This window comes from Pantoea sp. UBA7232 (assembly GCF_002473195.1).
Classification (GTDB): Bacteria; Pseudomonadota; Gammaproteobacteria; order Enterobacterales; family Enterobacteriaceae; genus Pantoea; species Pantoea eucrina.
The window spans coordinates 1-57,083 of sequence record NZ_DKTK01000002.1; the positions used below are offsets into that span (position 1 = coordinate 1).

At 56.8% G+C, this 57,083-nt stretch carries 52 protein-coding genes, 1 tRNA gene and 1 pseudogene (1 of these 54 running past the window's edge); 17 read left to right on the forward strand and 37 right to left on the reverse strand.

Annotation, left to right across the window (positions count from 1 at the left end):
* Nucleotides 1–181: 181 nt before the first annotated feature.
* On the reverse strand, nucleotides 182–379 hold the full coding sequence (locus tag B4056_RS00325; RefSeq protein ID WP_039382914.1) for a hypothetical protein: 198 nt from the start codon (nucleotides 377–379) through the stop codon (nucleotides 182–184).
* A 370-nt stretch (nucleotides 380–749) separates the two neighbouring features.
* Between B4056_RS00325 and dbpA the strand changes: the two genes are divergently transcribed.
* From dbpA to B4056_RS00340, 3 genes are all read left to right on the forward strand, one after another.
* Entirely contained in the window at nucleotides 750–2,129 is a 1,380-nt protein-coding gene (dbpA, locus tag B4056_RS00330) for an ATP-dependent RNA helicase DbpA (protein WP_039382913.1), read from the forward strand.
* 141 nt (nucleotides 2,130–2,270) lie between these two features.
* On the forward strand, nucleotides 2,271–3,233 hold the full coding sequence (locus B4056_RS00335; RefSeq protein ID WP_039382912.1) for a chemotaxis protein: 963 nt from the start codon (nucleotides 2,271–2,273) through the stop codon (nucleotides 3,231–3,233).
* Nucleotides 3,234–3,543: 310 nt separating this feature from the next.
* A complete protein-coding gene (locus B4056_RS00340; protein WP_094111449.1) occupies nucleotides 3,544–5,100 on the forward strand; it encodes a methyl-accepting chemotaxis protein in 1,557 nt (518 codons plus the stop codon).
* A gap of 41 nt (nucleotides 5,101–5,141) precedes the next feature.
* Here B4056_RS00340 and B4056_RS00345 read toward each other — a convergent pair whose 3' ends face one another.
* The 4 genes from B4056_RS00345 to B4056_RS00360 all read right to left on the reverse strand — a co-directional run bounded on the left by B4056_RS00345 (nucleotide 5,142) and on the right by B4056_RS00360 (nucleotide 10,071).
* Nucleotides 5,142–6,428, reverse strand: a complete 1,287-nt coding sequence (locus B4056_RS00345; protein WP_150034477.1) for an HAAAP family serine/threonine permease — start codon at nucleotides 6,426–6,428, stop codon at nucleotides 5,142–5,144.
* A 351-nt stretch (nucleotides 6,429–6,779) separates the two neighbouring features.
* Nucleotides 6,780–7,775, reverse strand: coding sequence for a glycosyltransferase family 2 protein (locus tag B4056_RS00350; protein ID WP_071668494.1), 996 nt, complete (start codon nucleotides 7,773–7,775; stop codon nucleotides 6,780–6,782).
* Complete coding sequence (locus B4056_RS00355; RefSeq protein WP_150034476.1) at nucleotides 7,772–9,079, reverse strand: flippase; 1,308 nt, start codon at nucleotides 9,077–9,079, stop codon at nucleotides 7,772–7,774. Before B4056_RS00355 ends, B4056_RS00350 begins: the two co-directional genes overlap by 4 nt.
* Before the next feature lie 11 nt (nucleotides 9,080–9,090).
* The gene (locus tag B4056_RS00360) at nucleotides 9,091–10,071 is read right to left on the reverse strand and encodes a glycosyltransferase family 2 protein (protein ID WP_288653436.1); all 981 of its coding nucleotides are present in this window, start codon (nucleotides 10,069–10,071) and stop codon (nucleotides 9,091–9,093) included.
* Nucleotides 10,072–10,967: 896 nt separating this feature from the next.
* Between B4056_RS00360 and B4056_RS00365 the strand changes: the two are divergent.
* Nucleotides 10,968–11,326 (forward strand): annotated as a pseudogene (locus B4056_RS00365) (flagellin FliC); the annotation flags it as partial.
* 1,233 nt (nucleotides 11,327–12,559) lie between these two features.
* Nucleotides 12,560–12,865 carry a flagellin gene (locus B4056_RS00370; RefSeq protein ID WP_288653461.1) on the forward strand — a complete coding sequence of 102 codons (306 nt, stop codon included), beginning with the start codon at nucleotides 12,560–12,562 and terminating at the stop codon, nucleotides 12,863–12,865.
* A 16-nt stretch (nucleotides 12,866–12,881) separates the two neighbouring features.
* On the opposite strand, the gene B4056_RS00375 is transcribed toward B4056_RS00370, so the two are convergent.
* The 11 genes from B4056_RS00375 to proB form a co-directional block, all read right to left on the reverse strand.
* A complete protein-coding gene (locus tag B4056_RS00375; protein WP_039382899.1) occupies nucleotides 12,882–13,091 on the reverse strand; it encodes a hypothetical protein in 210 nt (69 codons plus the stop codon).
* A 136-nt stretch (nucleotides 13,092–13,227) separates the two neighbouring features.
* Nucleotides 13,228–13,303: transfer RNA gene (locus tag B4056_RS00380), tRNA-Thr, on the reverse strand.
* A gap of 153 nt (nucleotides 13,304–13,456) precedes the next feature.
* Nucleotides 13,457–15,202 carry an amylovoran biosynthesis protein AmsF gene (locus B4056_RS00385; RefSeq protein ID WP_039382897.1) on the reverse strand — a complete coding sequence of 582 codons (1,746 nt, stop codon included), beginning with the start codon at nucleotides 15,200–15,202 and terminating at the stop codon, nucleotides 13,457–13,459.
* Nucleotides 15,203–15,256: 54 nt separating this feature from the next.
* Complete coding sequence (locus tag B4056_RS00390; protein ID WP_288653463.1) at nucleotides 15,257–15,460, reverse strand: hypothetical protein; 204 nt, start codon at nucleotides 15,458–15,460, stop codon at nucleotides 15,257–15,259.
* Nucleotides 15,408–15,701 (reverse strand): hypothetical protein, encoded by a 294-nt coding sequence (locus B4056_RS00395; RefSeq protein ID WP_288653437.1) that lies wholly within the window; start codon nucleotides 15,699–15,701, stop codon nucleotides 15,408–15,410. The genes B4056_RS00390 and B4056_RS00395 overlap by 53 nt, the downstream gene beginning before the upstream one ends.
* Complete coding sequence (locus tag B4056_RS00400) at nucleotides 15,698–16,042, reverse strand: hypothetical protein (RefSeq protein ID WP_175540454.1); 345 nt, start codon at nucleotides 16,040–16,042, stop codon at nucleotides 15,698–15,700. Before B4056_RS00400 ends, B4056_RS00395 begins: the two co-directional genes overlap by 4 nt.
* A gap of 2 nt (nucleotides 16,043–16,044) precedes the next feature.
* Entirely contained in the window at nucleotides 16,045–16,512 is a 468-nt protein-coding gene (locus tag B4056_RS00405; protein WP_039382888.1) for a glycoside hydrolase family protein, read from the reverse strand.
* 176 nt (nucleotides 16,513–16,688) lie between these two features.
* Entirely contained in the window at nucleotides 16,689–16,967 is a 279-nt protein-coding gene (locus B4056_RS00410; protein WP_288653438.1) for a hypothetical protein, read from the reverse strand.
* A 413-nt stretch (nucleotides 16,968–17,380) separates the two neighbouring features.
* Entirely contained in the window at nucleotides 17,381–18,112 is a 732-nt protein-coding gene (locus B4056_RS00415; protein ID WP_094111391.1) for a LexA family transcriptional regulator, read from the reverse strand.
* A 352-nt stretch (nucleotides 18,113–18,464) separates the two neighbouring features.
* Nucleotides 18,465–19,718, reverse strand: a complete 1,254-nt coding sequence (gene proA, locus B4056_RS00420; RefSeq protein ID WP_039382883.1) for a glutamate-5-semialdehyde dehydrogenase — start codon at nucleotides 19,716–19,718, stop codon at nucleotides 18,465–18,467.
* A 10-nt stretch (nucleotides 19,719–19,728) separates the two neighbouring features.
* The gene (gene proB / locus B4056_RS00425) at nucleotides 19,729–20,832 is read right to left on the reverse strand and encodes a glutamate 5-kinase (RefSeq protein WP_039382881.1); all 1,104 of its coding nucleotides are present in this window, start codon (nucleotides 20,830–20,832) and stop codon (nucleotides 19,729–19,731) included.
* A 244-nt stretch (nucleotides 20,833–21,076) separates the two neighbouring features.
* Here proB and ompC point away from each other — a divergent pair, with 244 nt between their 5' ends.
* Complete coding sequence (gene ompC / locus B4056_RS00430; protein ID WP_039382879.1) at nucleotides 21,077–22,171, forward strand: porin OmpC; 1,095 nt, start codon at nucleotides 21,077–21,079, stop codon at nucleotides 22,169–22,171.
* Nucleotides 22,172–22,238: 67 nt separating this feature from the next.
* Here ompC and crl read toward each other — a convergent pair whose 3' ends face one another.
* From crl to gpt, 3 genes are all read right to left on the reverse strand, one after another.
* Entirely contained in the window at nucleotides 22,239–22,640 is a 402-nt protein-coding gene (gene crl / locus B4056_RS00435; RefSeq protein WP_039382877.1) for a sigma factor-binding protein Crl, read from the reverse strand.
* Nucleotides 22,641–22,749: 109 nt separating this feature from the next.
* Nucleotides 22,750–23,997, reverse strand: coding sequence for an esterase FrsA (gene frsA, locus B4056_RS00440; RefSeq protein WP_039382875.1), 1,248 nt, complete (start codon nucleotides 23,995–23,997; stop codon nucleotides 22,750–22,752).
* A gap of 121 nt (nucleotides 23,998–24,118) precedes the next feature.
* Nucleotides 24,119–24,577: a xanthine phosphoribosyltransferase gene (gene gpt / locus B4056_RS00445; protein WP_007887137.1), complete on the reverse strand. Its 459-nt coding sequence runs from the start codon at nucleotides 24,575–24,577 to the stop codon at nucleotides 24,119–24,121.
* A 253-nt stretch (nucleotides 24,578–24,830) separates the two neighbouring features.
* Here gpt and pepD point away from each other — a divergent pair, with 253 nt between their 5' ends.
* On the forward strand, nucleotides 24,831–26,291 hold the full coding sequence (pepD, locus tag B4056_RS00450) for a beta-Ala-His dipeptidase (protein ID WP_094111389.1): 1,461 nt from the start codon (nucleotides 24,831–24,833) through the stop codon (nucleotides 26,289–26,291).
* A 41-nt stretch (nucleotides 26,292–26,332) separates the two neighbouring features.
* On the opposite strand, the gene dinB is transcribed toward pepD, so the two are convergent.
* Nucleotides 26,333–27,388: a DNA polymerase IV gene (gene dinB, locus B4056_RS00455; protein WP_071668489.1), complete on the reverse strand. Its 1,056-nt coding sequence runs from the start codon at nucleotides 27,386–27,388 to the stop codon at nucleotides 26,333–26,335.
* A gap of 244 nt (nucleotides 27,389–27,632) precedes the next feature.
* On the opposite strand from dinB, the gene dpaA reads away from it, so the two are divergent.
* Nucleotides 27,633–28,376 (forward strand): peptidoglycan meso-diaminopimelic acid protein amidase, encoded by a 744-nt coding sequence (gene dpaA / locus B4056_RS00460; protein ID WP_094111388.1) that lies wholly within the window; start codon nucleotides 27,633–27,635, stop codon nucleotides 28,374–28,376.
* On the opposite strand, the gene B4056_RS00465 is transcribed toward dpaA, so the two are convergent.
* On the reverse strand, nucleotides 28,347–29,114 hold the full coding sequence (locus B4056_RS00465) for a class II glutamine amidotransferase (protein ID WP_094111387.1): 768 nt from the start codon (nucleotides 29,112–29,114) through the stop codon (nucleotides 28,347–28,349). The two genes, dpaA and B4056_RS00465, sit on opposite strands and share 30 nt — an antisense overlap.
* A gap of 48 nt (nucleotides 29,115–29,162) precedes the next feature.
* On the reverse strand, nucleotides 29,163–29,741 hold the full coding sequence (gene lpcA / locus B4056_RS00470; RefSeq protein ID WP_065650032.1) for a D-sedoheptulose 7-phosphate isomerase: 579 nt from the start codon (nucleotides 29,739–29,741) through the stop codon (nucleotides 29,163–29,165).
* 242 nt (nucleotides 29,742–29,983) lie between these two features.
* Here lpcA and fadE point away from each other — a divergent pair, with 242 nt between their 5' ends.
* Nucleotides 29,984–32,428, forward strand: a complete 2,445-nt coding sequence (fadE, locus tag B4056_RS00475) for an acyl-CoA dehydrogenase FadE (protein ID WP_108570221.1) — start codon at nucleotides 29,984–29,986, stop codon at nucleotides 32,426–32,428.
* A 60-nt stretch (nucleotides 32,429–32,488) separates the two neighbouring features.
* Here fadE and B4056_RS00480 read toward each other — a convergent pair whose 3' ends face one another.
* Nucleotides 32,489–33,184, reverse strand: a complete 696-nt coding sequence (locus B4056_RS00480) for a hypothetical protein (RefSeq protein ID WP_094111385.1) — start codon at nucleotides 33,182–33,184, stop codon at nucleotides 32,489–32,491.
* Between the two features lie 127 nt (nucleotides 33,185–33,311).
* Here B4056_RS00480 and B4056_RS00485 point away from each other — a divergent pair, with 127 nt between their 5' ends.
* The 3 genes from B4056_RS00485 to B4056_RS00495 all read left to right on the forward strand — a co-directional run bounded on the left by B4056_RS00485 (nucleotide 33,312) and on the right by B4056_RS00495 (nucleotide 36,637).
* The gene (locus B4056_RS00485) at nucleotides 33,312–34,472 is read left to right on the forward strand and encodes a pyridoxal phosphate-dependent aminotransferase (protein WP_288653445.1); all 1,161 of its coding nucleotides are present in this window, start codon (nucleotides 33,312–33,314) and stop codon (nucleotides 34,470–34,472) included.
* Nucleotides 34,460–35,230 (forward strand): amidohydrolase, encoded by a 771-nt coding sequence (locus B4056_RS00490; RefSeq protein WP_094111383.1) that lies wholly within the window; start codon nucleotides 34,460–34,462, stop codon nucleotides 35,228–35,230. Before B4056_RS00485 ends, B4056_RS00490 begins: the two co-directional genes overlap by 13 nt.
* A gap of 276 nt (nucleotides 35,231–35,506) precedes the next feature.
* A complete protein-coding gene (locus B4056_RS00495; protein WP_094111382.1) occupies nucleotides 35,507–36,637 on the forward strand; it encodes a polysaccharide export protein in 1,131 nt (376 codons plus the stop codon).
* Nucleotides 36,638–36,722: 85 nt separating this feature from the next.
* Here B4056_RS00495 and B4056_RS00500 read toward each other — a convergent pair whose 3' ends face one another.
* The 4 genes from B4056_RS00500 to B4056_RS00515 form a co-directional block, all read right to left on the reverse strand.
* A complete protein-coding gene (locus B4056_RS00500; RefSeq protein ID WP_288653448.1) occupies nucleotides 36,723–37,832 on the reverse strand; it encodes an SDR family oxidoreductase in 1,110 nt (369 codons plus the stop codon).
* 161 nt (nucleotides 37,833–37,993) lie between these two features.
* A complete protein-coding gene (locus tag B4056_RS00505) occupies nucleotides 37,994–38,563 on the reverse strand; it encodes a GNAT family N-acetyltransferase (protein ID WP_094111380.1) in 570 nt (189 codons plus the stop codon).
* Nucleotides 38,564–38,628: 65 nt separating this feature from the next.
* Nucleotides 38,629–41,721 (reverse strand): multidrug efflux RND transporter permease subunit, encoded by a 3,093-nt coding sequence (locus B4056_RS00510; RefSeq protein WP_113655823.1) that lies wholly within the window; start codon nucleotides 41,719–41,721, stop codon nucleotides 38,629–38,631.
* Nucleotides 41,722–41,883: 162 nt separating this feature from the next.
* Nucleotides 41,884–42,312: a hypothetical protein gene (locus B4056_RS00515; protein WP_094112066.1), complete on the reverse strand. Its 429-nt coding sequence runs from the start codon at nucleotides 42,310–42,312 to the stop codon at nucleotides 41,884–41,886.
* A gap of 302 nt (nucleotides 42,313–42,614) precedes the next feature.
* On the opposite strand from B4056_RS00515, the gene B4056_RS00520 reads away from it, so the two are divergent.
* Both B4056_RS00520 and B4056_RS00525 read left to right on the forward strand, forming a co-directional pair.
* Nucleotides 42,615–43,319 (forward strand): response regulator, encoded by a 705-nt coding sequence (locus tag B4056_RS00520; protein WP_094112067.1) that lies wholly within the window; start codon nucleotides 42,615–42,617, stop codon nucleotides 43,317–43,319.
* On the forward strand, nucleotides 43,316–44,386 hold the full coding sequence (locus B4056_RS00525; protein ID WP_288653450.1) for an ATP-binding protein: 1,071 nt from the start codon (nucleotides 43,316–43,318) through the stop codon (nucleotides 44,384–44,386). The genes B4056_RS00520 and B4056_RS00525 overlap by 4 nt, the downstream gene beginning before the upstream one ends.
* Nucleotides 44,387–44,488: 102 nt before the next feature.
* Here B4056_RS00525 and katG read toward each other — a convergent pair whose 3' ends face one another.
* The 10 genes from katG to hpxU all read right to left on the reverse strand — a co-directional run bounded on the left by katG (nucleotide 44,489) and on the right by hpxU (nucleotide 54,031).
* Complete coding sequence (katG, locus tag B4056_RS00530) at nucleotides 44,489–46,690, reverse strand: catalase/peroxidase HPI (protein ID WP_071668482.1); 2,202 nt, start codon at nucleotides 46,688–46,690, stop codon at nucleotides 44,489–44,491.
* Between the two features lie 145 nt (nucleotides 46,691–46,835).
* The gene (gene uraH / locus B4056_RS00535; RefSeq protein WP_071668481.1) at nucleotides 46,836–47,171 is read right to left on the reverse strand and encodes a hydroxyisourate hydrolase; all 336 of its coding nucleotides are present in this window, start codon (nucleotides 47,169–47,171) and stop codon (nucleotides 46,836–46,838) included.
* A complete protein-coding gene (uraD, locus tag B4056_RS00540) occupies nucleotides 47,168–47,662 on the reverse strand; it encodes a 2-oxo-4-hydroxy-4-carboxy-5-ureidoimidazoline decarboxylase (protein ID WP_094112068.1) in 495 nt (164 codons plus the stop codon). The genes uraH and uraD overlap by 4 nt, the downstream gene beginning before the upstream one ends.
* 10 nt (nucleotides 47,663–47,672) lie before the next feature.
* Nucleotides 47,673–48,923, reverse strand: coding sequence for an allantoate amidohydrolase (gene hpxK, locus B4056_RS00545; RefSeq protein ID WP_039382838.1), 1,251 nt, complete (start codon nucleotides 48,921–48,923; stop codon nucleotides 47,673–47,675).
* Entirely contained in the window at nucleotides 48,920–50,155 is a 1,236-nt protein-coding gene (locus tag B4056_RS00550; RefSeq protein ID WP_094112069.1) for a pyridoxal-phosphate-dependent aminotransferase family protein, read from the reverse strand. Before B4056_RS00550 ends, hpxK begins: the two co-directional genes overlap by 4 nt.
* Nucleotides 50,156–50,178: 23 nt before the next feature.
* Nucleotides 50,179–50,910 carry an amino acid ABC transporter ATP-binding protein gene (locus B4056_RS00555; protein ID WP_039382834.1) on the reverse strand — a complete coding sequence of 244 codons (732 nt, stop codon included), beginning with the start codon at nucleotides 50,908–50,910 and terminating at the stop codon, nucleotides 50,179–50,181.
* Complete coding sequence (locus tag B4056_RS00560) at nucleotides 50,891–51,547, reverse strand: amino acid ABC transporter permease (RefSeq protein WP_039382833.1); 657 nt, start codon at nucleotides 51,545–51,547, stop codon at nucleotides 50,891–50,893. Before B4056_RS00560 ends, B4056_RS00555 begins: the two co-directional genes overlap by 20 nt.
* The gene (locus B4056_RS00565) at nucleotides 51,544–52,209 is read right to left on the reverse strand and encodes an amino acid ABC transporter permease (RefSeq protein ID WP_039382832.1); all 666 of its coding nucleotides are present in this window, start codon (nucleotides 52,207–52,209) and stop codon (nucleotides 51,544–51,546) included. Before B4056_RS00565 ends, B4056_RS00560 begins: the two co-directional genes overlap by 4 nt.
* A gap of 3 nt (nucleotides 52,210–52,212) precedes the next feature.
* Nucleotides 52,213–52,998 (reverse strand): transporter substrate-binding domain-containing protein, encoded by a 786-nt coding sequence (locus B4056_RS00570; protein WP_039382831.1) that lies wholly within the window; start codon nucleotides 52,996–52,998, stop codon nucleotides 52,213–52,215.
* 193 nt (nucleotides 52,999–53,191) lie between these two features.
* Nucleotides 53,192–54,031, reverse strand: coding sequence for a MurR/RpiR family transcriptional regulator HpxU (gene hpxU / locus B4056_RS00575; protein WP_039382830.1), 840 nt, complete (start codon nucleotides 54,029–54,031; stop codon nucleotides 53,192–53,194).
* A gap of 169 nt (nucleotides 54,032–54,200) precedes the next feature.
* On the opposite strand from hpxU, the gene B4056_RS00580 reads away from it, so the two are divergent.
* The 3 genes in view from B4056_RS00580 to B4056_RS00590 are tightly spaced (at most 12 nt apart) and all read left to right on the forward strand, a layout consistent with a single transcriptional unit that may run on beyond the window.
* Nucleotides 54,201–55,787 carry a gamma-glutamyltransferase family protein gene (locus B4056_RS00580; RefSeq protein ID WP_094112070.1) on the forward strand — a complete coding sequence of 529 codons (1,587 nt, stop codon included), beginning with the start codon at nucleotides 54,201–54,203 and terminating at the stop codon, nucleotides 55,785–55,787.
* 12 nt (nucleotides 55,788–55,799) lie between these two features.
* Entirely contained in the window at nucleotides 55,800–55,991 is a 192-nt protein-coding gene (gene hpxX, locus B4056_RS00585; protein WP_039382827.1) for an oxalurate catabolism protein HpxX, read from the forward strand.
* On the forward strand, nucleotides 55,982–57,083 hold the 5' portion of the coding sequence (locus B4056_RS00590) for an AtzE family amidohydrolase (protein WP_150034469.1). The gene runs 296 nt beyond the window's last position; 1,102 of the gene's 1,398 nt are visible here — the first part of the coding sequence; it begins with the start codon at nucleotides 55,982–55,984; its stop codon lies off the right edge, out of view. The genes hpxX and B4056_RS00590 overlap by 10 nt, the downstream gene beginning before the upstream one ends.

Below are 57,083 nucleotides of genomic sequence, written 5' to 3' on the forward strand. Positions count from 1 at the left end.
CCCGCCCCTTAGCCCGTCCGCATGCGGAGGTGCCGCTGAAACTGCCAGAAGCCTGGCGGACGGAACCCCTCCGGTGCCGCGCACAGCACCGCGCCGCTTAGCGCCCAGCCCAAAAACAAAAAAGCCTCCGGCTGGAGGCTTTTGTCTTACTAACCGGCGACACCCGCCGCTGCATAGCGTTTTACGACAACATCTGAATTGCCAGCGCGTAGAGGCGCTGATGATCATCGTCACTGACTGGCTCTTCTTCCGCATAACAGGCGATCATTGAGCTGACTTTATCAGAGGATAAAGCTTCTCCATGAAGGTGCAGCGTTAATACGGCGCGGCCGACGATTTTCAGAATGTCTTCGCTATGTCCCTGGAGACTATGACTCAATGAAATTGACCTCTGAAGTAAATTCGTTCGCCAAATGGCGCGCTCAATATAGATCAGAACAACAAGGGTTTTTAATAAGAATTTCCTTATGCTGCGTAATATATAAGCCTGACCCGGGGGAAATTTATCTTAAATTGCCGCTGAAAAACGCACTAAAAGCGTTAATCTCCTTATTTGCTGAGTGATTTTTATACGCCAAAGGATCGTTACGGATAATAACTTATTAAAACTTTGCAACAATAACCCCCCTGGTGCGGGACAGGCTTTTGTTCTCTCTCCGGCCGTATGCATCAGGCGAATTACCGTTGCTGCCCGCGTGGCTTTCTGCCAGACTGGCCGCGTTATCTTCCCTCCTATCTGAGACATCTTTGTGACTGCTTTTTCAACCCTGACGCAACTGCCCGCCAGCCAGCTCGACAACCTGCGCGATATGGGCTTTGATGCGATGACGCCTATCCAGGCAGCGTCGCTTCCCGCCATACTTGCCGGCCGCGATGTGCGTGCGCAGGCGAAGACCGGCAGCGGCAAAACCGCTGCGTTCGGTATCGGCCTGCTTAATCGTATCGACAACAGCCAGTTTCATACCCAGGCGCTGGTGCTCTGCCCGACGCGTGAACTGGCTGAACAGGTCAGCAATGTGCTGCGTCAGCTGGCACGTTTTACGCGCAATATTAAAATTCTCACGCTGTGTGGCGGCCAGCCGATGAGCGCACAGCGCGATTCGCTGGTGCATGCCCCGCACATCGTCGTCGGCACGCCAGGCCGACTGCTGGATCACCTTAAGCGCGACAATCTCGATCTCAGCCAGCTGCAGACGCTGGTGCTCGACGAAGCCGACCGCATGCTGGAGATGGGTTTCCGCGACGATATGGAAGCGATTATTGGCTTCACGCCCGCGGCACGGCAGACGCTGCTTTTCTCCGCCACCTGGCCTGACACCATTGCCAGCCTGAGCCAGCGCTTTCAGCGCGACGCGCTGGCGGTTGCAACGGAAACCGAAGCGGAGCTGCCTGCGATTGAGCAGCAGTTTATCGAAGCGAGCGCAGGCGAGCGCGTTAACCTGCTGTGCGCCCTGCTGAGTCAGCACCAGCCCGCCTCCTGCGTGGTGTTCTGCAACACCAAACGCGAGTGCGATGATATTGCCGCTGCGCTGAACGATCGCGATATCAGCGCGCTGGCGCTGCATGGCGATCTGGAGCAGCGCGATCGTGAGCGCGTGCTGATCCGCTTTGCCAACGGCAGCAGCCGCGTCCTGATCGCAACCGACGTAGCCGCACGCGGTCTGGATATCAAATCGCTGGCGCTGGTCGTCAACCTTGAGCTGGCGTGGGACCCGGAAGTGCACCTGCACCGCATTGGTCGCACCGGGCGAGCGGGTGAAAAAGGGCTCGCGGTGAGCTTTGTGGCACCTGACGGCATGGCTCGCGCCCATGCGCTGGAGGATTACCTGCAGCAGAAGCTTAACTGGGTGGCGGCCGCTACCTTAAAAGGCAGAGCGGCACAGGCGCTGCCTGCGGCCATGATGACGCTCTGTATTGATGGCGGACGCAAAGCAAAAATTCGTCCGGGTGATATCCTGGGCGCGCTGACCGGTGAAGCGGGCTTCAGCGCCGATCAGATCGGTAAAATTGACCTGACACCATCGCACGCCTATGTCGCTATTGCGGCAGCGCAGGCGAAAAAAGCGCTGATCAGGCTCAAAGAGGGCAAAATCAAAGGGAAAAGCGTGCGCGCGATTCTCCTGAAATAGTATGGCCATAGCGTGAGGGCGATCGCGCCCTTGCGCTAAATCTTCCCCTTCTCCCTTCATTTTTCGCGCGCCCTGCCGATAAGTTAATCATGGCACTTCCGCCCTCTCCCTGCTCCGCCCAGATTCTGTCCCGAGGCCATGATGGATAATTTTCAGAAAGAGATCGACGAACGCGCAAACCTGGCGCTGTCCAACAAATTTGAACTGCTGCTGTTTCGGCTGGGTTCCGATCGGCTGAAAGGCAAATCTGAGCTGTATGGCATCAACGTGTTCAAGCTGCGCGAAATTGTGCCGATGCCGGCGATTACGCGCGCGGCCGGTATGAACTCGCCGCTGCTGGGTATGGCCAGTATCCGGGGGCAGTTTATTCCGGTTATCGATCTGCCGGCCGTAACCGGCTGCAAGCCGGAAACCGGTCTGAATCTGCTGCTGGTTACCGAATATGCGCGCAGTACCCAGGCGTTCGCGGTGGAGTCGGTAGAGAATATTGTGCGTCTCGACTGGAGTCAGGTGCATACCGCAGAAGCGGGGATCAGCAGCCGCAATATCACCAGTATCGCCTGTCTTGACAGCGATGGCGAAAGCAACAATCTGGCGCTGGTACTCGACGTAGAGCAGATCCTCTATGACATTATTCCTTCGGTGCGCGGCGTTGAGCCTGACGCTAAGACCGCGAAAAACTTTAACCTGAAGCCGGGCGCAGTCGCTATCGTGGCGGAAGATTCTAAAGTGGCCCGCCAGCTGCTCGAACAGGGACTGAAAAGCATGGGTATTCCGGCCCTGATGCACAATACCGGCCTGGAAGCGTGGATAAAAATCAACGAAATGAAGAAAGAAGCGCAGGCCAGCGGCGAATCGATTCACGATAAAATCGCCCTGGTTCTGACCGATCTGGAGATGCCGGAGATGGATGGCTTCACGCTGACGCGTAATATCAAGCGTGATGACACACTGCGCCATATACCGGTCGTCATCCACTCTTCGCTTTCCGGCAGCGCCAATGAAGATCACGTGCGTAAAGTGGGCGCCGATGGTTATGTGGCAAAATTCGAGATCAATGAGCTCTCCAGTGCCATTTTCAGCGTGCTGGAAAAACAGCGCTAAATCCGCCCTGTTCCCCCTTCCCTTTAAGGCGCGACTATCGCGCCTTTTTTATTGCGGCTATTCCTTCCGCCCTGAAACAGTACCGCTTATTTACCATCATTTAGTACTGCTAACCGATCTTCGCTGCCGCGCGCAAAAATTAAAGTAAATATATTAGTTACCGATAACTGTTGCGCCTGCGCTGGCGTTTTCAGGGGTAACCTGCGCAGACAGATTTCCATTTTTCTTTTAAAAACAGTCTTTCGCAGCAAATTAATCATTTGCTGACGCATCCTATTACTGTCTGATTTCTGGCAAACAGGGAGAACCAATGTTGAGCATCAAGAATATGAAAGTCGGGGTACGCCTGGGCATCGCCTTTGGCCTGGTCGTGGCCCTGTTAATGGTGGTGGGCGTTACGTCGTGGCTGAAAATCAGCAATATTAAAACCGGCATTACCTCCATTGTAGAAGATCGTTTTGTTAAGGTTCGCCTCGGCTTCGACGTGCGCGATGGCGTGAATGACCAGATAAAATATCTGCGCGGTATCGTGATTGATACCACCCGACCGGAAAATAACGTTAAACGCTTTGCTCAGCTTGCGGATGCGACGGCGCAGACCAACAGCGCGATGAAAAAAATTGAGGCCATTCAGGTTACGCCGGTAGGTAAAAAGAAAATTGCCGGATTACTTGCCGCCAGCAAACTGTTTGAACAGCAAAAAAATGATGTGCTGGCGCTGGTGCGGGACGGCAAGACAGATGAAGCCAGCAACTACGTGCTGAAGAAGATCACCCAGACGCAAAACACCTTTTTGCTCAGCGCGGCCGCTTTTGCCGACTCTCAGGCCAGCCAGCTGCATCAGGAGGGAGTAGGCATTATCAAAGATGGCACCACGGCGATTCAGGTTTCGGTGATTTTCACGGCTATCGCCATCGCCGCCGCCGCGCTGCTGGGCCTGCTGCTGACCCGCTCTATCGTGCGTCCGCTTAATGAAGCCGTCGCCGTCGCCAGCAAAGTGGCCGCCGGCGATCTCAGCTCGCGCATAACGGTACGCAGTAAAGATGAAACCGGCGTGCTGATGCAGGCGCTGCAGACCATGAACGACAATCTGATGACCATCGTCTCTAACGTGCGCGCCGGCTCCGATACCATCGCCGTCGCCTCTAATCAGATCTCCAGCGGCAATATCGATCTCTCTTCGCGCACCGAGCAGCAGGCGAGCTCGCTGGAAGAGACCGCTTCCGCGATGGAGCAGATGACCGCGACCGTGAAGCACAACGCCGATAACGCGCGCGAAGCAAACTCGCTGGTCTCAAAAACCTCTGAGGTGGCTAAAGAGGGTGGCGTGGTGATGGAGCAGGTTATTGATAAAATGGAGGCGATTACTTACTCCTCGAAGAAGATTGTCGATATTATCAGCGTCATCGACTCTATCGCTTTCCAGACCAATATTCTGTCGCTTAACGCCGCCGTTGAGGCAGCGCGTGCCGGCGAACAGGGACGCGGCTTTGCCGTGGTGGCATCGGAAGTGCGTAACCTGGCCCAGCGCTCCGCCTCTGCCGCTAAAGAGATTAAAGTCCTGATTGAAGATTCCGTGACCAAAGTTGATGAAGGCAGCCGCCTGGTGACGCACGCCGGATCTACCATAAGTGAAGTCGTCAGCAGCGTGCAGAGCGTGGCTGAGATTATGAGCGAAATTACCATTGCCAGCAGCGAACAGAGCAGCGGCATTGGTGAGATTAATCAGGCTATTACGCAGATGGAAGCGGTGACGCAGCAGAATGCCTCGCTGGTGCAGGAAGCATCTGCCGCCTCGCAGGCGCTGCAGGAGCAGGCCGATCGGCTGGCGCAGTCGATGAGCGTGTTTAAAACCGCGCTGGCGTAATGCCCACGGCCGGGCCGCCGGTGACGGCGACCCGGCTGCGGTCAGTTGAACAGCGACCAGGCGACAGAAGAGATCGCCAGCACTCCAATAATCACCACAAAGAGGTTGCTGATTTTCCCGCTGTACTGGCGCATTGCCGGCACTTTCTGAATCGCATACATCGGCATCAAAAACAGGATTGCCGCGATAACCGGCCCGCCCAGCGTTTCAATCATGCCAAGAATACTGGGGTTCAGCGTGGCCACCAGCCAGGTGGTCAGCAGCATAAACAGCGTGGTCAGCCGGTTCAGCTTCTGCGGCGCGATCGCTTTACCCCGGCTGCGCAGCGATTTGGTGACGATGCCGTTAAAGCCTTCGCGCGCCCCCAGGTAGTGACCCAGGAACGATTTCGTGATCGCCACTATCGCGACAATCGGACCCAGCCAGGCGATCATCGGCACCTGAAAATGGTTAGCCAGATAAGAAAGAATGGTAATGTTCTGCGCTTTGGCCGCCTGCAGATCGGCTGGCGACAGGCTCAGCACGCAGCTGAACACAAAAAACATCACCGTGACCACCATCATCAGATGCGCGCTGGCCAGTATGCGCGAGCAGCGTTTTTCCGCACCGGCGCCATATTCGTCGCGTTTTGCGACGGCAAAAGACGAGATAATCGGCGAATGGTTAAATGAAAAAACCATCACCGGAATGGCCAGCCACAGCGTCATCCACAGATTGCCGCTGCCCGTTGCCTCGCTAAACGACAGCGTCTGCAGCGCGGCGCCGTGCCAGTGCGGAACCAGCCAGGCGGCCAGCAGCATCAGGACGGCAACAAACGGAAAGACCAGAATACTCATCGCCTTCACGATCATCTGCTCGCCGAAGCGCACGATAATCATCATGCCGCTAATCAGCAGCAGCGACAGCAGCGCGCGCGGCGGCGACACCAGGCCAAGCTGATGCACAATAAAACTGTCTACGGTATTGGTGATGGCCACGCTGTACATCAGCAGAATGGGATAGATAGCAAAAAAGTAGAGCAGCGTGATGATTTTGCCCGCCCCGCTGCCAAAATGCTCTTCCACCACGTCAGTGATATCTTCGCCCGGATTTTTACCCGAGAGGACGAAACGGGTCAGCGCGCGGTGCGCATAGAAGGTCATCGGGAACGCCAGCAGGGCCATGATCAGCAGCGGCAGCAGCCCGCCCGCGCCGGCGTTAATCGGCAGAAACAGCACTCCGGCACCAATCGCCGTACCATACAGACCCAGCATCCACACCGTGTCACTCTTGCTCCAGCCCCTGGCCGCTCTGGCGGTTGCCAGCGTGCTGGTTTGTGAGTTGTTCATCACTCTCTCCAGAATCATCATCATTGCAGCCGGTTTCCGGCTCTCTGTTCACGGTCAGCCGCTGCGGGCTGCCGTTTAACCGCGCTCATGCTATACGTTTTTGTCACCGTGCGGGGGTCACAACGCAAGATACGCGTCACAAAAGCAGCAAAAATGCGCAGGCTGGTAAATTTATGCTTTAAAAATGCACAAAACCGGCGCGCAATCGATTGCCTAACGTTATTTGACCTGAGTCACAAAAATTGTGCAAGTGAAGGTAGTAACGGGTGAGTAAAAGCAGCGGTCTCTCCCGGCTGCTGCCCTCTTCTGCCAGAGACAGAGATCGGAGGGCAACGCCGGGAGGGTCAGGGATCAGAATGCGCGCATTCTGTATAACGCATAGAGGAAATAGTACGCTGTGAGTGAGTTCAGATTCATAATCATGTACTTCAGTTTTTCATTTTTATTCAGCAGCGTGAAAATACCTTTCGAGTATTTTCCGCGCTTTATCTGTTCTATTTCTGTTGCGATATCTGCCGGTGAAAAGGACGCGTGATACATCGCAGTGACAATCTGCATATCCAGCGCCAGCACGCGCTTTGAGATCCCTTTCAGGAAGTGATCTAGCTCGCTGGCCTGATATTTATCGACGATGGTGTCATACAGCGCGGTCAGCGACTGCTTACGCACCTTTAATTCACTGTACTGTACCTTCTGCTTGGAGAGCGAGCCGCTGGTATCTTCATAGTGATAGGCCGCGTTAGGCGTAATCAGGAAGTTGCTGATGCAGCTAAAATATTTCAGGTTAAACAGCAGATCTTCACTCATTGAGATCCCCTCAAGAAAACGCAGGTTCAGGGATTCAATAATTTCCCGGCGGTAGCATTTATTATGCAGATAGCCGATGTTGTCGCTGATCTCCAGCTCGCCCAGCACATAAGGGATATCGTGCTGGCTGAAAAAGCCCGCCTGCGAAACCTTGCCAATGCGATCGTCATTCAGGTGGCCAACCATCAGGTCTACGGTTTCAGCCGGCCAGGCGTTGAGATTCTGCTTAAAACTCATCAGGAAATTGTCATCGACCCAGTCGTCGGCGTCCAGGAAGAGCACGTAGTCGCCACGCGCCTTTAACAGCCCGGTATTGCGCGCAGCGCTGACGCCGGCGTTGATCTGCTCCAGCACGGTTATCTGCGGATAACAGGCAAACTCAGACAGAATCTGCGCGCTGTTATCGCGGCTGCCGTCGTTAACCACCACCACTTCATAACTGCTGAACGTCTGGTTCAAAACGCTCAGCAGCGTGCGCCGGATGGTATTTTGTGAGTTATAAACGGGAATGATGATACTGAAGAGCGGATTGTCATTCATGATAAACTCTCTTTGCTGTCTGAGGTTTTGTAATTGCTAAATAACTGCCATAGCTTTCTGGGGTTGAAAAAAACCTGGTGGATCCGCGCCACGGGTTGCGCGGTGAAAAAATAATTAAGCAGGGAGAAGGAGACGAATTCGGTGATCACCACGCTCAGTGCGGCACCGGTCAGGCCGTAATGCGGCACCAGCAGCAGTGAAGAGATCAGGCAGATAACCAGCACCGCGAAGGTCTTTTTGATCAGGAAGCGGTAGCCGTTATATTTCACAATGAAGCGGTCCATCACGCTGCTCAGCACACCGCACATCGCGCCCACGCTCAGCAACAGCGTCGGGGCTACCGCATCCAGATAGGCAGCACCATAAAAATGGCCAATAAACCAGCCTGACAGCAGCCAGATCGCCACAATCACCAGCGCGGAGACGCCAATCACCAGCAGATGCAGCTGCTGCGCTTTAACGATCGCCCGCTCGCGGTTGCGCTCGGCAAAGAAAGCGGGATAAAACGACGCCAGCAGCGCGGCCGGTAAAAATACCCACGCCGTGGAGAGCGTCAGCGCCACAGAGAAAATGCCCGCCTCTTTTACGCCGAGGAAGTAAGAGACGCTTACCTGGTTGACGCGCGTATAGATGCCGACCGCAATGGCCGAGATCACCAGCGACATGCCTGATGCCACCATATAGCGCGAATATTGCTTCAGCTGACGCAGTGCCGGCAGCGGTTCATGGCGGTGCTGGCGCGTAAAGAGCGCGAGCTTAATGACAAACGGAATAAAGGTGGCGAGCACAATCGGGATCGCCAGGTAGTGCGGATCCAGCTCCAGCCAGGAGATAAGGAATCGCACCGAGAGGCTGATCGCCAGCCCGATAACGTTAGCGATCACATTGAGACGGGCATTGAGCATCGCCTCGTTGTAGATGTTAACCAGATCGAGCGCCGAGAAAAGGCAGGCCAGCGCAGCGGCACAGATAAAGACCACCGCATCCGGGCTCCACTCCGCTTTCATGATCAGCATGCCGCTGATTGCCAGGACGCTGTAGACGCCCAGCACCAGCAGGCCGGCAGCCATCATCAGACGAATACCCGAACGGTGATTCTGCGCAATGCGCTTCAGCAATATGACATCGCTGCCCATTACCGCGATGCTCTGCAAAAACTGAAAAATCAGCATTGAGAGTGAGATAATGCCGAAGGTGGTCGGGCCGACATATTTGGCGACGTAAGAGGTCACAAAAATCAGGCCAAACACGGCGATCAGCTTTTCAGCGATCATCCACATTGAGTTTCTGAGTTTCTCTTTCATTCCGGTTCCCCTTACGCTTTACGCGCCAGGCGGCGCAGCTGTGAAACGCCGCGCGGGCTGACAAAAAAGAGGGTGAAATAGAGGCTCCAGGGATTCAGCATCGGGCCGGACGAGAGATAAGCGCGGAAACTGCGGCGATACAGCGCGATATAATCTTCAATAAAGGCACCGCTGAATTCACGGCTGTTGAGCCCTTTGCTGATATAGGAAGAGGTGACCTTGAGCACGAGATGGTAGTAGTAGCGATGGTGCTGCCGGGTCATAAACGCCTTCATCCGGCCAAACGAACGCGCAAAGGAGAAGTGTTTTTCCCGCAGCGCCGAACGGGTGGCGGAGTTGTCCGACTTTACGTAGTGGTAGACCACGCGTTCGGTGACGATTACCTGCTGGTTCTGCAGCAGATAGAGGTAGTTCATCACAAACAGCAGATCTTCGAAGTTGAAGATCTCCTCGTTAAAGCGCAGCTGATGCTGCCGGATAACGTCCGCGCGAAATACCTTGTCGCAGATGCCGTGACGGGGATGGAAATAGAGCACGTCGTTGACCGCTGCCGCCGCGCTCATCTGCCGCGATGCGTCACGGTTGGCAGGCTGATCCAGCGGCTCACCGGCAGGCGTAAAATGCTGCGACTCGCCGATACACATGCCGATATTTTCCTGCATCAGCCCAGCCCAGGTGGCAAAGGCGTCGTGCGGCAAAAAATCATCAGCGTCTAAAAAACAGATAAATTTACCGCGTGCGCTGCGCAGCCCCTGATTACGTGCCGCAGAGACGCCCATATTGGACTGTTCAATGATGTGAAACTGCGGATGGTGCGCAAACCGCTCAAGAATGGCCTGCGACGTATCCGTTGAGCCATCATTGATAAAAATCGCTTCAAAGCGCATTTCCGTCTGCTGCAGCAGACTATTAATGCTTCTTTCCAGATAAGTAGCCGCGTTATACACCGGCACAATGACGCTCAGTAACACGTCGTTTACGGGATTTTGCATGAGACCTCAGAACTCGTTTTGTCAGTATTAATAAGGCGAACGCAGCGGCGTTAAACATTGCCGTTCAGATAACGCGCGTGCCTGATGGCATATTCCTGCGTCCGGCTTAACTGTATTCCGGATTTTTTTCGGAGTTTCCTCAGTAAGGAATTCAATTAAATAAATGAACACTCAATGTAATAATAAGAATTTCGCCAGCGCTGCACGCCAGAACTATTTATTATTCGTTTGTAAATGCATACCGCTGACGACGCGCAGCTGCCTGCGATTCACCCTGCAATCCGGCTGGATGGCGGACAAAGAGTGGCGGCTTTAGCGTTAGCTTCAGCTGGACATCATTCTTTATCAATAAGTTATCAGCGACTGACCTGCCGCACTCTGCGGCGCGACGTCGCGCAAATCGTTTTACCGACTTTTCAGCGGCCTTAACGTAACGTGTGGCAACATTAATGATATGTGCTGTGCGCCCTGCTCTTTTATTATTCCGCTGCGTCTGTTGCGCCGCGTGAGAAGCAGGAGGCGTTAATCCAGTATGGCTATCGCAGCCATACTGCAATGGGCTTCAGGCCCTTAAAATGCGATCTGTTTCAAAACTTTAAACGGCATTCTCTCCGCTGAACAAGCCAGGGTCAATGGGGAGGCCAGGAAAACAGAATTTACGCAGCGATCCTGTCATTAATTAAAATGCAGATTGATTAGCTTTAATAAAGGAATATTACGCTGACTGATAAGATAAACGCGTAAAGGTCACCAGGATTAATATCAGTAAAAAAAGATCGCGATTCCGCTGTAAATCACAGGACCGCAGCGCTACAGCGACTTAGGTCAAATAATGGTTAAAATAAAATCACTTTCTGCCGATAACGCTATCAACAGAACAACCGGTGAGCCAGTAAATGATTTCCCTGCAAACCAACCTTTCTGCCCTCAACGCGGTGCAGAACACAAACAAAAGCCAGCCAGCGCTGGGAACAGCGATACGTAATCTCTCTTCCGGGATGCGTATCAATAGCGCAAGTGATGATGCGGCAGGCAGGCGATAGCCAACCGGATGCAGAGTCAGCAGCGCGGTTTGCAGCAGGCGCAGCGCAACGCAGGCGATGGGCTGTCGCTGGTAAATACCACTGCCGGCGCTCTGGATGAGATCAATAACCGCGTTCAGCGGATCCGGCAGCTGGCGGTACAGGGACTGAACGGTACCCTTTCGCAGAGTGACGCCGACTCCATTCAGGGAGAGATCAACCTTAACCTGAAAGAGATCGACCGTCTGAACAGCACGGCTGCGTTTAATGGCATCAAAACGCTCGACGGCAGCGCCGGACAAATCGGTTTCCAGGTTGGTGCCAACGATCGTGAAAAGATTATGCTGGACCTTTCCGCGCCGGGCTTTAGCGTCGGCGCGCTGGGATTGAAAGATCTGGTGATTGGTGGCATCAGCGGCAAAGTGACGCCGGTTAACCGCGTGACCGGCCTTGCCACCAATATGAATTTCACCAATCCGGCTATTACTGTGACCTATACGCCTTCGTCAGGTGCGCCGCAGCTGATGCGCAGCAGCGCGGATAACCGGCAGTATGTGCAGAGCACCGGCGCTGACGGCAAGCCGGTATACTATCTGGCGGCGGTAAGCGCCCGCTGGGACACCGCTAACGCCGCCGGAACGGTGGCCATCAGCCGCGCCACATCCGCCCCGCTCTACAGCAGCGTAAACACCATAGCGGCGCGTGCTATTCCGGCCGTTAATTTTCAGCAATCGGATGGCACTGCGCTTGCCGCTACGCCCGCCGCGCATCTGACCGTTGATAACGGCAGCTATTATGTTGAGCAAGGCGGTCTCTATCACGCTGCCACGCTGGACTTTGGCAGCAGCGGAAATGTTATTGCGCAGGTCACCAGCGCCCCGACAAAAAGCAGCGCCGATTTTGCTACCCTGCCAGCCGCTGTGACGCAGACGCCGGCGATCAATACCGGCAGCGCCACGCTCAGCTTTACGGATGCCAGCGGAAATAGCGTGAGTAATGCGCGGCTGCTGCAGAGCGGTTCACAGTACGTGATGGAAGTTGATAACGGCGGCGGTAATTATCAATATTTTAACGCAGCGGTGGCCGCACATACTGACGAGAACGGCAGCAGCTCGCTGGCTATCAGCGCGGTCAGCAGCAGCGCTATCAACAGTTTTAGCAGCGTAAATAGCGTAACCGGTACGGCTTACGTCACGCTGGACCCGGCAAACGTTGAGTTGCGCTATACCGACGTCTCAGGCCAGAGCGCCAGCGACGTGCTGCGACTGGACGCTGACGGCAACTACTATATGGACGCGCCGGATATCGGCATTGATAAAACAGCGACCTTTGTGACCCACGACAGCAGCGGCAGTATCATGCTGAAAACGCTGCAGGGCACCGGTGATATTCAGATCTATTTTCAGGCGGGCATCTCTTCAACCACTGATGCCTCAACCAATCTGACGACGATGCGTGTTTCAGAGATGGGCGATGAGATCCGCCTGAAGCACCCGGACGATCCGCTGGCAACGCTGGATCGCGTCCTGGCGCTGATTGACAGCCGGCGCAGCCAGCTGGGTGCGATTGCCAACCGGCTGGAGTCGGCGCAGCGGCTGCAGAGCCAGAGCACAACCGATTACGCAACAGCCCGCTCGCGTATTGAAGACGCTGACTATGCGCAGGAAGTGTCAGCGATGGCGCGTCAGCAAATTCTGCAGCAGGCCGGTAACTCCGTGCTGGCAAAGGCGCAGCAGGAACCGCAGCAGGTGCTTAAGCTGCTGCAGGGGTAAGGGGCAACCGCCCCTTTTACTCGTCAGCCGGGGCGATACTGATAATATCGAACTTCGCCACGCCATCTACGCCGGTGCCGGGAGTTTTCATCATCGCAAGATCCTGCAGCACCGCTTCATGCGCCTCTTCATCTGAAGGCTCATTTTCGCTCTCCAGTATCACCTCTTCGCGCTTTTTAACGTCGCCATCCTGATGTTCATAGGTCACTTTGTATCGGGTACTCATTGCGCATTCTCCTTTTCGGGGGGAACGCTAAGTCTGGTCAACGGATGAGAATACGTCCAGCTGGGGTCTGCCGGAGGCTGTGTTATGCAGATGCTGAAAGGGGAAGAAAAAATAATCTATAAGAGATGGAATTAACTGGTGCCGGAAACAGGAGTCGAACCTGCGACCTTCGCATTACGAATGCGCTGCTCTACCAACTGAGCTACACCGGCAATGGGGCGGGAACTACGGGGAGTAAAAATAGGAAATGTGACGCGCGGCGTCAAGATGCGGTGATTCAACCGCCCGCTTTTTCAGCAGCGCCGGCGCGTTTTCCACCACAAAAAAAAAGGCGAGGCCGGAGCCTCGCCAAAAAGGTGCTGGCCTTAATCGTAATAAGGCAGCTTACGATCAACACCGTTGATATTGACCAGCACAAAGCCCGAAGGGGCCGTTTTATTGGTGGGATTACCCGCTGCCGTCGCGACAGTGAGCACCCCTTTCTCATTGGCACCAATGCCAGCTACACCATTATGCAGTCCGAAGCGCGCCGCAGGCTTGAGTGTGCCCATTTTGGTGGTATCGGTTACGACTGAAAAGTCAGTCTGGAACAGCGAGCAGGAGCCTGACTCAAAACGCGTTGGCCCGGTGGTTTTCAGGTTAATCAGCGTATCACCGCTTTTGGCGCGCAGCTTAACCCACACCACCGCATAGGTGGTGCCGACCCGGTTGTAGCGGATATCCATCACCGCAGGCTGGCCCATATGCCAGGCGTCAGCCCAGACGGTATCCAGCCGCTGCAGGTTGATCCAGGTTTTACCGGTGCCGGCCATATTGACCGGCGACGCCGCCGTGCCGGTGGGCTGGGTCGCATCCGCTTTACCAATCAGCTCCATCACCCACTGCTGGTTCGCCACCGGGAAAAAGAGCTGCCCGAGGCGATACCAGTTATCGGTATCGGTGTTATTGGTGACTTTATGGCCGCTGTAGTAACCCGTGCGCAGGGAGCCGGTGATAATAGTGCCGTGGTTCTCCTCACGCCGGTAGCCATACTCAAACGTCGAGAGCCAGCGCGTGCCCGCCAGGTCGTTGGAGATAGTGGCACCCGACTGCAGGCCAATCTGGCGCATGATCACGCGGGCGTTATTGAGGTTAAACGGCGAGCCGCAATCCTCAATGTTCAGCGTATCGATGGTCCAGCCGCCGTCGGAGAGATCGCCAGGGTTACGCGTATGCTCAATCCAGACGTTACGCATAATGCCCTGCGTCACGCGCGGCATATAGAGCGTGGCGTCACCGTAACCGGTCTGGAAGTTACAGTTGCAGATCTCAATCGCGGTGGAGTGGTCCCACTTACCTTTTGGCGAGTTTGACCAGCCGATGTCGAATACGCGCCCGTAGGTCCACAGGGTATAGATCTGGTCAAACTTACTGTCGAGGGTATCCAGCACTTTAATGACGGTCCCGCCGCTATTCTGCGCGCGGAAACAGTAGATATTTACCGTAGAGCCTTCGATGCAGGTGTTTTCGAAGAAGGGCTGCACGTTGGTACACAGCTCGGCTGTGATAGTGCCTTTGTTGGTATTGGTGTCGGCGGACGCCTGACCGTGCCAGGTGATCCCCTTGATCGCGGTGCGGCGCGCCTTCACTTTGAACACCGTATTGGCGCTCTTGTCGGAAATGATCGTGGTACGCGGCAGCGAACCCAGCTCCACATCATCCCCCTGCAGGCCAAAGAAGGCGACCTCAGTATCACTGATATCTATCGGGTTAATCAGGAATTTACCGCCCGGAAAGCGCACCGGCAGATCGCGGATATTGCCGCTGTAGCCCTGGGTCCACGCCAGCATGCGTTTGAAGGGTTCGGTGTCATTGGCGTAGCCATCTCCCTTCGCACCAAAGTGGTAGACGTTGAGGTCTGCCGGGTCGTTGATCACGCGCTTCCAGTAGAAGCCATTACCGACCGCCAGCGTACCGCCATCGTCAGCCGCCGTGGTCGTCCCGATAAAACCGGTAAAGTCACCGCCACCGCGAAAGTTTGAGTCCGCATTGTAGCGGCGCAAAAACGCAGAATCGCCGTTTTTAGCAGGTGCAGTGGTACGCAGTTCAGCAAATGAATTAACTTCGATCATGTCAGCCTCCTCGGCTTATACAGGGGTATTGGAATAGCGTCAGAAGGAGCGGCGTTAGCGTGCCGGCGTGCGGCAGTGCCGATCCCAGAGGTCGTTGTGATTGTTAATGGCACGCACGGTGCGAATATCCATGCGATCGGCGTCACTGCCGTGGGTATAAATGGGTGAAAACAGAGAGCAGGCGGAGTCGATAACGACCGGCGCCTCAGGGCTGGTGGTACTTCGATTGCTGCAGCTTGTCACGAGCGGCAGCAGCATCAAGATTACTGTTGCTGATTTCCACACGTCGGGCCTCCTCACGCAGCTGCTGCTGCTGCTGGTTAACCGCTACCGCCTGCGCCGCTGTTTTTTCTGCGCGTTCGGTGTCTGCTTTAGCCTGCTGCTGCACTTTGCCGATCTTTTTACCGCCAGCGTAGCTGGCTACCAGCGCGGCGATGATGCCGAACAGCGCCGCCAGCCAGTGCCAGCTGCCCGCCAGCAGGGAAAGAAGAAAACTCATGATTTTTCCTCCAGCGCGCTGCGTTTTTCCGCCAGATTTTTCTGTCGCACAAACTGCGCCATAACGCCCATTGCCACCATAAAGGCACCAATTAACCCCAGGTAGTTGTGCGGCAGAACCTCTTTGACGTCCGGCGGCAGCGCGTTCCAGGCATCGAGCGCGGAAGCGGGAAAAGATTGCGCCCACGCGCTGAGCATGGAGCCGAGTGAAGCGAGCCACACTGACCAGGTTTTAAACAGCAGGCGCGCGTGTTTAACAAACTCCAGCGTGGTGAAGCGCTGCAGCAGGAGCAGCAGTATGATTGCCGCCAGTACCGCAATGATGAAGATCATCCACTTCATGTTCATAGCAGCCCCCGGTAGATGTCATAGGTGCCGCTGCGCATCGCTTCCGCATGCCGCCGGGCGCGTCCGGCGGTCTGCCGCGCCCAAAGGCTATCCAGCATGGCATTCGCTGCGGCGTCAAAGTCGCCCTGCGTGACCGAGGTGAGCATGCCGCGAAACAGCGCAAGCCCCTCCACGCCCATCTGATACGCCATGCTAATCAGCACGTCACTGCGGGCATCGTTGCACTTCAGCAGCGCCTGGCGGATCAGTTCGCGCTGTTGCATCTCCTGCACTTTTTTCTCCACAATGCACTGCTTCCAGACGTCCCCGACGCGGCGCGGCACCTGAAAGATGTAGTTGCTCAGCGAGGCGCCCTTTGGTCCGATGCGGATGCCGCCCGCCACGGTGGGAAAGCCCTGCGTATCCAGATAGGGCGCTTCGCGATAACCCTCTTCAAAATTTAAAATGGCAATAATCTGGCTCATATCCGTTCCTTCTTTGAGGCGCAACGCGGAGTACGCTGCGCACAGGGTCAGCACACTTAAACGTCACTGATCGGTCAGCCATTCGCGCACGCCAGATTCAAGCGCAACGCTCAAGCGTGGTTAAACAGTGAGCAATGTAAAAACGTTCCGTTCAGAACTGGAAAAGCAGGAGAAACTTAACGGGTAGCGTAGAGATGAACGTGGGGTAAACAGCAGTTATCGAAACTGGCGCTTTCACTGTGCGAGCGTCCCGGCGCCAGTACGGCACGCTCTACTCTGGATCGAATCTCCCGCTGACAGATACGTTCAGCAGTGCGCAGCGTGACGTCATCGCATTCGAGCCCGAGTGCGTTGTCGATAGTACGGTTCAGACGTGCGAGTGGCTGGCGTCGTCGATGACGCCGGGTTCGTGCATTACCGGTAAACGCTGATTTGCCATAATGGATAATCGCCATAACTCCTCCTGTGAATGAGTTTTTGGCGATGGGGTGGCAAACGCGGCCTTCCGGCAGAGGCCGGTGCGTCCGGTGTGCCACCGGAATCACCCACAATCCGCTTTCCCGGTCGTTAAAAAACGGCCAGGAAAAAGCAGAGAGAAGTGAAGGCAGGAGACAACTGACAACGCTGCTGAGTGCGTATCCACCCCATCCCAAAATACACTGATTTTGAGTGGGTAGTTTCGCGCTTGTGCAGCGCCTCAATTGTTTAAGAGCGGGCCCATCCGGGGGTAACGATTTCGTCCATCTATGGTCAAATTATTAACATGTTCTAATACTTTGGCAAACACCAACAGTTAATTTTTTATTTACCAGCAGTTAAATTTATGATTTCAGCCGGGTTATTTTTTTCTGCCGATGCCGGCAACGGCTCAGCCCAGGATCTGATAATCACGTGCCTGGCTCATGATGACGCGGGCGACCACCTGCAGAGAATCGGCTTCATCCAGCGTCAGATACCAGGTCTCATAGCGCTTGTTATCTGAGATAACGGCCACTTTTTTATGCTGCAATTGCAGGCGTTTGAGATAGAGCTGATCGTCAAGCGTGAACAGATAAATTCCATCGCCATCAAAGTGATGCACGCTGATATCGACAAACAGCTGATCGCGCGGTGCGAAGGTGCCGGCCATTGAATCGCTGTTCAGCGCAATAAGCCGGATGCTTTCTGCCGGGCGGCCATTAAACAGCACGCGCGCCTCATCCAGACCATATTCTATCGCCTGAATGGTCTCTACCAGCTCATCGCGCGCGGCAATGCCCTGCGCGCTGCGCTGGCCGATATCCAGGCTCTCCACGCGGAACATATGCCCGGCGGAGAGCAGACGCTGCTGCGAAAGCCCGGCATCCGGTTTCTCCATACCAAACTGCAGCCACTCCACGCGCACGCCCAGCAGATCGCTTAGCGCTAACAGATTCCCGTCATCCGGAATCGACTGACCGTTGAACCATTTCCATACCCCCGGCGTTGAAATTTTGCATCCTCTTTGCTGCAACGCCTGTGCAACCTGTTTGTTTCGTCCATGTCCGACAATTCCCGCACTTTCGCATGCGGCAATCAGCCTGGCAGTAAAAGCGTGTTTTGTACTCTCTTTTTTAACCATCAGTTAATTGTCTGCCATCAGTAAAAGACTGAATGTTATTTTGGTTTTTGCTACCAGTTCATTTTATATTACCGCTAGTTTACTACCCACGCGATATTATCAATGAAGCTGGAGGATCATTATCCTCGCCCGTCTGCGCTAAACCAGCAATGAATGTGTGACAGCTTGTTCTGACTGAGGTTTTCAGGAATCTTCTGTTAAACCCGGACCAGCGCTTACACAAAAAAATGGGCGAAAAGCGGCTGACGCGCCACAGATGACAGATAAATTTCAGAAAGCTGTGATATTGAGTGGATCTAAAGCAAAAAAAATGGGTACCTGTACAGGTACCCATCTGAGGCGGGCAGGACGGCTAGCGGCGCAGCGTATCGTCGCCCCAGCCAATCCATTTGTAGGTGGTCAGCGCTTCCAGCCCCATCGGACCGCGCGCGTGCAGTTTTTGCGTACTGACTGCCACCTCAGCGCCCAGACCAAACTGGCCGCCATCGGTAAAACGGGTACTGGCGTTGACGTAGACCGCAGAAGAGTCCACCTGCTGAACAAACGCATTCGCGTGCCGGATGCTGCGCGTCAGAATGCCGTCGGAGTGCTGGGTGCCATATTCACGAATGTGCGCAATCGCCTCATCCATGTCCGCTACCCGCTTCACGTTGAGATCGTTTGACAGCCACTCATCGCGATAGTGCGCCTCGCTCACTGCGACGACGCTGGCCGGCCCTGTCTGCAGCTGCGCCAGAATATTGGCATCGCCGTGCAGCGTAATATTTTCCTGCGCCATACGCTGCAGGAAAGCTGGCAGGAAACGATCGAGTTGATCCTGATGGATCAGCAGCGTCTCCAGCGAGTTGCAGGCGCTCGGCCGCTGTTTTTTGGCGTTAACGATGATCTCAAGCGCCGGCGCGATCTCCATCGTCTCATCAAGATAGAGATGGCAGACGCCGATACCACCGGTGATCACCGGGATAGTGGAGTGTTCACGGCACAGCTTATGCAGCCCTGCCCCGCCGCGCGGGATCAGCATATCGACATAGCGATCCAGCTTCAGCAGCTGACTGACCAGCTCGCGATCCGGATTTTCAATCGCCTGTATGGCCCCGGCTGGCAGGTTGTGCTTTACCAGCGCACGCTGAATGACTCTGACCGTGGCCGCATTGGTGCGCCATGTCTCTTTACCGCCGCGCAGGATGGCTGCGTTGCCGGTTTTCAGGCAGAGAGCCGCCACATCAACGGTGACGTTCGGACGCGCTTCGTAAATAACGCCCACTACGCCGAGCGGCACACGACGCCGTTCAATACGCAGGCCGCTGTCGAGCTGGCCCCCGTCAATAAGCTGTCCGACCGGATCGGCCAGCTGGCAGACCTGCCGCACATCATCGGCGATACTCTTCAGCCGCTGCGGCGTCAGCGTCAGGCGATCGAGCAGTGCCGCGCTCATGCCGCTCTGCCGCGCGTCGGCCAGATCCTGTTCATTCGCCGCCAGAATCTCTGCGTGATCCGCCTCCAGCCCTTCAGCCAGGGTGAGCAACACCTGATTTTTCTCTGCGGTGGAGAGCGCCGCCAGCGCGTACGATGCCGCCCGCGCCGCCTTACCCATTTCCTCTAACATTTTCTGCTCCTTAGCTGACAACCATGTCGTCGCGATGTACGGCAACCGGGCCATATTCATAACCGAGAATATCACCGATCTCCTGGCTGTGATGTCCGGCGATCATGCGCATCGCATCGCTGTTGTAACGCGTCACGCCGTGGGCGATATCGCGTCCCTGCAGGTTGCGGATCCGGATCACCTCACCGCGTGAGAAATTTCCCTGCACCTCGCGGATGCCTTTAGGCAGCAGCGAACTGCCGCGCTCCAGCACCGCCGCCAGGGCACCATCATCAATGGTGATTTCGCCGGCCGGCGGCGCGCCGAAGATCCAGCGCTTGCGGTTCTCCAGCGGCGACTGCTGCGCGTGAAAGCGCGTGCCGACCGGTTTGCCGTTCAGCACATCGCTAATCACATCGGGACGGCTGCCAGCAGCGATAATCACATCGATGCCGGCGCGACAGGCGACATCCGCAGCCTGCAGTTTGGTTGCCATACCACCGGTGCCTAATCCTGACACGCTGCCGCCCGCCAGCGTCCGCAGCGCATCATCAATCTGGTGCACGTCGCTAATCAGCTGCGCCTCCGGATTCGTGCGCGGATCGGCGGTAAACAGCCCCTGCTGATCGGTCAGCAGCAGCAGTTTGTCCGCTCCGCCCAGCATTGCCGCCAGCGCCGAGAGGTTGTCGTTATCGCCAACTTTAATTTCCGCCGTAGCGACCGCATCGTTTTCGTTAATCACCGGAACGATGTGGTTATCCAGCAGCGCGCGCAGCATATCGCGCGCATAAAGAAAGCGTTCGCGATCTTCCATATCCGCGCGCGTCAGCAGCATCTGCCCGATATGGATGCCATAAATAGAGAACAGCTGCTCCCACAGCTGGATCAGACGGCTCTGCCCCACCGCAGCCAGCAGCTGCTTTGAGGCGATGGTCGGTGGCAGTTCGGGATAGCCAAGGTGTTCACGTCCGGCCGCAATCGCGCCGGAGGTGACAATAACAATGCGATGTCCCGCCGCGTGCATTTGTGCACACTGGCGAACCAGCTCCACCATGTGCGCCCGATTCAGCCGGCGCGAACCGCCGGTGAGAACGCTGGTACCCAATTTGACCACCAGGGTCTGACTGCCACTCATATTTTCCTGCCATCTGAGAAAAAATCCGCGAACGGACGTTTTATCAGGAGTCAGCAAGGAAGCCAACAGCCACGCCGGGAAAAGCGCGAATTTCCGCAGGCCAGTCAGCACAACTTAACCGCCTCGTTCACCCCGATTGCGCAAATCTGTCATAAAACTTTCATCAGCGATCGGTAAAACGTCCCGTGTTTTACAAACCTTTTCACGGGTACATACTTTTTTTACTCATCGGGATTGATAGCAAATGAAGAAAAGCACACTGGCACTGGTTGTTTCCGCACTGGCTTTGGCCACAACGGCACAAGCCGCAGAAATCTATAATAAAGACGGCAACAAACTGGATCTCTATGGTCGCGTAAAAGGGATGCACTATTTCAGTGACAATGCAGGCGCGGACGGTGATAAAACTTACGTGCGTCTCGGTTTTAAAGGTCAGACGCAGATCAACGATCTGATGACGGGTTACGGCCAGTGGGAATATCAGTTTCAGGGCAACCGCTCTGAAGGCAGTGACGCGAACAACGGCAACAAAACCCGTCTCGGCTTTGCCGGCCTGAAATTTGGCGACTACGGCTCAATCGATTATGGCCGTAACTACGGCGTGCTGTATGACGTGGAAGCCTGGACCGACGTCTTCCCTGAGTTCGGGGGTGACGGCACCGCGCGCACCGATAACTTTATGGCGGCGCGCACGTCAGGCGTGGCAACTTACCGCAACAGTAATTTCTTTGGTCTGGTGGATGGCCTGCGCTTCGCCCTGCAGTATCAGGGTAAAAACGACGCCGACAGCGCAAACAGCCGCGGCAGCGCAGCGGATACCAGCACCCAGAACGGCGACGGCTACGGCGCATCCCTGGGCTACACCATTGGCGATAGCGGCGTCAGCCTGATGTCAGCCATTACCTCATCCGATCGCACCAGCCAGCAGCAGCAGGCCGGCCTGCTCGGACGCGGCGACAAAGCGGAGTCCTGGGGAGCCGGTATCAAATATGATGCCAACGCCCTCTACCTGGCGTCCATCTACACCGAGACGCGCAACATGACGCCAATCGGCACGCGCGGCTTTGCCAACAAAGCGCAGAACATTGAAATGGTGGCGCAGTATCAGTTCGATTCCGGTCTGCGTCCGTCACTCGGCTATGTACAGACCAAAGGCAAGGATATTGAAGGCGTGGGTGATGAAGACCTGGTGAAATATGTTGATCTTGGCCTGACGTACTACTTCAATAAAAATATGTCGACCATGGTGGATTACAAAATCAATCAGCTGGATGACAACAACAAGCTGGGGCTGAACAATGACGATGTGGTGGCCGTCGCGCTGACCTATCAGTTCTGATTACCCGCTGCGGTATTGACACTCTGACAACGCAAGAGCCGGCGCATGACCGGCTCTTTTTTTTACGTTATGCGCTCAGCTTAACCGGCTCTTCTTTAAAACCAGCTGCGGGACGCAGATCGAGCTTCTGCTCGTGCAGCATCGCTTTCAGCCGCTCATGAAAGTTACGCAGGGTGCTCTCTACACGCTCGTTGTTCTCTTTACCTTTAATGGTTGTCACACTCCAGTCGCCCTCTTTATCAAACAGGCCGAAGTGATATTCGTAGGTAAAGTGATCGCTGTGCGCATCCAGCGTCATCCACCAGCCCCAGAACTCGCGGCTCTCCGGTGCAGGCTTTACGTTAACGCAGGCAGCCAGGCAGTCAAAAAAGAAACGCGTATCTTCGCATTTTCCTTCACGGATGTACGGCCCCAATTCGGTGAAGCGCTTAAGCAGGCGACTACGGGGGTGACCACTCGGTAACGTCATGCTAATTCTCTCCCTCAAATAAACCGTAAAAAAAGCAGCGCGCCGCGCAAAGGGCGCAGCGCGTAATATGCCGACATTAAGTTTTAGCAGAGGTTTTGCGTTTTGCCAGTTACCGCTGCAACTGTTTGCTGAGCCAGTCACAAATCTGATTCAGCGCTTTCTCAAAACTGTGAAATACCGGTGAAGCCGGGATAGCCAGCGTTTTGCCCTGCGCCGACGAGCCGGCAATCAGGCGTGAGTCCTCCTCCGGGCTGAAAAGATCGTCCGGCCAGTAAGCGGCCAGCATCGGCACCGGGGTGCGGCGTCCCAGCAGCCCCTGTACCTTCAGCGAATAGCGATTCAGCTCAATGCGCAGGTTGCTGTCGGACGTTGACGCCATACCCAGCCGGCTCGCCAGCATATCCATATACATGTCCGGCAGCTGCTGCTGACGCGCCGCGTCAACAAACACGCCGTGTACCATCGCGCCCAGCGTGGCCACGGCACGGATACGCGGTACTTCAAGCCAGGCGAGTCGGGTCGCAATATTGGCACCAAAGCGGTAGCCAAACAGCGCCACGCGGGTGTGATCGATCCACGGCACGTTGCTGAGCTCGCGCAGAACCTGCTGATGCAGATGGCTGGTGTCCTGGTTTAGCGTCCATTTACTGCTATAGCCAACCGATGGCATATCCAGCGTCAGCATAGCGATACCGCGCGGGGCCAGGTAGTCATGAAACAGCCGATAGTGATCGCTCTGCAGCGAATCAAGCCCCCCGCACAGCATCACGGTGGGATAAGGTGCGCTGGCCTGCGCCGGCATATGCAGAAACCCGGTAACCGGGCTGCCGCCACTGACGGGAAACGTCAGCGATTTCAGCTCGCCCGGCAGCCGCCGGGTCGCCTCTTCATAGGCGCGATTAGCCAGCACCTGCGCCTGATCGGCCAGCTCATCGCCTTTGATGTAGGGATAGGCCGCGAGGCTGTAGAGATTCGCCGCATGCAGCCACTGCTGGCCCGCTTCATCATGCTGCTCGCTCTGCATCGCCCGCTGCTGCCAGAGCGCCGCCTGCTTTGACCACTCAAAATTCCAGTTGCCGCCGCGATAGCCGATTACCGTATCCAGCAGCGCCTCATCGGTGTGTTCAAAGCGGCTGACGGCGATGCGCGCCAGGACTTCGCTGATCTCCTGCGGTGACAGGCCGCGCCATGTCCAGAGCAGCTTGTTAAGCATGCGATACCAGCCGCGCTGAGTATCCCCCTCCAGCGCGTTATGCACCTGTGCGGTAGCGTGATGCTGGCGGCGCACCAGGGAAGAGGTTTCGGGATGTTTAAAACGCGGCTTGAATAACTCTTCGCTAAGATTTTTTTCGGCCATCTGATGGTTTCTCCTGCGGCGGTCGCATAGATGGCTATGAGTTTACTGCACCCGCCCCGGCTGCGCGAGGCGCGAATAGCACAACGCCCGGCTTAACCGGGCGTTGTTTGCGTTGCATCAATCAGCTTTTGACGATTGGCGGAATATAGACCACGCCCATGTCCCACGGCTGTTCGATCCAGGTGTTCTGCGGGATATCCACAATGTAATCATCCACCAGCGCGCGGCCAGCAGGCTTGGCGAAGATGGTGCAGAAACGCGCTTTCGGATACATATCACGGATCGCCTGCGCGGTGCCGCCGGTGTCGACCAGATCGTCGATAACGATAAAGCCTTCACCGTCGCCTTCGGCGCGCTTCAGCACTTTCATTTCGCGCTGGTGATCGTGATCGTAACTGGAGATGCAGACGGTATCGACGTAGCGAATACCCAGCTCACGCGCCAGCAGCGATGCCGGAACCAGACCGCCGCGGCTTACCGCGATGATGCCTTTCCACTGTTCCACAGGAAGCAGGCGCTGGGCCAGTTTACGGGCATGAATCTGCAGCATGTCCCAGGTTACGACGTATTTTTCGCTCATAAAAGGAATCCCAACCACCAAAAGTGGCTTAAAAATATGCAAGGGGGAAAAGGTTGCGCGAGATTATAAGGATCTGACGCGTTAAAAACCAGCATCCGTCACACTGGTTGCAGGTTTTTAGCGCGCCTGATGACGCGCCTGCGAATAAAGGGTGATATTCTCTGGCTCATCACGTCAGATGAGCTGACGGCGATCTTAAACCGGAAACTGCGTGCGAGCGGCCTGTCCGCCACGCTGATACAGGAGACGCGTTGTGTCTGAATTGTCTCAACTCTCCCCGCAGCCGCTGTGGGATATCTTCGCCAAAATCTGCTCCATTCCCCACCCTTCTTATCATGAAGAGGCGCTGGCTGAATATGTGGTCAGCTGGGCCAAAGAGCAGAATTTCTGGGTCGAACGCGATCGGGTCGGTAATATTCTGATCCGCAAACCTGCCACGCCCGGCATGGAAAACCGCACGCCGGTTGCCCTGCAGGCGCACCTGGATATGGTGCCGCAAAAGAACAACGATACCGCCCACGATTTCACGAAAGATCCGATTCAGCCGTGGGTGGACGGCGAATGGGTGAAAGCGCGCGGCACCACGCTGGGTGCAGATAACGGTATCGGCATGGCGTCAGCGCTGGCGGTACTGGCTGACAACAGCCTGACGCACGGCCCGCTGGAAGTGCTGCTGACCATGACCGAAGAGTCGGGCATGGATGGCGCGTTTGGCCTGCAGCCGGACTGGCTGCAGGCAGAGATTCTGATCAACACCGACTCTGAAGAAGAGGGTGAGATCTACATGGGTTGCGCGGGCGGCATCGACTTTATTACCACGCTGCCGCTGAGTCGCGAAGCGGTGCCAGCTGGCTATGAAACGCTGAAACTGACGCTTAAAGGTCTGAAAGGCGGTCATTCCGGTGCGGATATCCACCTGGGTCTTGGCAACGCGAACAAACTGCTGGCGCGTTTCCTGGCCGCCCATGCCCGTGAGCTGGATCTGCGTCTGATCGACTTTACCGGCGGCACGCTGCGTAACGCGATCCCGCGTGAAGCCTTTGCCACGCTGGCCGTTGAGAGCCACAAAGTGGACGCGCTGAAATCTGCGGCGATGCACTTCCAGGCGATACTGCTCAACGAGCTCGGCAGCAAAGAGAAGCATATTGTGCTGCAGACCGAGCCGCTGGCGCAGCAGGCTGAGGCGCTGAGCGCGGAGAGCCGCGATCGCTTTATCAACCTGCTCAACAGCACCCCTAACGGCGTGATCCGTAATTCAGACGTGGCGAAAGGCGTGGTTGAAACCTCGCTGAACGTGGGTGTGGTCAGCATGGATCAGGCTAACGCTGAAATCATCTGCCTGATCCGTTCGCTGATCGATACCGGCAGAGAGTGGGTGGTAGAGACGCTGACCTCGCTGGGCGCGCTGGCGGGCGCGCAGACTGCGCCAAAAGGCGGTTATCCGGGCTGGCAGCCTGACGCTGACTCACCGGTCATGGCGCTGACGCGCAACACCTACGAAGCGCTGTTTGGCAAAACGCCAAACATTCAGGTGATCCATGCCGGTCTGGAGTGTGGCCTGTTCAAGAAACCGTATCCGCATATGGATATGGTCTCTATCGGACCGACCATTACCGGCCCGCACTCGCCGGATGAGCAGGTGCATATTGAGAGCGTTGGCCTCTACTGGAAGCTGCTCACTGCGCTACTGAACGCGATTCCGGCAAAAGCGTAATCGATGCCGCTCCCCTGTCCGCTTGCCGGGCGGGGGAGATTTCACAGTCCCAGCAGCAGCTGACGCTCCAGCTGCGGGTCCACCAGCGTAACGTGCAGTCCCACCAGCCTTACTCCGCGATCTGCCCGACGCGCCTCCCAGACCTGACGCGCCACCGCCACCATATCCTCTTTATTCAGCACCGCCCAGACGTGCTCCTGCGTGGTCTGCTGAAAATCGCTGAACTTAAATTTCACCCCCTGCCGGGCGATCTGCTTATCTGGCCGGATAGCCCCCAGACGGCGATCCAGCTCCGCATAGAGGTAGTCGATAATCGGCAGGCACTGCTCCCAGTGGTGGATATCTTCCGGCAGCGTACGCTCTACCCCCAGCGACTTACGTTCACGTTCGACGATCACTTCGCGGTCATCGATGCCGTTGCTGCGTTCCCAGAGCGAGCGGCCAAACTTTCCGAACCGCTTCAGCAGCAGCGCCAGATCGGCGCGCTGCACGTCAGCACAGGTACGCAGCCCCATCTCTTCCAGCTTTTTGGTCGCCACTTTGCCCACGCCCGGGATCTTGCTGAGCGGCAGCTCATGCAGAAACGCCGGCACCGCCTGCGGGGTGATCACATACTGGCCGTCAGGCTTATTAAGGTCGGAGGCGATTTTCGCCAGAAATTTGATCGGTGCGATGCCGGCTGACGCGGTCAGTCCGGTTTCGCGCAGAATATCCGCGCGGATCGCCTGCGCCATCAGCGTCGCCGACCCCTGGCAGTGCAGACTGCTGGTGACATCCAGATAGGCTTCATCCAGCGAGAGCGGTTCAATCAGCGGCGTGTAGCGGAGAAAGATGTCGCGGATCTGTCGCGAGGCTTCTTTATAGGCGTCAAAGCGTCCCGGCAGCAGGCGCAGGTGCGGACAGAGACGCAGCGCGGTCGAGGTCGGCATGGCGCTGCGCACGCCATATTTGCGCGCCGGATAGTTAGCGGTACTGATCACTCCGCGCTGAACGCGGTTGCCGCCAATCGCGATAGGGATATCCCGCAACGACGGATCGTCACGCATCTCAACCGCTGCGTAAAAGCAGTCCATATCGACATGAATGATTTTGCGCATACCCCCTCCGGACACTGGCTAAGTATACAGTAGCGAAGGCGTTGAGCAATCGTCATCGGCACCGATGCCGCGCCTGAGCGCTTTTACTCCCCGATGCATCACAACTTTGCGCCATTTTGTTGCCCGCTATCTTGATTAAAAGCCAGACAATGTTAATGTTGCGCAGCGATAGCGGATATTTCCGATAATGCAACTGAGTGACGCTGCGCGTCTGAGTTTTTCTTCACTTCAAGGTACACACAGAATGGGCAGAATCGCACTGCTGTTCGCGATGATTCTTATGCCAGTCCTTAGCTGGGCAATCACACCTGAACCCGCACAGCCGCTGGCTCCGGTAAGCAAAGAGTTAAAAAAACAACTGCTGGGTACACCGGTGTTTATTCAGATTTTCAAAGAAGAGCGTACGCTGGAGCTCTATGGCAAAATCGGTAATGAATATCGCCTGCTGGACAGCTATCGCATCTGTAATTTTTCCGGCGGACTCGGTCCCAAGCGCCGCCAGGGCGACTTCAAAAGTCCGGAAGGTTTCTACAACGTCAAACTCAATCAGCTGAAACCTGACAGCCGCTTTTACCGCGCCATCAATACCGGTTTTCCTAACCAGTACGATCGCAGCAAGGGCTATAACGGCAACTATCTGATGATTCACGGCGACTGCGTTTCCGTGGGCTGCTACGCCATGACCAACGGCTCAATGGATGAGATTTTCAACTACGTTAATGCGGCCCTGCGTAACGGCCAGCAGGAGATGCAGCTGAATATTTATCCGTTCCGCATGACGGAAAGCAATCTTCAGCGTCATCGCTATTCGACCTACATCGATTTCTGGCGCGAACTGCAGCCGGGCTACGCCTATTTTGCTAAATATCACGTACCGCCCAGCGTTAACGTCACCGCAACGGGTCAGTATGCGGTGAACAACACGCCGGTACTTTCTGCACCGGAAGCGGCGTCCAAATCATTCCTGGCGCTCACCCAGGCAAAATAGTGCCCACTCGCCTGGCGCTATCCGGTGCCAGGTTTCATTTCCGGTCAGCGGCTGCGTGGCGATAACCGTCACCACATCATGCGGCGTGGTCTGCTGCTGGAAATCGATCTCCACATCCTGATCCAGCAGGCGCGCTTTACCAAACGGCGCGCGCCGCGTGATCCAGTAGAGATTGGTGGAGCAGAACGCCATCAGATAGCGACCATCCGATAGCAGCATATTGAAAACGCCCTTTTCACGCAGCTCGCCGGCGATTTCAGCGATATAGCGGAACACGGCGGGCCAGTTACCTGGCGTGCGCGGATAGCGCGCCTGCAGCTGTGAGAGGATCCAGCAAAACGCCTTTTCACTGTCGGTCTCCCCCACCGGGCGGAAGTGGCCGCTGTCGAGCTGGCGATAGCCTTTAAGCTGTCCGTTGTGCGCGTAAGTCCAGTTGCGGCCCCACAGCTCGCGGGTAAACGGATGCGTATTCTCCAGCGAGACTTGGCCCCGGTTTGCCTGACGGATATGCGCGACCACCGAGTGCGATTTGATCGGATACTCCTGCACCAGGCGGGCAACCGGTGAATTTACGCTCGGCAGCGGATCTTTAAACGTGCGGCACCCTTTACCTTCATAAAAGGCGATACCCCAGCCATCTTTATGCGGTCCGGTACCGCCGCCGCGCTGCACCAGTCCGGTAAAACTGAAACAGATATCCGTAGGGACATTGGCGCTCATCCCAAGCAATTCGCACATAGCTTCCCCCCTTCTCACTCCTCCCGGCATGCGGGAAGGCAGCGTAAATTACTTAACCATCTCTTTTTCAATCAGCAGCATCAGGATATGGATCACTTTAATGTGGATCTCCTGAATGCGATCGGCATAGCCGAAATGCGGAACCCGGATCTCAATATCCGCACTGCCCGCCATTTTGCCGCCATCTTTGCCGGTCAGGGTGATCACTTTCATTCCCTGCGCGCGCGCGGCCTCAATCGCTTTGATGATGTTAGCGGAGTTGCCGGAAGTGGAGAGCCCCAGCAGCACATCGCCTTCGCGCCCGACCGCTTCCACGTAGCGCGAAAACACATGGTCATAGCCGAAATCGTTGCTGACGCAGGAGAGATGGCTGACATCAGAAATCGCAATCGCCGGGTAGCCAGGACGATTTTCGCGATAGCGGCCGGTCAGCTCCTCGGCAAAATGCATCGCGTCACAGTGCGATCCCCCGTTACCGCAGGAGAGCACTTTTCCGCCCGCTTTGAAACTGTCTGCCAGCAGCACCGCAGCGCGCTGAATAGCGTGGATGTTCGCGTCGTCACTCAAAAATCGGGTCAGGGTGTCGGCGGCTTCGTTGAGTTCCGAGCGAATGATGTCCTGATACATAAGAGATATCCTTTAGCGGAGAGGTTAACCCGGCAAGTTTAACGGAATGCCACAGGGGCGCAAAGCGCTGGCAGCAGTGAAAACGCGTCTGCCACAGCGTAGCCAGGCGATAAATGCGCCAGCCGCGATGATTTTGTGAGCCTGGTTGTAATTGTGATGTAAAGGAATTGCTTATTAAGAGCGGCTGCTCTAAACCTGTGACTAACAGGTCAGACCTCTTACTACTTACGGAGCGATTCACTATGCTGCTGGTTTCCATTGTGGCGACGCTACTGCTGGTTAGCGCCCTCTTTTATCATCAGATATCTCTGCGTCTGAGCAGCGCCATCCTGCTGCTCTGGACCGCTGCCATGGCCTTAACCGGCCTCTGGAGCGCCTGGCTGCTGCTGCCGCTGGCGCTGGTCCTGCTGCCGCTTAACCTGACGTCGCTGCGCCAGCGCCTGTTTTCAAAACCAGCCCTACGGGGCTTTCGTAACGTCATGCCGCCGATGTCACGCACAGAGCAGGAAGCGATCGATGCCGGCACGACCTGGTGGGAAGGCGACCTGTTTCAGGGCAAGCCGGACTGGCAGAAGCTGCACAATTATCCGCGCCCGCACCTCACCGCTGAGGAGCAGGCGTTTCTGGATGGTCCGGTTGAGGAAGCGTGCCGTATGGCAAACGACTTCGCGATTACTCATGAGCTGGCCGATTTGCCGCCGGAGCTGTGGGCCTATCTGAAGCAGCACCGCTTTTTCGCCATGATCATCAAAAAAGAGTATGGCGGACTGGAGTTTTCCGCTTATGCGCAGGCGCGCGTGTTGCAGAAGCTGGCTGGCGTCTCCGGTATTCTGGCAATCACCGTCGGCGTACCGAACTCTCTGGGACCGGGCGAACTGCTGCAGCATTACGGTACTGAGGAGCAGAAAGATCACTATCTGCCCCGTCTGGCACGCGGCGATGAGATCCCCTGCTTTGCCCTGACCAGCCCGGAAGCGGGTTCTGATGCGGGCGCCATTCCTGATACCGGGGTGGTCTGCATGGGCGAGTGGCAGGGTCAGCAGGTGCTGGGCATGCGCCTGACCTGGAACAAACGCTATATTACGCTGGCACCGGTCGCCACCGTGCTGGGCCTGGCGTTTAAACTCTCCGATCCCGATGGTCTGCTGGGCGATAACCCGGAGCCGGGAATTACCTGTGCACTGATCCCGACCCATACGCCGGGCGTGGAGATTGGTAATCGCCACTTCCCGCTCAACGTGCCGTTCCAGAACGGCCCGACGCGCGGCAACAACATTTTCGTGCCGATTGACTATATCATCGGCGGCCCGGCGATGGCCGGTCAGGGCTGGCGCATGCTGGTCGAGTGCCTCTCGGTCGGGCGCGGCATCACCCTGCCCTCTAACTCCACCGGCAGTCTGAAAAGCGTGGCGCTGGCCACCGGCGCTTATGCGCACATCCGCCGTCAGTTCAAAGTGGCGATTGGTAAAATGGAAGGTATTGAAGAGCCGCTGGCGCGTATTGCCGGTAATGCTTACGTTATGGACGCGGCCGCCACGCTGATCACCACCGGCATTATGCAGGGTGAAAAGCCCGCCGTGCTCTCTGCGATTGTGAAGTATCACTGCACCCACCGCGGCCAGCGCGCCATTATTGACGCGATGGATATCGCGGGCGGCAAAGGCATTATGCTCGGAGATAACAACTTCCTCGCCCGCGCCTATCAGGGTGCGCCAATCGCCATTACGGTTGAGGGCGCTAATATCCTGACGCGCAGCATGATTATCTTCGGCCAGGGTGCCATTCGCTGCCATCCCTGGGTGCTTAAAGAGATGGACGCGGCGGCGAAGAACGATCTCTCCCGCTTTGACCACGCGCTGTTCAGCCATATCGGTCACGTCGGCAGCAGCGCGGTACGCAGCCTGTGGCTCGGCCTGACCAACGGCCGCACCAGCGCCGCGCCGACGCGTGACGCCACGCGCCACTACTATCAGCAGCTTAATCGTCTGAGCGCGAACCTGGCGCTGCTCTCCGATATCTCCATGGCGGTGCTCGGCGGCAGCCTGAAGCGGCGCGAGCGCATCTCTGCCCGCCTTGGCGATGTGCTGAGCCAGATGTATCTGGCCTCCGCCACGCTGAAACGCTATGACGAAGAAGGCCGCCATGAGGCCGATCTGCCGCTGGTGCACTGGGGCGTGCAGGATGCGCTGCATCAGGCAGAAGTGGCGATGGACGATCTGCTGCGTAACTTCCCGAACCGTCTGGCCGCCGGTGCGCTGCGCCTGGCTATCTTCGCCGGCGGCAAACGCTGCCTGCCGCCGTCAGACAAACTTGATCATAAACTGGCGAAGCTGCTGCAGCTGCCTTCTGCCACCCGCTCCCGCCTTGGCCGCGGTCAGTATCTGACGCCAGCTGAGCATAATCCGGCGGGCCAGCTGGAGCAGGCGCTGCAGGATGTGATGGCGGCAGAAGTGATCCACGATCGCCTCTGTCAGCAACAGAAAAAGCATCTCTCCTTTACCCGCCTTGATGCGCTGGCGCAGCGGGCGCTGAAAGAGGGGCTGATCGACGAGAGCGAAGCGCAGGTGCTGATCCGCGCAGAAGCAAGCCGGCTGAAAGCCATTAATGTGGATGAGTTCGTGCCGGAAGCCCTGGCCGCACCGAAGCCACAACCCCGGCCGCGGGCGCAGCCCAGCGAAGCGGCATAATCCCGACACCAGGTGCCAGACGCTTCCTTACGGAGGCGTTTTTTTTGCCTGCGCCAGCGCCTACGCGGCCTGGCGAATGCGGGCAACCAGCGCCTCTTCATCCGCAATATGGTCAGCGGCCAGCATCAGGGTGCGCCCCAGCGCCAGCGCGCTGTGCAGACAGGCGTTGCGCATCTCCTCATCATCAATACCGGAAAAATCACTCAGCGTGATAGCGCTGAGGCTGCGCCGGATCAGCGCTGCACCGCTGTAGCCGAGAGCGTCATGCCAGACCGACTGCAGCAGCAGCTGGTCACATCCGGGCCAGCTGAAGAGCGCTTCGCTGCCGACCTGGCGGCGAAAGCCAGCGGAAAATCCGCGCCACAGCTGCTGAACCGCCTGCAGATGCTGCTCGCGCGCATCGGCGGCTTCGCGCAGCGGCAGCTGGCCGGGGGCAGCGCAGTAGTGGATCAGCAGATCGCTTAACGCCCCGCTGACGGCAAAACCGACAGGCGCCGCGCAGCCATGCTCAGGCAGCAGCGTTTCAGGACGGGTAAGAAAACGCCAGCGCAGTACGCCGAGGATTTGCTGCAGCGCCTCATCCTGCTGCAGCTCCGCCGCCAGCGCCTGCAGCGTAAGCGGCACCGGCGCGGGCTGCCAGTTGAACAGCTGTTCCGCCAGCCGGCGTGCCGCTCCGTCATTTATCCCGGTTGATGCCGCCAGCAAAGTCTGCGCCAGCGCCTCGCCGGCGGCGCTGTTGTCATGAGGTTGTGCCATTACCTGCTCCTGTAAAAGCTGCATTTAGCCATCTAAGCGTCTCGATTGCCAAAGAGTAGCATCCTGATTATAGTGTCAGCAATACAGGGTTTCTTATCACGCTGCTTACGCGCAAGGCCAGCTTACTATGACGCCATTTGATCTTATTCCCGACAGCAAGCTTCCCGCGACCGGCACCACGATCTTTACGCAGATGAGCGCGCTTGCCGCCCGGCATGGCGCCATCAACCTTTCTCAGGGATTTCCCGATTTCAGCGGCCCCGCCCTGCTGCAGGCGCGGCTGGCGCATCACGTCAGTCAGGGAGCCAATCAGTATGCGCCGATGATCGGCACGCCGGAACTGCGCGACGCCATCGCGGATAAAACCGCCGGGCTTTATGGCTACCGGCCCGACGCTGGCAGCGACATTACCGTGACCAGCGGGGCGACGGAAGCGCTCTACGCTGCCATTACCGCGCTGGTGCGCCCCGGCGACGAAGTGATCTGCTTTGACCCCAGCTACGACAGCTATGCGCCCGCGGTAACGCTGGCGGGCGGCGTGATGCAGCGCATCGCCCTGCAGCCGCCTGAGTTTCGCGTCCCCTGGCCTGCGTTTCGCGATCGGCTCAGCGCACGTACCCGGCTGGTGATCCTGAATACGCCGCACAATCCCTCCGCTACCGTCTGGCAGCAGAGCGATCTGGAGGCGCTGTGGCAGGCGATTGCGGATCGGGAGATTTATGTGCTGAGCGATGAAGTGTATGAGCATATCTGTTTCAGCACGGCAGGCCACGCCAGCGTGCTGGCGCATGCCGGACTGCGCCAGCGCGCGGTCACCGTCTCCTCATTTGGCAAGACGTATCATATGACCGGCTGGAAAGTGGGCTACGCCATAGCGCCACCCGCTATCAGCGCCGAGCTGCGTAAGGTACATCAGTACCTGACCTTTTCCGTCAATACTCCGGCCCAGCTGGCGCTGGCGGATATGCTGCGTCAGCAGCCGGAACACTACCGGACGCTGCCTGAGTTTTACCGCGCGCGGCGCGATCGTCTGACGCAGGCGCTGGCAGCCAGTCGCTTTCAGGTATTACCCTGCGAAGGCACCTATTTTTTACTGCTGGACTACAGCGCGATCTCCGATCTCGACGACGTCAGCTTCTGCGAGTGGCTGACCGGAGAGGCGGGCGTCGCTGCTATCCCGCTGTCGGTGTTCTGCGCTGATCCTTTCCCGCACCGGCTGATCCGCCTGTGCTTTGCCAAACAAGAGGGGACGCTTGACGCCGCCGCGGAGCGCCTGTGCAAACTTTGAAGATTACTCTGCTGCAGCAGCCGCTGAGCTGGATGAACGGCGCCGCTAACCTGCGTCACTTTGATCGGCTGCTGGAAAATCTGAGCGGACGCGATGTGATTGTGCTGCCGGAGATGTTTACGACCGGCTTTGCCATGGAGGCGGCACAGGCTTCGCTGCCGCAGCAGGAGGTGGTGGCCTGGCTGCAGCATCACGCGCGGGCCACCCAGGCGCTGATCGGCGGCAGCGCGGCCATTCAGACAGAAGCGGGTGCGGTAAACCGGTTTCTGCTGGTGGAGCCAGACGGCACGCTGCATCAGTATGACAAACGCCATCTGTTTCGTATGGCGGAGGAGCATCAGCACTATCTGCCGGGCGAACGCCGGGAGTTGGTTTACTGGCGCGGCTGGCGCATTCTGCCGCAGATTTGCTACGACCTGCGCTTTCCGGTGTTTTCCCGCAACCGCAACGATTACGATCTGGCGCTCTATGTGGCTAACTGGCCGGCCCCGCGCGCGCATCACTGGCAGGCGCTGCTGATGGCGCGCGCTATCGAAAATCAGGCGTATGTTGCCGGCTGTAACCGGGTGGGCAGCGACGGCAATCATCACCGCTACCGCGGCGACAGCCAGATTATCTCACCGCAGGGGGAGATCCTCGCAGCCGCTGAACCGTTCACCCCGGCACGTCTGGATGCGGAGCTGTCGCTGGAGGCGCTGCAGGCGTACCGCGAGCGCTTTCCGGCGTGGCGCGATGCTGATACGTGGACGCTGGGCTGAGCGACTGCGGCTGACAACAGGCAATCAGCCGCTGATTTTTATTTATCGGATTTAGTTTATCCGGCGAAAAAGCAGCGTTAACAACGCTGCTTTTTCAGGCCTGCATTTTCCCTCCATAAATCCTGCATCAGTAATCCGCACTACTTCGGTATACCAGCTAGTTATCACCATCTGTATCGCCAGTCCGCTGCAGAGCGCTTTGCAGCGTGATAGCTGGCCGCTACTGATAATTTCTGAAAACCCTTGCTGTTGTGCACTTTTTTATGGACCGGATTAATGAAGAGTAAATTGCGACTATTTCGCCATTCAGCGCTCAGTGTTGCGTTAATACTTTGTGGCTGTACCGTGCAGCCAGGTCAGGACCTGCCGCTGGCCAATAAAACGCTGGTTAACGATAACCACGAGCGCTCTGACATTAACGCGCTGGTCAGGGTCACTCTGTTAAGTCCGGTAATGCTGCAACAGCTTAATGAAGCCGGTCAGCAAAACCGTTCAAAACATATTTTCCGGCTGCCGGAAGACGATTATTCTTATCGCATCGGCGTAGGTGATGTACTGAGTATTACCGTCTGGGATCATCCGGAAATTACGTCTCCGGCGGGTCAGTATCGTGACTCAACGGAAACCGGCAGCACTGTCCGACCTAACGGCACCCTCTATTTTCCCTATACGGGCAGCATCTACGTTCTTAATAAAACCACAGAACAGGTCAGGACGGAGATAACTGCACGACTTCACCACTACATTGAATCCCCGCAGGTTGATGTGAAAATAGCCGCTTTTCGCTCCCGGAAAGCGTATGTGAGTGGTGAAGTCGTTCGCTCCGGCCAGCAGCCCATTACTCATATTCCTCTGACCGTGCTTGACGCCATCAATGCCGCAGGCGGCCTGACGAAAGAGGCGGACTGGGAAAATGTCACACTGACGCATGATGCCGTGCAGTATCCGATATCTCTTAAATTGCTGTTAGAGAAGGGCGACCTGACACAAAATGCGCTGTTGCATCATGGCGATATTCTTTACATTCCGCGTAATGATTCCCGCAAAATTTTTGTCATGGGTGAAACCGGCGCGCAAAAAACATTACTGATGGACAGAAGCGGCATGACGCTGACAGAGGCTATCAGCAGTGCGCGGGGAATAGATCAGACTACGGCTGACGCCACAGGCGTTTTTGTCATCAGGCAATTAAAGGCGCCAGCAGAAAAAAGACTGGCTGATATTTATCAAATCAACCTGAAAAATGCGGCAGCGATGGCACTGGCCAGTGATTTCAAACTACAGCCCTATGATATTGTCTATGTTACCGCAACGCCACTGACGCGCTGGAACCGGGTTGTCAGGCAGCTTATACCTACCATAACCGCGGTTAATAAGCTCAGCACTGCCGTTAAAAAGATACCCTGAAAAAGGGTTAACTTCAGGCGTAAATGTTCCCGAGCGGCATTCAGGGTAGTGCTTAAATATAGCACTACCCTATTAAGCATTCATGTTATTTGAAATCGACAGCCATCAATTCAGAAAGTGATTTTTCTTTTACTAAGTTATGGCAGACCGCAATATAATCGGTAAATCTTGGTGAGGCTGGCATGCCGAGCTTCAGGATTTTTTCATTATCAAAAGTCACGTTTAACTTTGAAAACTCGCCATACAGACTCATAGATTTCAGTACGATCCTTTCATTACAGTCGCCAAAAAGCGTTTTGAAATTATGCTTTTCCCGGGATAACTCTTTATAGCCGACTTTTTTATAATCGGCCGAGACGGGTCGGGAGCCTGAAGCCAGCGCCATAGCACGATCAATCTCTGCAAACGTTACGCTGCTCTCTCTACCGGAGGAGATATGATAAACCGGATGATCGAGTTCAGCTGCCTGAAGCAGCCTGACTATGGTTTTGGCGCAGTAATCTACCGGTATAACATCGATTTTGTCATCAAGGTTGCACATGAACTTGCCCAGTCTGAGCGCCATGCGAAACACCCAAAAAATGCTGGCGGAGGGAATACACCCATGCTCAGTATGCCCTACAACAATAGAGGGGCGTGCAATAATTAACGGGAATCCCGGCAGGTGCTCTTTTATCATCTGCTCTACCGTCGATTTGCTCCAGGTATACTCTACAATATGATCTTTTCTTTGCGTGGGCGCGATCGCTTCTGTCACATGGCTGTCAGGTTCAGGCGTACATGACATTGCTGTACCCACATGAATAAAGCGTTTTAATCCCTTTACTTTACTCATGCGGCTGGCAAGCTGAAACGTGCCCTCAACGTTTACTTTCCAGATTAACGGATTATTACCAAAGGAAGCGATAGCGGCACAGTTAATCACCTTTTCCACATCGTTCAGCCTGAGATCTGCAATAAAAGTTTCCGGCTTTGATAAATCGCCTTCTATGATTTGTTGCGCTGAAATGGTATTTAGCTGAGCGGGGCTGATGCCAAACTTAGCTAAATTCTCCTTAACCCGTTCCAGGGCACTACTCTCTGCATCGCCTCGCGCAAGAAGAAGCAATCTCTCTGGGTTCTCATTTATCATTAACTCAGCAACAATAGCACCACCCAAAAAGCCGGTAGCCCCTGTAACCAGTATTTTTTTCATCTCTTTTCTCTTTAATTATGACACAGCAGACATAAGCTGCCCTGGCGAATAGCGCTAAATAGCGCATTCACCCTTTGAATGGAATCTATTATTTGAATATATTGCATCATTTCTGATGACAGATATTAGTCTTTACTCTATAAAAAAAGTTCACTCTTTCACTAAGCATTATCGCCATTATTTTTATTTCGCTTCGCATCCCATTCTTTTTTCAGAATGGCATACACCAGCGTATCGTCATAACGCGCCTCACCATGTTCAGTGATGAAACTGACGAACTCTTTAAAGCACGCTTCCTGCCGCATATGTAAGCGAACGCAGAGATTGCGCGAAGGAACATTATAATCTTCCACCCAGGCATAAATCCGCCGGGCATATTGCTGCTTAAAAAGATAATCAAACAGTGCCGCCACCGATTCACGGGCATATCCCTGACCGTGAAATGCCGGAGAGAAATGCCAGCCCGCTGACCAGGTGTGCCTGTCAGGTTCATCATTCCCGTTCTCAGCAAAAAGATGGCCTATTAACTGATTGTTCTCTTGCAGGCATACGGCAAACTGACTTTTATCTGTCGATCGTTTTTCCGCTTCCAGATAAGCAGCCGCCAGCGACGCTACTCTTTCATCATAAAAGCAGGGAGTGGCCGGCTCATGAAGATAACTGAATAATGCTGTGCCATCGTCCCGACAAAAGCGACGAATAATCAGTCTTGAAGTGGTAATAATATTCATTATGCCTCGCGCTACCATGTGATAAAACGATTGATTACTGAAGCTTGTCTGCAGATACCACTGTGCTACTCCGCCCTTTTCTTAACAAAACGCATCACTATGGTAAAAAATACGGGTACAAAAAATATTGTCAGTAGCGTACCGCTGATCATACCGCCAAATACGCCTGTGCCGATGGCATGCTGTGTACTATCGCTTGCGCCACTGGCAAGCATGAGTGGAACAACGCCAAGCGTAAAGGCCAGGGAGGTCATTATAATCGGACGCAGGCGCTGTTTTGACGCAGTCAGAATCGCCACCGTCAGGGTCTCACCCTGTTGCCGTAAATGGCGGGCAAATTCTATAATCAGGATGGCATTTTTGGCCGAAAGCCCAATCAGGGTAATCAGTCCGACTTTAAAGAATACGTCATTCGTCATCTGTGCCATGGCAACCGCAATTACAGCCCCTATCAGCCCGAGCGGTACAACCAACATAACGGCCACTGGCACAGACCAGCTTTCATAGAGCGCTGCCAGCACCATAAATACCACCAACACGGAAAGCACAATCAGTAACGGAAGCTGTTTTGCAGACGCCTTTTCCTGCAGCGAACTGCCGGCCCACTCGCCAGCAAACCCCTCCGGTAAATGTTGCGCCAGCTGGTCAATGACCTGCATGGCGGTGCCGCTGGAGACGCCGGGCGCAGCGCTGCCGGTAATACGGATAGCGGGATAGCCCTGATAGCGATTCAGCTGTTGCGGCGCAACGCCCCAGCCGATCGACGCAAAGCTGGATAGTGCCACCATCTGGCCGCTGCGGTTTTTGACCCAGCTCTGCAGCAGCTGCTCAGGCTGCATGCGGTATGCTGCATCCGCCTGGACGATAACCTGCTGTACCCGCCCCTGGTTAACATAATCATTGACGTAACTGGACCCGGCGATAACGGAGAGAGTCTGGTTTATCTCGTCGAATGAAACGCCCAGCGCCTCTGCCTTTTCCCGGTCGATCTTCAGCGACAGGCTGGTGCCGTCCGGTAAACCGTCGATATACGCTTCTGCCAGCGCAGGATGATGGCCTGCACGCCGTATCAGTTCGTCGGTAGCCTGTTTCAGCGCTTTATAGCCCCGCCCTCCCCGATCCTGCACATAGTAGGTAAAGCCTGAAGAGGTTCCCAGATCGGCAATGGCAGGTGGCAGCAAACTCATCGTAACGCCATCCGCCACGCTTTCCATCTGCTGCTGGATATAACTCGCTTCAGCCTGCGCGCTGCTGCCGCCACGATCCTTTGACGCTTTCAGCGTCGTAAACGCCATCGCCGTGTTAGGACCAGAGCCTGAAAAGCCAAAACCCAGGATCATGATGTTATTTTTAATGGCTGGCCGTTGCGCTATTTCATGCTCAAATTTTTCAACCACGTTAAGTGTCCTTTGCATCGTGGCGTCGGAAGGCAGCTGAAGAGACGACATGAAATAGCCCTGATCTTCTTCAGGCAAAAACGAGGATGGCAACGTAGCTAAACCGGCCAGCAGTGCCATACAGAGCGCCAGATAGATCAACATCATCCTGCCGGTTCGTTTGAGAAGTGCGCGGATGCCCGATTCATAGTGAACCGTAAGCGCACTGAAATGCCGGTTAAAGCGGGCTGAAAATGTCCGGTCGCTGCTTAAGCGACTATCGTGCGGCCTGAGCAGAGTAGCGCACAATGCGGGCGTCAGCGTCAGCGCAAGAAAGGCTGACAGCAGAATGGACACCGACATCGAAATGCAGAACTGACGATAGATGATTCCGGTTGATCCGCTGGCAAAGCCCATGGGAATGAAGACGGCAGTGAGTACCAGCGTAATGCCAATGATCGCTGGCGTGATCTCGCGCATCGCTTCCTGGGTCGCTTCACGGGGTGACAGCTTTTTTTCTGCCATCAGACGCTCGACGTTTTCTACTACCACAATGGCGTCATCAACAATAATGCCGATAGCCAGCACCATGCCAAACATTGTCAGAATATTGATGGAATATCCGCACAGCAGCATCACGGTTAACGTGCCCAGCAGCGCAACCGGTGCCACAATAGCCGGAATAAGCGTACAGCGAATTTTATGCAGAAAGAGCAGCATAACCAGAAATACCAGCACCATCGCTTCTGCAAAGGTCTCCACCACTTTGATAATGGAGAGTTTTACAAAGGGTGCGGTGTCAAAAGGCACGGTAAAGCTTATTCCCTCCGGCAGCGAGCCGGTGAGCGACTTAAGCCGGTTATGAATGCCCGATGCAGTGCTGATGGCGTTAGCGCCGGGTGCCAGCTGAATCGCGGCAGCCGTGGCTGGCAAGCCATTATCGCGTATGCCGAATGCATAGCTCTGTAATCCGGATTCAACGCGCGCCACATCTGCAAGCCTGAGGCGTGCGCCGGTTGCATCGGACCGGATGGTAATATTACCAAACGCCTCCGCAGACGTAAGCTGGCCCCTTACCGTGATAGGCCAGGTTACCGCCTGCCCGTCGATGGCTGGCTCGTCGCCGGTTCTACCCGGCGAAACAATGACGTTTTGCTGACTGATTGCCGTAAGCACTTCCGTGACAGAAAGTTTATAATCGTGCAGCCGTACCGGATCCAGCCAGATGCGCAGCGCTTTTTCACTGCCAAACAGCTGAATTTTGCCGACCCCCGGTACCCGCCGCAGTTCGTCCGCAATATTGCGGGCAAAGTAATCACTTAAATCCGCTTCCTGAAACGCACCGTTTCGGGATTGCAGACCCACCATCATCAGAAAGCCGGCATTTGCCGCTTCAACATTAATCCCATTCTGGCGGACAGATTGCGGGAGCCGTGGCTCAATCGTTTTAAGCTGGTTTTGCAGATCCATCTGCGCCAGTTTGATATCAGTACCCGGTTTAAAGGTAACCGTAATGGAAGCCATGCCCGTCGTGTCACTGGATGACTCAAAGTAGAGCAGATGATCAACGCCTGATATCTCGCGCTCTATTAGCGACACCACCGAGGTGTTCATGACCTCTGCGTTTGCGCCCGGATAGCTCACTGAAATGATCAGGCTGGGAGGCGCAACAGCAGGATATTGAGCAACCGGCAGATGCGGAATCGATAAAACGCCACTGAGAACGATAAACAGAGCAATAACCCAGGCGAAAACCGGGCGGTGAATAAAAAATAGCGGCATTATATTTATCTCATACTCAGCAACTGACTACAGCACGCTTCTGCCCGCAACAAACCTGTTGCGCAGTGACAACCAGACAGGGAGGCAGTTTAAAGCGCCATTGTTTAGGCTGTATGTGAGGTTTATGGATAGATTATGGAGCAAAAAACCTTAAAATAACGGCTAGTAAATAGCATTAATTATTCTCATCATCAGATAGAGCGGAGAGCCGCAGAAAAATAAAATCAAAAAACATTCATAATAAAATAGTAATTCATTTAATCCCGGATGCAGATTCAGCATGCTGGAGAAAAATGACACCAGCCACAGCATTATCATCAGCAGCCAGAATGCAATAATGAGTATCTCTTTTAATGCACCGGGCCTCTTCTGCATCACCAGCAGTAAAGCGGCTGCTACAATAGAGAGATAGATCAATGGTGACGCCATAAGCGTATGCGATACCCGGTCGTCAGCGGCGTGCGCCAGTATAAGCCAGAGATAAAGTAGTCCCCATGAAACTGAGATAAAAGGTGCCAGCACACGCAATCTTTTGATAAAAACATCCTGAAGGCCATTCATCTCTTCTGTATCTCTGTTAGCGCCTGTCATCGGGTATCCTGTTCTCTTTTACGCTCAATTAATGAAAAACCAGAGAGGCATGCCTGTTTTTTTCATTATCTCATTACACTATGGAGTGTTTATCTGTGGTTTGTGGAGATAGCATTAAGATCCCCCGGCGCGTGCAGATAAGGCAGCGGCAAAGAAATAGGGTCAGCCTTATGAAACTTTTTTTAAACCAGCCTGTCCTGATGAGATATCAGTTACCTTTTTGAGCAAAAGATTATGCTGCCTGCTTCTGCCTGCTTCTGCCCGCCGGCCAGCCAGCATTACCTGGCTCTTTCGGAGAATAAATGAATAGCGGCTTTTTAATTCTTGTTGCTGAAGATGATGATGAAATAGCAGATATATTAATGAGCTATTTGCAGCGAGCAGGCATGAGCAGCCTGCGGGCAGCCAATGGCGAGCAGGCCATCAGTCTGAGCCGGTTGAAAAAGCCCGACCTGATTTTGCTGGATATCAACCTTCCCCTGCTTGATGGCTGGAACGTCATGACCACGCTGCGTAAAGAGAGCAACGTGCCGGTTATTATGGTCACCGCTCTCGATCAGGATATCGATAAACTGATGGGGTTAAGACTGGGGGCTGATGATTATGTCATCAAACCTTTCAACCCTTCCGAAGTCATTGCCCGGGTTGAGGCTGTCCTCAGACGAGCCGCGCGTAATGTGCCAGCTGAGGCAGCCAGGCCAATACGAACAGCTCATATCACTATTTATCCTGACGACTTTTATCTGGAAATTAAAACCGGAGAGAGCGTCATAACGCCGGTACTCACCACAACCGAGTTTAAACTTTTGACCTATCTGGCAAAAAGTCCACGTAAAGTCTGTTCCCGTGAAGAGCTACTCAACGCCTGTCTGCCTGAGGGAGACACACTCGACAGAACGGTAGATAGCCATATGAGTAAACTGCGTAAAAAACTTGAGCATGCCGGTCTGATGGGTGTGCCGGAAAGTATCAGAGGGATGGGTTATCGTTTGGGAGAAAGTCAATGAGCCGGGAGCCTGTGCTCAGTCGCCAGATACTCACCTATATGCTGTCGCTGACTTTCATTATTGTTACTATATCAGTTGCAGGCTCATGGCTGTTTTATACCTTTATCACTGACTATATTCCTGGCGAAAATACAGCAGGTGCAGAAGAGTCTATGAACCTGTGGGACTGGATATGGGTTCTGGTTATGACGCTCTCCAGTCTGGTTATCTCTCTGTTTTTTACGGTGAAGCTCTCTGCGCGCATACTGACTCCGCTGAACACGATTGCTTCCAGCCTGAAAAAGATATCTGCCGGTGATTTAGGCGCCCGGGCGCTCTGCACAACCTCAATGCTGGGCGAGATCAACAGCCTGGTAAAAGATTTTAATGAAATGGCGGAGAAGCTGCAGACGCTCGATGAGCAGAGAAATCTGTGGAATGCGGCCATCGCACACGAACTCAGGACACCGGTTACTATATTACGCGGCCGTTTACAGGGGCTGGTGGAGGGCGTTTTTGGCCCCGACCCGCTTCTGTTTGAAAAGCTGCTCAGACAAACCGAAGGCTTAAACAGACTGATTGAAGATTTACGCGTGGTCAGCTCTGCAGGCGGAGCTGGCTACCTGCTGGATCCGCATGAAACCGATTTGCAGCAGCTGATTACACATGCCATTGACGTATTTACGCCGGAATTTGAAAACAAAGGCTTTACGGTTATCACTGAACTCACTCTACAGCTCTGCGTCTGTGATGCTTTGCGCATGACACAGTGCCTGACCGTGCTGTTTGATAATGCGCTGCACTACTCCACATCACGCACCCTGGTGATAAAAAATGGTATGACAGAGAGAGAGAATTACATTCTTGTTCAGGATGAAGGCCCTGGTATTCCACCTGAATTTCAGCCACTGCTGTTTCAGCCATTTCAGCGCGGGATAAGTGCCAGAGAGGCGAATCCAAAAGGATGTGGTCTGGGGCTCTCTGTCGTCCGGGCTATTATGCAGGCACACGGCGGCAATGCCACCTGCGTGGTAACGTCACAGCAGCATTCCATTTTCCGGCTTGCCTGGCCAGTTGGGCATACCTGATCTGCGCTACAGGCTGTTTTTCGTCACATAAAAAACCGGAAGCGCGTGGCTTCCGGTTCTGTTTTTACACGGGCGTATCAGGCGCGATGCAGCGCAGGATAATTACGCCAGATCGAAACGGTCCAGGTTCATCACTTTCGTCCAGGCGGCCACAAAGTCATGGACAAATTTCTGCTTCGCATCGCTGCTGGCGTACACTTCCGCCAGCGCGCGCAGGATGGCGTTAGAGCCGAACACCAGATCGGCGCGCGTGGCGTGATATTTCACTGCACCGCTTTCACGATCGCGTCCTTCAAACAGCTCCGCGCGTTCATCAGTGGCGCGCCATGCGGTGCGCATGTCGAGCAGATTGACAAAAAAGTCGTTGCTCAGCACGCCCGGGCGATCGGTAAACACGCCGTGCTGACTGCCGTCATAGTTGGTGCCGAGTACGCGCAGGCCGCCCAGCAGCGCCGTCAGCTCCGGCGCACTCAGCGTCAGCTGCTGCGCTTTATCCAGCAGCAGGGTCTCCGTTGAGGAACCGCTCTGCACGCGACGATAGTTGCGGAAGCCATCGGCCAGCGGCTGCAGCACGTTAAACGACTCAATATCGGTCTGATCCTGACGCGCATCCACGCGGCCTGGCATAAACGGCACCTGTACCGCCACGCCAGCGGCGGCTGCCGCCTGCTCAATACCGACGCTGCCCGCCAGCACAAGGATATCCGCCAGTGAGAGCTTGCCGGACGCCTGCTGGATCTGCTGCAAGACCGGCAGCACATCGCTTACCACGCCGGCATTGACCGCCCAGCCGTTCTGCGGTGCCAGCGCCAGACGCGCACCGTTGGCCCCTCCGCGCTTATCGCCGCCACGGAACGTTGAAGCGGATGCCCAGGCCACGGAGACCAGCTGGCTGACGCTCAGGCCCGACGCGGCGATCTGCGCTTTAGCCTGCGCAATATCATCAGCGCCAGGCTGATGCACCGGCTGCGGTAACGGATCCTGCCACAGCAGATCTTCCTTCGGCACTTCCGGGCCGAGGTAGCGCGCTTTGGGTCCCATATCGCGGTGAGTCAGCTTGAACCAGGCGCGGGCGAACGCTTCATTAAACGCCTGCGGATCGTTCAGGAAGCGGCGCGAGATCTTCTCAAACTCCGGATCGAAACGCAGCGTCAGATCGGTCACCAGCATGGTGGGCTTGCGCTTTTTCTCCGGATCAAACGGATCGGGGATGATCGCTTCTGCATCTACCGCTTCAAACTGAATCGCGCCCGCCGGGCTGTGCGTCTGCACCCACTCATATTTGAACAGGTTCTCAAAGAAGTAGTTGCTCCACTGGGTTGGCGTCTGCGTCCAGACCACTTCCAGACCGGAGGTGATGGCATCTGCGCCGGCGCCGCTGCCGTAGCTGTTGTGCCAGCCAAAGCCCTGCGCTTCAATCGGCGAGGCTTCAGGATCGACATCAAGGTGGCTGGCGGCCGCCGCCCCGTGCGTTTTACCCAGCGTATGCCCGCCTGCGATAAGCGCGACGATCTCTTCATCGTTCATGCCCATGTTGCCAAAGGTGGCGCGGATCGCCGGTGCTGCAGAACGCGGATCGCCGCTCGCTTCCGGGCCCTCAGGGTTCACATAGATCAGGCCCATTTCGGTGGCGCCCAGCGGGGCATTTGCGAGGCTCTCAGGATGACGGTGGGCCAGCCACTCTTTTTCATGGCCCCAGTCCACATCCATATCCGGCTCCCAGACATCCTCACGACCGGCACCAAAACCAAAGGTACGGAACCCGGCGTTCTCCAGGGAGACGTTACCCGCCAGAATGTAGAGATCGGCCCAGGAAATTTTCTGGCCATACTTCTGTTTTACCGGCCAGAGCAGGCGTCGTGCTTTATCAAGGCTGACGTTATCGGGCCAGGCGTTGAGCGGCGCAAAGCGCTGCTGTCCGCGTCCGGAGCCGCCGCGGCCATCAATGGTGCGGTAGGTACCGGCGCTGTGCCACGCCATACGAATAAACAGGCCAATGTAACTGCCCCAGTCGGCGGGCCACCAGGATTGTGAATCGGTCAGCAGCGCGCGGATATCCGCTTTTAGTGCCGCGTAGTCAAGCTGGCTGAACGCTTCGCGGTAGCTGAAATTTTCATCCAGCGGATTAGAGCGGCTGGAGTGCTGATTCAGCAGGTCGACCCGCAGCATATTAGGCCACCAGTCGCGGTTCGAGGTGCCGCTGCCGGCGCCGCGTGCAAGCACGCTCTTCTCTTCTGACGCTCCATGATGAAAAGGACATTTTCCGGACGCTGCAGCATTATCGTTATGTTCTGGCGTGCTCATTATTCGGCTCCATTGGCTTCACGTTTTGCGGTTAAGATAGCGGCACTCAGGAGCAGAATATATTTGGATGGACCGAAAGCTTTGATAGCTTTTGTCTTTCAAAAAGAGGTTTTGTGACAGGCTGCACAAAATGAAGCGCGGCCGTTCAGCTGCCGCGATAGGTGGACCAGGACCAGGGGGAGATCAGAAACGGCAGATGATAATGGCTGCCCGCCCGTCCGATCACAAAGTCTATCTGCGCGCTGACATAGAGCGCATCGCGCCCGTCTGCGGCAAAATAGTCGCCAATCTCTGCCGTCAGCCGGTAGTGCCCCGGCGCTAAGGGTTCCGGTGTTAAATCGCTGATACGCCCGTCGCGATCGGTTTCTCCTTCACTGACCGGAAACCACCCTTCCGGGCTGTTCTGCTCCAGCGAGACGGCAACGCCTGCGGCCGGTGTGCCGAGCGCGGTATCAAGAATGTGCGTGGTGATGGTGCTCATATGATGCTCTCCTTAAGCCGTAACAGGGTAATTTCCCGCAGCTGCGCCAGCGTCTCCTGCTGTTCGCACGCCTTATTATTGTTAAGCCTGCGCTGCAACTCTGCCAGCATCTGCTCCGCGCTGCGTCCGCTGGCCCGGATCAGAAATACCCGGCCAAAGCGTGCTTCATAGGCCTGATTCCCTGCGCGCATCGCAAGCTGCAGGTCGCGGTCCGCCTGCTGCATCGCAGCCTGCTCCTGACGCGACAGCGTGGCCTCATGCGCCGTACCCTGGGCTGCTTCACCAATACGCGGATGGGCGCTGAGCGCCTGCTCCAGCTCCGCCTGTTGCCAGCGCTGCGCCAGCTGCTGCGCCCGCTCTGCGAGCGCGCTCAGGGAGGCATAGGGCCGTGCGGCCACCAGCGCCTGCTGCCAGGCAGGAATGGCGACGCAGTGCGCGATCGCCTGACGGGCGTTAGCCTCATCCGCCTGATTAAACTCATTCAGCTTCATGCCCGCTCCCTTATGCCTGCGCCAGCGCGGTTACCGCCTGCAGATACGCCTGCACGCCCAGCGCCACGTCGTCCATTTTTACCGATTCCGCCGGATGATGGCTGATACCGCGATGGTTACGCACAAACAGCATGCCGACCGGCCAGCGCTCCGCCATGGCTATTGCATCATGACCCGCCCCGCTCGGCAGTGCCAGCGTGCAGCCCTGAACGGTTTCAACCGCCGCGCCCAGCGCCTGCTGCAGCCGTTTATCGCACGGCGTCGCGGCAATGCGGTAATATTCGCTGGCGCTGAAGCTCACCCCGCGCCGCAGCGCAATCGCCTGCGCCTGCGTTAACAGCTGCGACAGGTGCCGCTCCAGCGGCTCATCCTGCGGGCCGCGAATATCCAGCGACAGCTGCACCTCTCCCGGAATGACATTCACTGCGCCAGGCTGACAGCTGAGCGTGCCGGTTGTCGCCACCAGCGGCGCCTGCGTCGCCTGTTCGATAAACAGCATCCACTCGGCGGCGGCGGCCAGCGCATCTTTACGCAGCAGCATCGGCACCGTGCCGGCGTGTCCCGCCTCGCCGCTAAAATGGCAGTTAAGACGGCGCGCGCCGTTGATGGCGGTGACCACGCCCAGAGCTAAATCCGCCTCCTCCAGGCAGGGCCCCTGCTCGATATGCAGCTCCAGATAGGCGGCGATCTCGCTGACATGACGTGCCGCGAGGCTCACCTGTGCAGCATCCAGCCCGGCATCCTGCATCGCGGCGGCGACCGTAATACCGTTGCCGTCGGGATGGGTGATCCAGCTCTCCGGCCAGCTGCCGGTCAGGCCGCGGCTGCCCAGCAGCGTAATGCCGAAGCGGGTCCCCTCCTCATCCGCAAAACCCACTATCTCGACCGCCAGCGGCAGGCGCTGCCGGCGATCGTGCAGCCACTGCACGGTTTCAATTGCGCTCAGCACGCCCAGCATGCCGTCATAGCGTCCGGCGTTGCGCACGGTATCAAGATGGGAACCGAGCAGCAGCGCCGCTGCGCCCGGCTCGGCCGCCTCATAGCGGCCGCAGATATTGCCCACGGCATCCTGCCAGGTCCGCATGCCCGCCGCCTGCATCCACTCCGCCACGCAGGCGTTAGCGCGCAGGTGCTCCGGAGAGAGATAAACGCGCGTCAGGCTATCCTCCTCCTCGCTGATCTCCGCCAGCGCATCACAGCGCGCCATAATGCGCGCGGCGGCCGACTGCGCCTCTTCAGCGCTCATCTGGCGTGCACTCATGCTTCGCTCCCGTAGCGATCCCAGGCGGCCTGCAGCGCCGCACCCTGCGGCGTACGAAAACCGCAGTGTTGCAGCACCGCTTCAAGCGCGCTCAGGGTCTGCATCACGCAATCTTTACGCGCGTTGTAGCCCATAGTGCCGATGCGCCACACTTTGCCGTGCAGCGGACCAAATGAGGTGCCGATCTCAATGCCAAAATCGTCCAGCATCAGTTTGCGCACCTGGTCACCGTTCACGCCCTGCGGAATGACAACGCCCAGCACGTTGTTCATCTTGTGCTGCAGATCGCCAAAGGTCTCCAGTCCCATGCCCTGGATGCCTTTCAGCAGCGCGTCACCATGCAGCTTGTGCCGGGCGATGCTGTTATCCAGCCCCTCCTGCAAAATGATGCGCGCGCATTCCCGGGCACCAAACAGTGCGCTGGTCGCTTCCGTATGGTGATTAAGCCGCTCCGGCCCCCAGTAATCCATGATCATGCCGAGATCGAAATAGTTGGAGTAGATCATCTCATCATCACCATCCTGATGCGCCGCCGTGCGGATCCCCTCCTCCACGCATTTACGCTTGCGGATGATCTCCTCCATCTGCGGGCTCAGGGTGACGGGAGAGGTGCCGGAGGGACCGCCCAGGCATTTCTGCATGCCGGCAGAGACCGCATCCAGCCCCCAGGCATCAGTTTCCAGCGCGTTACCCGCCAGAGAGGCGGTGGCATCGGTATAGAACAGTACGCCATACCGGCGACAGATAGCGCCCAGCTCCGCCAGCGGCTGCAGCATAGTGGTTGACGTGTCGCCCTGCACCGTCAGCAGCAGGCGCGGCTTAACCCGTTTGATCGCATCCTCAATCTGATCCGGCGAGAACACTTCGCCCCAGGGCACTTCAATCGTATGCACTTCCGCCCGGCAGCGCCGCGCAATCTCGCACAGCAGATGGCCAAAACGGCCAAACACCGGCACCAGTACCCGATCGCCGGGACGAATAGCAGAAAGCAGAATCGCCTCGATGCCGGCGCGAGAGGTGCCGTCAATCAGCAGCGTCCAGCGATTTTCGGTGCGAAAAATGCCGCGATAGAGCGCCATGACTTCATTCATGTAGTGCGTCATCGCCGGATCGTACTGCCCGAGCAGCTGGCTCGACATGGCGCGCAGCACGCGCGGGTCGGCGTTAATCGGCCCTGGCCCCATCAGCAGACGCTGCGGCGGATTGATCTGAGAGAACTGATGAATGTCCATAGTGAATTCCTTAATGGCCCCGCTCAGAGGCGTACGGTCGAGATAAACTGTTTCAGTTCGGCGGTCTGCGGCTGCGCAAACAGCGTTTTACTGCTGCCCTGCTCCCACACCCGACCCTGATGCATAAATACCACCCGGTCGCCCACGTCGCGGGCAAAATTCATTTCATGCGTCACGAGGATCAGCGTCATCCCCTCCGCCGCCAGCTGCTCCAGCACCTTCAGTACCTCGCCCACCAGCTCCGGATCGAGCGCGGAGGTGATCTCATCGCAGAGCAGCACTTTTGGCTGCATCGCCAGTGCCCGGGCAATCGCCACACGCTGCTGCTGGCCACCGGAGAGGCTGGCCGGGTAGTAGTCCAGTCGCTCACCCAGCCCCACTTTTTCCAGCATTTTTGTTGCCAGCTGCCGGCACTCCGCCGCGCTTTTTTTCAGCACGCGGCGCGGTGCCAGCATCACATTCTCCAGCGCGGTCATGTGCGGAAAAAGATTGAAATTCTGGAACACCATACCGACCGAGCGGCTGATTTCACGCGCCTGAGATTCACGATGCGTAATGGTCATGCCGCCCAGCTTAATGCTGCCCTCCTGGTAGCCCTCCAGACCGTTCATACAGCGCAGCAGCGTGCTTTTACCGGAGCCGCTGCGGCCGATAATCGAGATCACTTCGCCATTATCGATATCCAGATCAACCCCTTTCAGGACATGATTCTCGCCGTAGTATTTCTGAACCTGATTAATGGTGATGAGCGGCATGGAATTTTTTCTCCAGGTACTGGCTGTAGCGCGACAGCGGATAACACATCAGGAAGTAGCCAAGCGCCACGAGGCCAAACACCTTAAACGGCTGATACGTGACGTTGTTTAAAATGGTGCCGGCTTTCGTCAGCTCGATAAAACCGATAATTGAGGCCAGCGCGGTGCCTTTGATCACCTGCACCGCAAAGCCCACCGTCGGCGCAATGCCGATGCGGATCGCCTGCGGCGCCACGACGCGGCAGAGCGTCTGGCCGAAGTTCAGGCCGAGGCAGCGTGACGCCTCCCACTGACCTTTTGGCAGCGCGCGTATGCTGCCGTACCAGATATCGAGCAGAAAGGCGCTGGTATAAAAGGTCAGCGCCAGCGAGGCAGCGGTCCACGGCGCCACGTCCACGCCAAACAGCCCGACGCCAAAAAACGCGAGAAACAGCTGCATCAGCAGCGGCGTGCCCTGAAACAGCGCGGTATAGCCCTGAATCAGCCGCGTCAGCCACGTCTTTTTCAGCAGGCGCAGCAGCAGCAGCGGCAGCGTCACCAGCGTGCCGCCGGCGAAGGCCACCAGCGACAGCAGCAGCGTCCAGCGTGCGGCCAGCAGCAGATTGCGCAGAATGTCCCAGTCGGTAAAGGTTGTCATGCCGGCTCTACTCCAAACCATTTACGCCCCAGCGCCAGCAGCAGCTGACGCATCGCAACTGACAACGCCAGATAGAGCAGCGTGGTCACCAGGTAGACTTCAAAACTCAAAAATGTGCGGGACTGAATCAGATTGGCCGCAAAGGTCAGCTCCTCATAAGAGACCTGCGACACCACCGATGAGCCGAGCATAACGATGATGCACTGACTGACCAGGGCCGGATAGATGCGCTGCAGCGAAGGCGGCAGCACCACGCGCAGAAAGGTCTGCGCGCGGCTTAAACCCAGCACGCGCCCCGCTTCCCACTGTCCTTTCGGCGTGACCTGAATGCCGGCGCGGATAATCTCTGTGCTGTAAGCGCCGAGATTGATCAGCATCGCCAGCAGCGCAGCTTCTCCGGCGGTAAGTTTTACCCCCAGGTTGGGCAGGCCAAACACGATAAAAAACAGCTGTACGACAAACGGCGTATTGCGGATCAGCTCCACATAGACGCCCCAGAGGCGGCTGGCCCAGCCTGGCCTGCCGCTGCGCAGCGCTGCGCCGAGGATGCCGAGGCTGACGCCACCGAGCGTAGCCACCACCGTAAGCTGCACAGTGACCCATAGCCCGGCCAGCAGTTCCGGCCAGTAAGGCCAGAGTTCAGCGAAATTTAGCTGCGCCATGACTCAGGCACCGAGCGAAGCGGGCAGCGGCGCTTTCAGCCACTCTTCCGAGAGCTTATTCAGCGTACCGTCCTTTATACCCTGTTCGATCAGCGTATCGACCTCTGCTTTCAGCGCCGGCTCATTCTTCTTCAGACCGATAAAGCAGGGAGAATCTTTCAGCATAAACTGCGCCACCGGCGCTTTTGCCGCGTTCTGCCGGGTAATGGCCGCCACCACCAGATTACCGGTTGCCACATACTGCACCTGACCGGAGAGATAAGCCGAAAGCGTGGTGTTGTTATCTTCGTAACGCTTGACCTGCGCATCTTTCGGCGCGGCCGCGCTCAGCACCATATCCTCAACCGCGCCACGCGTAACGCCGATCGTTTTGCCGCTCAGTGCGGCGGCATCCTTCAGCGTCTCACCTTTCGGCCCGAACACACCGAGGAAAAAGGGCGCATAGGCGCGGCTGAAGGCGATGACCTTTTCCCGCTCCGCATTTTTACCCATGCTGGAGATCACCAGATCGACTTTGTCCGTCTGCAGATAAGGTACGCGGTTGGCACTGGAGACCGGCACCAGCTGCAACTTCAGTTTCATCTGCTTTGCCAGATAGCGCGCCATGTCGATGTCATATCCCTGCGGCTGCAGATCGGTGCCCACTGATCCAAACGGCGGGAAATCCTGCGGTACTGCAATGCGGATCACGCCGCGCTTTTGAATATCCTGTAGCTGATCCGCCTGCGCGCTGCCTGCCTGAGCCAGTAAAAGCGCCGCACCCGCTACCGCCAGTAAAACCTTTTTCATTATGCACCCCGGTGTGTTGAACGTGAAACAAAAGATTCTTACAGGCAGTGACTGCAACTAATGTGCCAATCAAAGCGACAGAAAAAAACCGGTAACAAACCGGCATAAAAGGGGTCAGCAGCAGGAAAAATCGGGTACTGGCGTACCCTGCTTCAGAGATTCAAAACGGTGCAACGCACCATTTCAGTGCCCGCTATCGGTGTTCCAGCTCATCCAGATGCTGATAGAGATCGGCTATCTGATGAATACGCTGCCGCCCCTGCGACAGGGTTTCATGCAGCAGCGCGTTTGCCAGTAAATTGACCAGGCTCATGGCTGAAGCGTAACTGTCGAAGGCAGACACGCTGTCAAGCGGTGCACAAAGCTGCCAGCGTGCCACGCCCTGAATCCCCTGCGCCTGCGGCTCCGAGAGCGCCAGCAGCGGGATATCACGCTGCTGCAGCTGCTGCATCAGCGGACGCAGCAGGCGCGGACGTCGCCGGAACGCCATCACCACCACCATATCGTCCGGGGTAATATCCACCAGCTCTTCGCCCAGCGTCTGGCCCGGCTGCGGCAGCAGTACCACGTGGGCACGCGCCTGCAGCAGCTGCTGCCGCAGGTGCAGCGCGACCGGATACGCGTTGCGCATACCGATGATAAAGACGCGTTTTGCGCTGCCCAGCGCGGCGATAACGTCACTTAACTGCTGGCTGTCGATACGGTTAATCCACTGCGTGAGGTTTGCCATCTCCTGCTTATAGTGGCGCGCCAGCAGCGTGTTGCCCTGCACCGCATCGCGGTTGTCGGTGAGCGGCATTCCGCTCTGCCGCAGGGTGCGCAGCTCATCGCGCATATCTTTATATTTTTCATAGCCAAGGCGCCGGAACAGCCGGCTTACCGTTGCTTTGGAGACGCCGCTTAGCCGCGCCAGTTCAGCACTGTTGTAGCTGATCAGGTCATCAAAATGGTCAAACACAAAGTCAGCAATGCGCTGCTCCTGAGGCGACAGCTGCGCGTACTGGCTGCGCAGACGTTCATCGAGTTGTTTCATGCGTTGTCCTGTAACTTTCGTTTCACCCTGCTCTAGCATAAATCGATCCAGCACCCACCGACAGAAAAAGTGGAACAGCTCTTGCTTATGTGTACGTCAGGGAATGCCGCCGCAGCGGGTTTGGCAGCTGTGACGGATGGAGATGAGCAGAAATCAGCCGGGAACAATTATGATTCAGAGCAACATGGCCCCGCAGGGCATGGTCGTCACCCCCCATCATCTGGCGAGTGAAAGCGCCCTTGCCGTACTGCGCGACGGCGGCAGCGCACTCGAAGCGATGGTCGCCGCCGCCGCAACCATTGCGGTGGTCTATCCGCATATGAACGGGCTGGGCGGCGACGGCTTCTGGCTGGTGGTGCCGCCTGAAGGGGAGCCCGTTGCGATTGATGCCAGTGGCGCCGCCGGCTCGCTGGCGACAATGAGTTTTTATCAGGGCCGGCAGACGATCCCGCATCGCGGGCCGGAAGCGGCGCTGACCGTCGCCGGCACCGTCAGCGGCTGGCAGGAGGCGCTGACCCTGTCACAGGAGCTGGGCCATGCGCCGCTGCCGCCGCACCGTCTGCTGCGCGATGCTATCCGTTACGCTGCCGACGGCATACCGGTTACCGCCTCGCAGGCGGCCGCTACCGCCGCAAAAGCGCCTGAGCTGCAGCATCAGCCCGGCTTTGCCGCCACGTTTATGCCGGACGGCGGACCGCCACAGCCGGGCAGCCGCTTTACCCAGCCTGCGCTGGCGGCCACGCTCAGCCAGCTGAGTGAAGAGGGGCTGGAGAGCTTTTACCGCGGCCGGCTGGCGCGGTCGCTGGCAGATGACATGCACGCGCTGGGGATGCCGGTCACGCTGAACGATCTGCAGCAGCATCGCGCCCGGCGCTGCACCCCGCTCCACCTCGCACACAGCGAAGGCGATATCTGGAACATGACGCCGCCGACGCAGGGGCTGGTGTCGCTGGCGATTCTGGGTATTACCGATCGTCTGGATATGGCGCAGGCTGATGAAGCTCAGACGCTGCACCGGATTGTGGAGGCGACCAAGCAGGCGTTCAGCCTGCGCGATCGGCATATCACCGATCCGCGCCATAGCGATACCGACGTGCAGGCGCTGCTCAGTGCCGATCATCTTGCCAGCCTTGCGACCAATATTGATGACCATCGCGCCGCGCCGTGGGGAACCGGACGCGGTCCGGGCGATACCGTCTGGATGGGCGCCATCGACAGCAGCGGGCTGGCGGTCTCTTTTATTCAGAGCATCTACCACGAATTTGGCAGCGGCGTGGTGCTGCCAGGCAGCGGCATCACCTGGCAGAATCGCGGCGCGGCGTTCAGCCTGCAGCCCGATCATCTGCTGGCGCTGCTGCCGGGCAAGCAGCCGTTTCACACGCTTAACCCTGCTGCCGCCCGCCTGAAAGATGGCCGGATCATGGTGTATGGATCGATGGGCGGAGATGGTCAGCCGCAGACGCAGGCGGCCATTTTTACCCGTCACGTCATTCAGGGTATGCCGCTGCAGCAGGCGGTCAGTGCGCCACGCTGGCTGCTGGGGCGCACCTGGGGCGAGGCCTCTGACTCACTCAAACTGGAAGCGCGCGTGGCGCCGGAAACGGTGGGTCGGCTGCGTCTGCTGGGTCATCAGGTTGAGCTGCTCTCTGACTTCAGTGAAGTGGTAGGCCATGCGGGCGCCGTAGTGCGCCACACCAGCGGCATGCTGGAAGGCGCTTTCGATCCGCGCAGCAACGGCAGCGCAGCCGGTTTTTAACAGGAGAGACTCATGACCGAATCCGCAGAGTGGGCGAACTATGTCGCTCAGATGGAGCAGATCCTCGCACTGGATCTGGATGACGCACGTCGTGCTGAGCTGCAGCTGCAGCTCAGCCGGATTGCGGCTATAGCCGCGCCGCTGATGGCGCTGCCGCTGGACGATCGCCTGGAAGTGGCCGGGGTATTCCAGCCATGCGCCTGACATCATTATCGATCGCAGCGCTGCAGCGTGCGCTGCAGCAGGGTGAAATCGGGGCCGCTGAGATTGCCCGCCATACGCTGGCGGCGATTGAGCAGCATAACCCGGCGCTCAACGCCTGGACGGCGATCACCGGGCAGCGCATGCTGCGCGAGGCTGAAGAGCTTGACCGGCAGCGCCTGCGCGGTGAAACGCTGCCACCGCTGGCGGGTATTCCGTATGCGGTAAAAAATCTGTTTGATGTAGCCGGCCATACCACGCTGGCGGGTGCCAGCCTGTTTAGCACGCGGGCGGTGGCGCGTGCAGACGCCTGGGCGGTCAGCCGGATGCGTGAATCGGGCGCGCTACTCTCCGGTATGCTGAACATGGATGCCTACGCCTATGGCTTTACTACCGAAAACAGTCACTATGGCGCCACCTGCAACCCGCGCGATATCACGCGCATCGCCGGTGGATCATCCGGCGGCTCAGCCGCCGCGGTAGCGGCCGGACTGGTGCACTTTTCGCTCGGCAGCGATACCAACGGCTCGATTCGCGTACCGGCGTCGCTGTGCGGCATCTTCGGCCTTAAGCCCACCTTTGGCCGCCTGTCGCGCAGCGGTACGCAGCCGTTTGTCGCCAGCCTCGATCATATCGGCCCGTTTGCCCGCTCGGTTGAGGATCTCAGCCTGGTTTATGATGCGCTGCAGGGCCGCGACGCAGAGGATGCGTTTCAGCTGACGCGGCCGCCGGAGTTGGTCAGCGACCGCCTGCAGGCGGGCAGCGACGGGCTGCGCTGCGCGACGCTGGGCGGTTTTTTTACCACTTGGTGCAATGATGAGGCGCGCGCGGCGGTAGCGGTAGCCGCCAGCGCGCTCGGCGCGGCAGAAGAAGTGACGCTGCCCCAGGCCGAACTGGCGCGCGCGGCCGCGTTTATCATGACCGCGGCGGAAGGCGGCAATCACTATCTGCCCGCTCTGCGCACCCAGCCAGAACGCTTTGAGCCGAATTCACGCGAACGCCTGCTGGCCGGCGCGATGCTGCCCGCCGCGTGGTATGTGCAGGCCCAGCGTTTCCGGCGTCACTTCCAGCAACAGGTGCTGCCGCTGTTCGACC

Bases quoted from the DNA above. Each gene is read 5' to 3' on its own strand.
- B4056_RS00355 (WP_150034476.1), bottom strand. From the start codon at position 9,079: ATGAAAGAGAAACTCAGAAACTCAATGTGGATGATCGCTGAAAAGCTG.
- B4056_RS00345 (WP_150034477.1), bottom strand. From the start codon at position 6,428: ATGAACAACTCACAAACCAGCACGCTGGCAACCGCCAGAGCGGCCAGG.
- B4056_RS00465 (WP_094111387.1), bottom strand. From the start codon at position 29,114: ATGTGCGAATTGCTTGGGATGAGCGCCAATGTCCCTACGGATATCTGT.
- B4056_RS00410 (WP_288653438.1), bottom strand. From the start codon at position 16,967: ATGGCGATTATCCATTATGGCAAATCAGCGTTTACCGGTAATGCACGA.
- dpaA (WP_094111388.1), top strand. From the start codon at position 27,633: ATGGGCAGAATCGCACTGCTGTTCGCGATGATTCTTATGCCAGTCCTT.
- B4056_RS00385 (WP_039382897.1), bottom strand. From the start codon at position 15,202: ATGATCGAAGTTAATTCATTTGCTGAACTGCGTACCACTGCACCTGCT.
- B4056_RS00395 (WP_288653437.1), bottom strand. From the start codon at position 15,701: ATGAGTTTTCTTCTTTCCCTGCTGGCGGGCAGCTGGCACTGGCTGGCG.
- hpxK (WP_039382838.1), bottom strand. From the start codon at position 48,923: ATGAGTGCACGCCAGATGAGCGCTGAAGAGGCGCAGTCGGCCGCCGCG.
- B4056_RS00480 (WP_094111385.1), bottom strand. From the start codon at position 33,184: ATGGCACAACCTCATGACAACAGCGCCGCCGGCGAGGCGCTGGCGCAG.
- B4056_RS00580 (WP_094112070.1), top strand. From the start codon at position 54,201: ATGATTCAGAGCAACATGGCCCCGCAGGGCATGGTCGTCACCCCCCAT.
- B4056_RS00405 (WP_039382888.1), bottom strand. From the start codon at position 16,512: ATGAGCCAGATTATTGCCATTTTAAATTTTGAAGAGGGTTATCGCGAA.
- B4056_RS00350 (WP_071668494.1), bottom strand. From the start codon at position 7,775: ATGAATGACAATCCGCTCTTCAGTATCATCATTCCCGTTTATAACTCA.
- B4056_RS00500 (WP_288653448.1), bottom strand. From the start codon at position 37,832: ATGAAAAAAATACTGGTTACAGGGGCTACCGGCTTTTTGGGTGGTGCT.
- B4056_RS00565 (WP_039382832.1), bottom strand. From the start codon at position 52,209: ATGGCGCAGCTAAATTTCGCTGAACTCTGGCCTTACTGGCCGGAACTG.
- B4056_RS00485 (WP_288653445.1), top strand. From the start codon at position 33,312: ATGACGCCATTTGATCTTATTCCCGACAGCAAGCTTCCCGCGACCGGC.
- B4056_RS00340 (WP_094111449.1), top strand. From the start codon at position 3,544: ATGTTGAGCATCAAGAATATGAAAGTCGGGGTACGCCTGGGCATCGCC.
- crl (WP_039382877.1), bottom strand. From the start codon at position 22,640: ATGACGTTACCGAGTGGTCACCCCCGTAGTCGCCTGCTTAAGCGCTTC.
- B4056_RS00510 (WP_113655823.1), bottom strand. From the start codon at position 41,721: ATGCCGCTATTTTTTATTCACCGCCCGGTTTTCGCCTGGGTTATTGCT.
- proB (WP_039382881.1), bottom strand. From the start codon at position 20,832: ATGAGTGGCAGTCAGACCCTGGTGGTCAAATTGGGTACCAGCGTTCTC.
- B4056_RS00390 (WP_288653463.1), bottom strand. From the start codon at position 15,460: ATGCTGCTGCCGCTCGTGACAAGCTGCAGCAATCGAAGTACCACCAGC.
- B4056_RS00505 (WP_094111380.1), bottom strand. From the start codon at position 38,563: ATGAATATTATTACCACTTCAAGACTGATTATTCGTCGCTTTTGTCGG.
- B4056_RS00415 (WP_094111391.1), bottom strand. From the start codon at position 18,112: ATGGTTAAAAAAGAGAGTACAAAACACGCTTTTACTGCCAGGCTGATT.
- B4056_RS00370 (WP_288653461.1), top strand. From the start codon at position 12,560: ATGGGCGATGAGATCCGCCTGAAGCACCCGGACGATCCGCTGGCAACG.
- B4056_RS00550 (WP_094112069.1), bottom strand. From the start codon at position 50,155: ATGGACATTCATCAGTTCTCTCAGATCAATCCGCCGCAGCGTCTGCTG.
- B4056_RS00360 (WP_288653436.1), bottom strand. From the start codon at position 10,071: ATGCAAAATCCCGTAAACGACGTGTTACTGAGCGTCATTGTGCCGGTG.
- B4056_RS00525 (WP_288653450.1), top strand. From the start codon at position 43,316: ATGAGCCGGGAGCCTGTGCTCAGTCGCCAGATACTCACCTATATGCTG.
- B4056_RS00375 (WP_039382899.1), bottom strand. From the start codon at position 13,091: ATGAGTACCCGATACAAAGTGACCTATGAACATCAGGATGGCGACGTT.
- B4056_RS00495 (WP_094111382.1), top strand. From the start codon at position 35,507: ATGAAGAGTAAATTGCGACTATTTCGCCATTCAGCGCTCAGTGTTGCG.
- B4056_RS00335 (WP_039382912.1), top strand. From the start codon at position 2,271: ATGGATAATTTTCAGAAAGAGATCGACGAACGCGCAAACCTGGCGCTG.
- frsA (WP_039382875.1), bottom strand. From the start codon at position 23,997: ATGGCCGAAAAAAATCTTAGCGAAGAGTTATTCAAGCCGCGTTTTAAA.
- uraD (WP_094112068.1), bottom strand. From the start codon at position 47,662: ATGAAGCTGAATGAGTTTAATCAGGCGGATGAGGCTAACGCCCGTCAG.
- gpt (WP_007887137.1), bottom strand. From the start codon at position 24,577: ATGAGCGAAAAATACGTCGTAACCTGGGACATGCTGCAGATTCATGCC.
- B4056_RS00570 (WP_039382831.1), bottom strand. From the start codon at position 52,998: ATGAAAAAGGTTTTACTGGCGGTAGCGGGTGCGGCGCTTTTACTGGCT.
- fadE (WP_108570221.1), top strand. From the start codon at position 29,984: ATGCTGCTGGTTTCCATTGTGGCGACGCTACTGCTGGTTAGCGCCCTC.
- katG (WP_071668482.1), bottom strand. From the start codon at position 46,690: ATGAGCACGCCAGAACATAACGATAATGCTGCAGCGTCCGGAAAATGT.
- B4056_RS00400 (WP_175540454.1), bottom strand. From the start codon at position 16,042: ATGAAGTGGATGATCTTCATCATTGCGGTACTGGCGGCAATCATACTG.
- dinB (WP_071668489.1), bottom strand. From the start codon at position 27,388: ATGCGCAAAATCATTCATGTCGATATGGACTGCTTTTACGCAGCGGTT.
- lpcA (WP_065650032.1), bottom strand. From the start codon at position 29,741: ATGTATCAGGACATCATTCGCTCGGAACTCAACGAAGCCGCCGACACC.
- uraH (WP_071668481.1), bottom strand. From the start codon at position 47,171: ATGAGCACCATCACCACGCACATTCTTGATACCGCGCTCGGCACACCG.
- B4056_RS00515 (WP_094112066.1), bottom strand. From the start codon at position 42,312: ATGACAGGCGCTAACAGAGATACAGAAGAGATGAATGGCCTTCAGGAT.
- hpxX (WP_039382827.1), top strand. From the start codon at position 55,800: ATGACCGAATCCGCAGAGTGGGCGAACTATGTCGCTCAGATGGAGCAG.
- ompC (WP_039382879.1), top strand. From the start codon at position 21,077: ATGAAGAAAAGCACACTGGCACTGGTTGTTTCCGCACTGGCTTTGGCC.
- proA (WP_039382883.1), bottom strand. From the start codon at position 19,718: ATGTTAGAGGAAATGGGTAAGGCGGCGCGGGCGGCATCGTACGCGCTG.
- hpxU (WP_039382830.1), bottom strand. From the start codon at position 54,031: ATGAAACAACTCGATGAACGTCTGCGCAGCCAGTACGCGCAGCTGTCG.
- B4056_RS00520 (WP_094112067.1), top strand. From the start codon at position 42,615: ATGAATAGCGGCTTTTTAATTCTTGTTGCTGAAGATGATGATGAAATA.
- B4056_RS00560 (WP_039382833.1), bottom strand. From the start codon at position 51,547: ATGACAACCTTTACCGACTGGGACATTCTGCGCAATCTGCTGCTGGCC.
- B4056_RS00555 (WP_039382834.1), bottom strand. From the start codon at position 50,910: ATGCCGCTCATCACCATTAATCAGGTTCAGAAATACTACGGCGAGAAT.